Raw genomic sequence first — 55,620 nt, forward strand, 5'->3', positions numbered from 1 at the left:
GGGCTCCACGCCTGCACGGCCACCGCCGCGGACACGTCGTCGGTCATCACGACGCCGTCGAAGCCGACCTCGTCGCGCACGAGCCGCACGACGGTCGGCGAGAAGACCGCCGGCGTGGACGGATCGATGTTCTGATAGATCGCGGACGACACCATGACCGCCGACGGCCCCGACTGCGTGAGCGGCCGATAGAGCGACACGTCCGGACCGTCCGCCGTCACGGTCGTGTCGACGACGTCGGCGGTGTCGTCGGTGTTGGCGGTGACGTGCCCGAGCCCCGGGAAGTGCTTGAACGTCGGAAGCACCCCCGCCGCCCGCATCCCGTCGGCGAAGGCGCCGGCCTTGGCGGTCACGGTCGGTGCGTCGTATCCGTACTGCCTGCCGTAGCCGCCGATCGGCGGGTTGTCGAAGCGGGTGGCCGCGCTCGTGACGATGTCGGCGACCGGCGCGAGGTTCATCGTGACCCCGACGGCGGCCAGCTGCCGGCCCCACGTGGTCGCCGAGGCGCGCAGCTGGTCGTCGGACAGGTCGGCCTGGCGGATGGCATAGGGGATGTCGTCGAACCCCGGCCCCTGGAGGACCTGGACCTCGCCGCCCTCCTGATCGGTCGCGACCCACAGCGGAACACCCCCGGTGGGCCCGGACACGCCGCCCACGAGCGCCGTGAACTGCCCGACCACCGCGGCGACGCCGTCGGCGCCGCCCGAGGTGCGACCGTGCAGGAAGATGCTGCCGGCGTGCCGATCGGTGACGGCGGCGAGCGTGTCGGCGGTGGCGGATGACACGTCGGTGCCGACCATGAAGACCTGGCCCACACGCTGCCCGAGATCGAGCCCGGCGAGCGGGTCCGCGGTCGGCGTCGGCGTCGGGGTGGGCGTCGGGCTCGGGGTCGGGGTCGGGGGCACCGCGCTCGTCGACGGGGCCGGGACGGGACCGGACGCGGCGCATCCGGTCAGGGCGACGAGGATGCCGAGGAGAGCCGCCGCCGCGACGCGCGGAGTCCGGCGACCGGCACGGTCCGCACGGTCGGCGGCGCGGAGGTGCGCGGAAGCGGCGGCGGGGAGGTCGGACGGCACGGCATCCATCATCCGTCCCGACCCGGTCCGCGCGGAAGGCCCCGTCGCGCACGGCGACCCGGGGGGACGGCGAACCCGGGCGGCCCCGGGTCGGCGGCGGCACTCCTCCGGCGCGAGTCACTCCGGCTCGGGCGCGTGCAGGCGGGCGAGGTACCGGTCGGCGGTCGCCGGGGCGCCCCGACGGTCGCTGACGGAGACCAGGATCGTCACGACGGTCGCGAGCGGGATGGTCCACGCCGCGGGCTGGGCGAGATAGGGCGCCGCAGCGCCGATCCCGCCGACCGCCGCGTGGACGAGCAGCGAGAGCCCGCACGCGACGCCGCCGACGACCATGCCGGCGATGGCGCCGCGCGCCGTGAGGCCGCGCCACCACACGCCCAGCAGCACGACGGGCGAGAGGCAGGATGCCGCGAACACGAATACCAAGCCCACGCTCGATCCGATGCCCGCCGGTGCGGTGACGAGGGCGATGACGAGCGGCACGACGGCGCACAGCACCGCCGACACCCGGAAGGAGCGCACCGAGCCGCCGAAGACGTCCTGGCTGACGACACCCGCGAGCGAGACGATGAGGCCCGCCGACGTCGCGAGGAAGGCGGCGAACGCGCCCGCCACGACGAGCGCGGTGAGGAGGTCGCCGCCGATCCCCGGGAAGACGCGGGAGGGCAGCGCGAAGACGGCTGCGTCGGCGGCGCCGGGCGTCGCGAGGTCGGGCGCCACGACGCGCGCGACGAGCCCCATGGCGCTCGAGACGGCGTAGAACGCGCTGACCAGGACGATGACGAGCACCGTGGTGCGGCGGGCCGAGCCGCCGTCGGGGCTCGTGTAGAAGCGCACGAGGACGTGCGGCAGGCCCATCGTGCCGAGCAGCAGCGCGAGCAGCAGCGAGCCGGTGGCGTAGGCGTCGATGCCGGCGGGGCCCGCTTCGGCCGGGAACACGGCGCCCGGATCGATCTCGGTCGGGGCACCGCGCAGGGCGAAGACGATCGCGACGAGCGGCACGAGCAGCGCCGTGAGCTTCAGCCAGTACTGGAAACCCTGCACGTACGTGATCGCCCGCATGCCTCCCGCGGCGACGAGGGCCGCCACGAGCAGCGCCACCAGCACCGCGCCGACCCACACCGGCAGACCCGCCACGACGTCGAGCGTGAGCCCCGCGCCGTGCAGCTGCGGCACGATGTACAGCCATCCGATCACGAGCACCGCCGCGCTCGTCACCCGCCGTGCGACGGGTGACTCGAGGCGCGCCTCGAAGAAGTCGGGGATCGTGTAGGCGCCGCTGCGGCGGAGGGGCGCGGCGACGAAGACCAGCACGAGCAGGTAGCCGGCCGCGTAGCCGATGGGGAACCAGAACCCGCGCGCGCCGTCGAGCAGCACGAGGCCGGAGAGCCCGAGGAACGTGCCCGCGGAGATGTACTCGCCGCTGATGGCGGAGGCGTTCCACGCGGGGCGGACGGTGCGGGATGCCACGAAGAAGTCGCTCGTCGTCCGCGACAGCCGCAGCCCGTAAGCGCCGATGAGCACCGTCGCGAGGATGACCGCCGCGACGGCCGCAAGGTCGAGGACGCCGTTCACCCGGGCCTCACCCGCGCTCGCGGAGCGCGCGGTAACGCCGCTCGTTGCGCGCGGCGGCGCGCGTGTAGAGGAGGGCGAAGGCGACGATCACGGGGTAGAACGCGAAGGCGTGCAGCAGCCACGACAGCGGCACGCCGTACAGGACGACGGCGTCCAGTTCGGGGATCAGCGCGATCGCCACCGTCAGGGCGACGACCACGACGACGAAGCCCGCGACCGTGCCGAGCGCGAGCCGCAGCTGCGCGCGGCGGAGGGCGCGATCGTAGACGGCGTCGGCTCCGGACGCCGCCGCGGCCGGCGGGAGCGGGATGCCGTGCGTCGCGGGGCTCCGGCGCGCGGGCGACGGCACCCGACCGGGCGCATCCGCCGTGACCCGCACCCGGCGGGGCGCGTCCGTCATCGCGGCCTCCCCGGCGCGGACACGAGGGCGTCGCGCACCGTGGGGAGCATCCGCCGGCTCACCGGCAGCACGGCCGGCCGGGCGTCGGTCGCGGCGTCCGGCCCCGCGGCGCCGACGACCACGGCCGGCTCCGTCCCGGTGAGCCGCGCCTCGACGACCGCGCCGATCGCGACGAGGTACGAACGGTGCACGCGCACGAAGCCGCGCTCCGCCCAGCGCTCCTCCAGGTCCGAGATCGGCACCCGCACGAGGTGGCCGGGACCGTCGTCGACGTGCAGCCGCGAGTAGTCCCCCTGAGCGTGCACCCAGCGCACGTCGCGGCGCCGCACGAACCGCACCGCCGACCCGATCGTGACCGGAACCACCTCGTCGTCCGCGTCGGCGGCTCCCGCCGTCTCGATCCGGCCCTGCCCGTCGCGGGCGAGCTCGACCGCGCGATCGACCGCGCGCCGCAGCCGCTCGACGCGGACGGGCTTGAGCAGATAGTCGGCGGCTCGCACGTCGAAGGCCTCCACGGCGCGGGCGTCGTCCGCGGTCACGAAGACGACGACGGGCGGGGAGGCCAGTCGCTGCAGCGCCGCGGCGAGGGCGAGACCGTCCAGCCCCGGCATGTGGATGTCGAGGAACGCCACGGCGACCGCCCGCGCGCTCAGCAGCGCGACCGCGTCGCTCCCCGAGGCCGCGACGAGGATCTCACCGATGCGGGGGTCCCCGCGCAGCAGATGCGCGAGCTCGTTCCGGGCCGGGGCCTCGTCGTCGGCGACCAGCACGTCGATCATGCGTGCGCGCCCTCTCCGTACCGCGCCGCGTCGACGTCGCGATCCCGCATCGCGTCGTGCGCGGGCTGCGACTTCGGCACCCGCATGCGCACGAGGGTGCCGGCCCCGGTGTTGGTCTCGACGACGAGGCCCCCGGCCGCGCCGTAGAGCTGGCGCAGGCGCGTGTCGACGTTGCGCACGCCGATGTGGCCGCCGTCCGTGCCCGCCGTCAGGAGCGCCCGCAGCGCCTCCGGATCCATCCCGACGCCGTCGTCCTCGACGACGATCTCCGTGTGGGTCGCGTCGTCGCGCGCCTCGATGCGGATCGTCCCCCCGCCCTCGCCGGGCTCGAGCCCGTGGCGCACGGCGTTCTCCACGATCGGCTGCACGGAGAGGAAGGGGATGACCGTCGCGAGGGTCTCGGGGGCGATGCGCAGGGTCACCGTGAGGCGCTCCCCGAACCGGGCCCGTTCGAGCTCGAGGTACGAGTGGATGCTGCGCAGCTCTTCGGCCAGCGTCGTGAACTCGCCCTGCCTCCGGAAGGAGTACCGCGTGAAGTCCGCGAACTCCAGCACGAGCTCGCGTGCCCGCGCGGGGTCGGTCGTGATGAACGAGGCGATCGCCGTCAGCGCGTTGTAGATGAAGTGCGGGGAGATCTGGGCCCGCAGCGCCCGCAGCTCCGCTTCGGCGAGCGCGGTGCGCGAGGCCTCGAGATCGCCCAGCGCCACCTGTGCCGCGCACCAGTCGGCGACCTCGGTGACCGCCCGTACGAGCGCTGCCCGCACCGGTGCGTGGAACGCGACCAGGACGCCCGTGACCGCTCCGTCGACGAGGATCGGGGCGGCGACCGCTTCCGAGCCCGGGACGCCCTCGTCCTCGTCGACGCGCCGCACCTCGCGCCGGCCGGAGGCACGGACCTCCGCCGCGAGGGCGATCGCGGCATCCGCGTGGCCGGCGTGGTCCGCGGCGACGCCGTCGGCGGCGACCACGCGCCCGTCGTGCACGATCGCGACGCCGGCCGACCCGAGGAGCACCCGCAGCGGCCGGGCGGCGCGATCGACGTCGGGCGCGGCGAGTCCGCCGCGCAGATGCACGGCGGCGGAGCTCGCCTGGTGCAGCGCCTGGTGCGCGGCCCGCTCCGCATCGCTGCCGAGGTCGGTGGTGCCCCTCGCCAGGCGGCGCGCGAGCACGAGCAGCACGGTGAGCACGACGCCGCCGAGCACGCCCAGGGCGGCGGCGAGGACGACGTCGTGGCTCATCCCGTCAGCCTACGCACCGGCTCGACGCCCGCGCGGGCCGCCTCAGCAGCACCGGGCGCCGGGGTTGCGGTCCTGATCGTCCATCCGCTGCCGCCAGAACTGCCGCTCGCTCAGCGCGGGCTCGTCCGGATGGTGACGACGGTGATGGGCGACGTAGGTCGCATAGGCCGTGTCGCCCATCAGGGTCGTGACGTACCAGCGGATGCCGCGCCCCGCCCGCGCGAGGGCGGCCAGCGCGCGCCGGACCGCCCCCGCATCGGCGCCGGGCGCGCCCGCGACGGGCGCTGCGGCGGGATCCCGGAGCGACACGGAGGGGCTCGGCACGGCGGTCACGGCTCAGTGCCCCCGGTGGGCGAGCTCGGCGCGCTCTTCGGCCAGGATGGGCTCCCACTGCTTCTCGAGCTCGCGCTCGGGCTTCGTCCCGAGGAACCCGGCCGGCGCGTAACGCCGCGAGGCGACGGGCGCGTCCTCGGTGTTCTCTCCCCCGCCGTTGCGGATCGCCCGGATGGTCACCGCGACCGCGGACACCATGACGACGATCGCGAGGGTGACGAACACGATCGACAGGGTGCCCTGCACGGCGGTGTTCCGGATGACGGCGTCGACGACCTCGGGCTTCCCCAGCGACCCGTCGCCGGCGGCTTGCGCCGCCCGGTACTTGGCGTTGTTGGCCCAGTAGCCGATCGAGGGGACGGGCGAGAAGATCTTGTAGATCGACGCGGTGATGGTGACGACCGCCGTGAAGGCGAGCGGCACGGCGACGATCCACAGCCACCGCAGGTAGCTGCGACCGCGCTTGGCGACGATCGCGAGCACCACGGCGAGCGCGATCGCGGCGAGCAGCTGGTTCGCGATCCCGAACAGCGGGAAGAACGTGTTGATGCCGCCGAGCGGATCGGTGACGCCGAGGATCAGGATGTACCCCCAGCCGGCGACCATGATGGCCGTGCAGATCCAGACCCCCGGGCGCCACGTGACGTCGCGGAAGCGCGGGAACCAGTGCCCGAGCGAGTCCTGCAGCATGAAGCGCGCGACGCGCGTCCCGGCATCCACCGCGGTCAGGATGAACAGCGCCTCGAACATGATCGCGAAGTGGTACCAGAACGCCATCATGGCCTGACCGCCGAGGGCCTGATGCATGATGTGCGCGAGCCCGAGCGCGAGGGTCGGCGCGCCGCCCGTCCGCGAGACGATCGACTCCTCGCCGACGTTCGCGGCGGTCTCGGTGAGGATGTCGGGCGTCAGCGGCGCTCCGGTGAGACCGAGCGAGTTGACGAAGGCGACGGCACCCTCGACCGTCCCCCCGGTGAGGGCGGCGGGCGAGTTCATCGCGAAGTAGATGCCCTGGTCGATCGAGATGGCGGCGACGAGCGCCATGATCGCGACGAAGGACTCCATGAGCATGCCGCCGTAGCCGATGAAGCGGGTCTGCCGCTCCTTCTCGACGAGCTTCGGAGTCGTCCCGGAGGCGATCAGGGCGTGGAACCCCGACAGGGCGCCGCAGGCGATCGTGACGAACAGGAACGGGAACAGCGGGCCGGAGAACACGGGCCCCAGACCGTTCTCGCCGAAGACGGTGATGGCGGGCACCGAGATCTCGGGACGGACGACGATGATGGCGCCGGCGAGCATGACGATGACGCCGATCTTCATGAAGGTCGACAGATAGTCGCGCGGGGCGAGCAGCAGCCACACCGGGAGGATCGCGGCGATGAAGCCGTAGATGATGATGCCCCACGCGATCGTCGACTTGTCGAGGTGGAAGACCGCGTAGCCCCACTCGGTCGAGGCGACCCAGCCGCCGCCGATGATGGCGGCCATGAGCAGGACGAACCCGATGATCGACACCTCGGTCACCTTGCCGGGGCGGAGGTAGCGCAGGTACACGCCCATGAACAGGGCGATCGGGATCGTCATCGAGACGCTGAAGACGCCCCACGGGCTCTCCCCGAGGGCGTTGACCACGACGAGCGCGAGGATCGCGACGATGATGAGCATGATGAGCAGGGACGCCACGATCGCGGCCGTCCCGCCGATGCGGCCGAGCTCCTGCCGCGCCATCTGGCCGATCGTGCGCCCGCCGCGGCGCATCGAGAAGAAGAGCACCGTGTAGTCCTGCACGGCACCGGCGAGGACGACCCCGACGATGATCCAGATGGTTCCGGGGAGATATCCCATCTGCGCGGCGAGGACGGGGCCGACGAGGGGCCCGGCACCGGCGATGGCCGCGAAGTGGTGGCCGTAGAGGACGCGCCGGTCGGTGGGGACGTAGTCCTTGCCGTCCGATTTCACCTCGGCGGGGGTGGCCCGGCGATCGTCGGGGCGCAGCAGGTGCTTCTCGATGACCTTGGAGTAGAAGCGGTAGCCGATCAGGTACGTGCACACCGCGGCGAAGACGAACCAGATGGCGTTGACGGTCTCGCCGCGGACGATCGCGAGCATGACCCACGCGAGTCCGCCCAGGAGCGCGATGGCGACCCAGAGCACGACCTTGGGCCACGTCCAGCGGGAGGTGGCCGCCTCCTGCTCGGCGGTGACGGCCGTCGGCGGAAGGCTCGGGTCCGGAACGATCACGGGATCGTCGTCGACCACGGCTTCTCTGCGGCGGGATGACGGTGTGGACATGCTGACTCCTCACGGGACGCGGCGTTGCGCGCCCCCAGGCTAGGGAGCGTGCGGCGCACCGTCCCGCGCTCCCCGCGTCCGGAGCGACGAGCGGCACGGATCGCGCGACGAACGGCGACCCTCCCCCTCCCGTCGCCCCGCTGGCGCTGGCGGAACACGCGCGCCGCGGCTTACGTTGGGGAGGACATCCGATCCGACCGAGAGGAGACGCCATGTCCGAGAACGTGCAGGTCGTCCGCAACGACGAGGCCCAGCGCTACGAGATCACCGTGGACGGGACGGTCGCCGGGTTCACCGAGTTCGAGCCGGATGCCGAGGGGCGGCTCGTCTTCCCGCACACCTCGATCGACCCCGCCTTCGGCGGCCGCGGACTGGGGACGAGGCTCATCGCCGAGGCGATGGCCGACGTCGCCGCCCGCGGAGAGACCGTGGTGCCGGTCTGCTCGTTCGTCGTGAAGTATCTGAAGGGCACCGACGTCCCGGGACTCCGGGTGCACTGGCGCGACCGCGACGTCGAGGTCGCCGAGCACGCCCGCACGGAGGAGCCGGGCCCGGCCGACGAGGGCATCGGCCGCGGATGACGCGACTCGACGCCGGGCCGGAGGAGACCGAGGCGCCGCCGCGGTGCGACGGGCCGCGGGCGCTGCTCCTGGAGGCGCGCGAGGTGCCCCTCGGCGGCGTGCGGGCGATGTCGGTGCACCGCAGTCTGCCGCAGCGGGCCCTGCCAATGGTGGGAGCGTGGTGCTTCCTCGATCGGTTCGGGCCGCAGACCGCGAGGATGCGGGTGGAGCCGCATCCGCACATCGGCCTGCAGACGGTCACGTGGCCGTTCGTCGGAGAGGTACGCCACCGCGACGTGCTCGGCAGCGACGTCGTGGTGCGCCGCGGCGTCCTGAACCTCATGACGAGCGGCGCCGGGATCGCGCACTCCGAGTACTCGGTGGGCGAGGACGCGGTCGACCTCGACGCGCTGCAGCTGTGGGTCGCTCTGCCGGAGTCACGGCGGCACGGTGCGCCCGACTTCGAGCGGCACGAGGACCTGCCCGTGGTCGACCTCGGCGACGGGGCGCGGGCCACGGTGGTCGTCGGCACGTTCGCGGGCGTCGCCTCGCCGGCCACGATGCACACGCCGATCGCGGGAGTGGAGATCGCCGTGCCCGCCGGCGCGCGAGTCACGCTGTCGCTGGAGCCGGCGTGGGAGTACGCGCTCGTCGGAGCGTTCGGTGCGGTCTCGGTCGCGACCGGCACGGATGCCGATGCGGACGCGGGCGCCGTCGTCGCGGCATCCGTCGACCTCACCGCGCAGCACCTGCTGTACCTCGGCCTCGCGCGCACGGAGATCACCCTGCACGCGGAGGAGGCCGCGACGGTCTTCCTGCTCGGCGGCGAGCCGTTCGAGGCCGACATCGTGATGTGGTGGAACTTCGTGGGGCGCGCGCACGACGAGATCGCTGCGGCCCGGGATGCCTGGGAGGCCGAGGGACGCGGGGAGACGGACGGTGTGCCCCGCTTCGGGCACGTCGTCGACCACGGCGACGAACGGATCCCCGCGCCGCCGCTGCCCGCGGTGCGCCTCACACCGCGCCGACGCCGTCCGTGACCGGGTCGCGCACCGGAACGCGGGCTTCTGCGCGCCGGTAGGCTGGAGGGGTGCCTCGGAACCCGATCCTGACGACGCGGACGCTCCTCGTGTGCGCGGCGATCGGAGTCGCGACGGGGATCGTCGGAGGCATCGCCGGGATCGCGACCCCCGTCGTCCTGGCCACCGCACCGTTCGTGTACGGCCTCGTGCTCGGAGCGCATGTGCTGCCGGGCATCATCGCGCAGGAGGTGCTGCGCCTGCCGCTGGTCGCCATCCTCACGCATGTGCTGGCGGCCCTCGTCTCGAGCGCGTTCAACCCCGCCTGGACGATGCGCTTCCTCGGGACGGCACTACTGTTCGGCGCGATCCAGGAGGGGGTGGCGGCTCTCACCCGCTACCGCGCCTGGGGCGCCTGGCGCTTCTTCATCTCGGCGGTGCTCATCGGCGTCCTCGTGGCGGTGGTCGTGTTCTTCGCGGCGCACCTGGGAACCCTCGCGCCGTGGGCGCAGATCGCCTACCTCGCCCTCTCGGTCGCCGGCCCCGTCGCCTGGACCGCCCTGGGCCTCGGCGTGGGCGCCTCCCTGCGCCGCGCCGGCGTGGCGCGCCAGAGCATCCGCCGCTGACCCTGCGTCCCCCGCGCGCGGCGCGGGACAGACGTGGCGCGGCGGCGGGATGGGGGGCCCGGGGCGGCCGGCTCGGGAGAGGTTGGCGGGCAGATAAGGTGAGGCTAACCTAGAGAGGACTATCCGCTCCGACCGCTGGGATGCCCCGTGACCTCTGCCGTCTCCGACGCGGCGTCCGTGGATCCCGCCACCGCCCCGCCGACGCCGCTGCTGCGCGTGCGCGACGTGGGCGTGCAGTACGAGGGGTCGGATGCCCCGTCACCGGCGTCGGCTCGGTTCGACGTCGCGCGCGGGGAGGTCGTCCTGCTCCTCGGGCCGAGCGGGGCGGGAAAATCCACGCTGGCCCTCGCCCTCAACGGCCTGATCCCGCACGCGGTGCCGGCGACGGTCACCGGCACGGTCTCGGTCGACGGTCTCGACACCGTGCGGACTCCCGTGGCTCGGCTGAGCACCCACGTCGGGATGGTCTTCCAGGACCCGGACGCCCAGCTCGTCACCGGCAGCCTGCTCGACGAGGTCGCCTTCGGGCCCGAGAACCTGCGGCTCCCCGTCGGCGAGGTCCTGGCCCGCACCGAGGATGCCCTGCGGCGGGTCGGCCTGTGGGACCGCCGCCACGAGAACCCCGACCGCCTCAGCGGCGGGGGGCGTCAGCGCCTCGCGATCGCGTGCGCGCTGGCGATGGGCTCTCCCCTGCTGGTGCTGGACGAGCCGACCGCGAACCTCGATCCGCAGGGGATCGAAGAGGTCTACGCCGCGCTCGGCGAGGTCGTCGCGGCGGGCGACCGCGCCGTCCTGCTCGTCGAGCACAACCTCGACGCCGCCACCCGGATCACCGACCGCGTCGTCGTGCTCGACCACGACGGCCGCACGTTCGCCGACGGCCCCCTCGACGAGGTGCTGCGGGGCCGCGCCGAGGAGCTGCACGCCATGGGCGTGTGGCTCCCCGTCTCGACGATCGCCGCCCTGCGGCTGCGAGGCGCCGGATGGCGGCTCGACCCGCTGCCCCTCGATCCCACCGAGCTGCGCGCGGCCCTGGCATCCACCCCCGCGCCCGCCTCCCAGAACACCCCCGCGCCCTCACCCGGCGTGCGCTCGCGCGGAGATCTGCACTTCCGCGGACCGGATGCCACCGAGGCATCCGCATCGGCGCAGATCTCCGCACCACCGCGGCACGGAGGCACCGACGCGGATGCCACGTCGATCGTGCGCGTGCGCGGGCTGCGGACGCGGCGCGGACGCGCGGAGATCCTGCACGGGATCGACCTCGACGTCGCCCCCGGCGAGTTCGTCGCGATCGTGGGCGCCAACGGCGCGGGCAAGACCACGCTGCTGCAGTCGATCGCCGGGGTCGTGCGGGTGCCGCGCGGGCAGGTCCAGGTGGCCGGTGTCGACATCGGCCGCGCCGACGTGCGCACCCTGTCGCGGCGCATCGGCTTCGTGTTCCAGAACCCCGAGCACCAGTTCATCGCGCCGACCGTGTTCGACGAGCTCGCCCACGGGCTGCGCCTGCAGCGTCTGCCCGAGGACGCAGTGCGCGACCGCGTCGAGGACGTGCTGCGCCGGTTCGGCCTCCAGGACAAGGCGCAGACGCATCCGTTCCTGCTGTCGGGCGGGCAGAAGCGCCGGCTGTCGGTGGGCACGGCCCTGGTCGCGGGCGCTCCCGTGCTCGCCCTCGACGAACCCACCTTCGGCCAGGATCGCGCCCGCGCCGACGAGCTCATGCACCTGCTGCAGGAGCTGAGCGGATCGGGCACCACCATCCTCGTCGTCACCCACGACATGCAGCTCGTGACGGAGTACGCCGACCGGACGATCGTCGTCGGCGACGGACGCATCGTCGCGGATGCCCCGACGGCGACGGTCTTCGCCGACGACGGCCTGCTGCGCTCCGCGGGCCTGCGCCAGCCCCCGCTCCGCCTCGCTCTCGCGGGACTCGACGCCCACCCGTCGCTCGCCGGCGTCACGCGGCTCGCCGACCTGCCTCCCGCCGCGACCACGGCCGCGCATCCCCGCACGATGTCACCAACTCCGCACGAATCCGCCGAATGGATGCGGAGTACGCGCGATTCTGCGGACTTCGTGACCCCCACCCCGCCCGCGCCCACCCCGGATGACGCGTCGTGAGCGCCACGACGGCCGACCCCTGGGCGCGGACGGTCCCGGCGGAGGGCCGCTTCCTGTACGGGCTGAACCCGCTCGCGAAGCTGGCCGCGCCCCTGCCCGCGATGGCACTGCTCGTGTTCGCCCGCGACCTCGCCACACCGCTGGTCTTCATCGCCCTCGCCTACGCCGTCGTGATCGCGGGAGCGCGGATCACCGGCCGACTCGCCCTGCTGCTGTTCGTAGCGCTGCCCGTCGCGGCGGCGGTGATCGGCCTCGGCATGGCGGTCTGGACCGACGCGTCCCGCGTGGACACCTCTGTCGTCGTCTTGCGGCTCGGCGGGTGGTCGCTCTACGGCGGGGCGCTGCTCACCGGCCTCGCGACCGGGCTGAGGCTCGCGGCGATCATCGCGCTCGCCCTCATCGCGGGTCTCACGAGCACCGGGCCGGACCTCGTGCGTGCGAGCGTGCAGCAGCTGCGGGTGCCGTACCGGATCGGATACACCGCCCTCGCGGCGTTCCGGTTCGTGCCGCGTTTCGGCCACGAGCTCGACGTCATCCGGCAGGCCCACCGGGTGCGCGGCGCGCACGGCGGACGCGGGCCGTTCGCGGCGGTCGCGCGGTGGTGGGGCTACGTCGTGCCCTTGCTCGCCGGCGCGATCCGTCATGCCGAGCGCGTCGCCCTGGCGATGGACGCCCGGGCGTTCGGCGCCCACTCCGACCGCACGGAGCGCCACCTGGTGCCGTGGCGGCGACGCGACACCCTGTTCGTCGTCGCCTTCTGGGCGGCGAGCGCCGGCATCCTCATCGCGCTCTTCCCGTGGGCCCCCTGACCCGCCCCCACCCCACGAAACCGCCCGAATGTCACGCATGACGCCCCGGAACCGCACATACGGCCGGTCTCGCGGCGCCACTCGCCCCCTGAAAGGACTCGCATGGCCCGGTTCTCGTCCCTCGTGAAGCCCGCCTCGCAGGAGCTCATCCGGCTCGAGGTGCTGCGCAGCCAGCGGCTCAGCCCGCACTGGATGCGCGTGACCCTCGGCGGCGGCGAGATCGCCCGCTTCACCCCGATGGGCTACGACCAGTGGTTCCGCCTCTTCCTGCCGCACAGCGGCGAGGGCGCGGACGAGGGGCTCGACCGCCTCCCCGCGAAGGCGAACAAGCTCCTCGGGTATCTGAAGTACCTCCGGATCCCCGACGGGGTCCGCCCCGTCATGCGCAACTACACCGTGCGCGCCTACCGCGCCGAAGGCCCGAGCGGGGGCGCGGAGCTCGACGTCGACTTCGTGCTGCACGGCTCGGGCCCCTCCGCCGGCCCCGCGTCGCGCTGGGCGCAGACCGCCGCCCCGGGCGAGTCGGTCGTCATCATCGACGAGGGGCTCGGGTTCAACCCCGCACGAGGGGTCGACGACGTCCTCCTCGTCGCCGACGAGACCGGCGTGCCCGCGATCGCCGGGATCTGCGCCACCCTCCCCGCGGGCGCCCGCGGCACGGTCCTCCTCGAGACCCCCTCGGAGGAGGACGTCCTCGACCTCGCGCATCCGCGGGGCGTCGAGGTGCGCTGGCTCGTGCGCGATGCCGCGGCGAAGCCGGGATCCGTCGCGCTCGACGCTCTGCAGGCCATGGATGCCCCGGCATCCGGCACGCACGTCTTCGTCGTCGGCGAGCAGGGCCTGCCCACCGCGGCGCGGCGCAGCCTCGTCGCGCGCGGGGTCGACAAGGACCGGATCAGCTTCGTCGGCTACTGGCGGGTCGGAGCGGCCTCGCCCGCCCCGAAGTCCGAGCGCGCACAGCAGGGCGCCCACTGATGGGGAAGGTCACCACCGCGTACCTGCTCACGTGCGCCGCGATCGGCGTGGCCGGCGGCATCATGCTCTGGGGCGCCGGATGGCTGTCCACGGCGCTCACCCCCGTGGCGCCGATCGCGGCGATGGCGTTCGCGGGGCTGTGGCTGCTCCCCGCGACGATCGCGCTGCGGCTGCTGCAGCGCCCGTTCGCCGGGCTGCTCACCGGCGTCCTGTCGGGGCTCGTCGTGTTCCCCTTCCTCGGCGCGGCGGTGTGGTGGGCCTTCTTCGCCGAGATCGGATTCCTGATCGTCCTCTACCGGTGGTGGTCGGTGTGGCAGCACTACGCGGGCGCGGTCGTCGTCGGTGTCGTCTACCCCGTGCTCGCGGCGGCGGCGTTCGACCTCTGGGCGATGCCGACGTGGGCGCAGATCGCGTTCTGGGCCGTCACCCTGGCCTCCTGCCTCGGCGGCACGGCGCTCGGCATCGTCGTCGGCGACCGCCTGCGGAGGGCCGGAGTGGCCCGTCTCGCGCGACGCCGTGCGCCCGCGGCGAGCGGGGCCGCCGCGGGCCGGTAGCGGACGGCGCGGGCGGGCCGACCCGCGGCTCATCCGCCCCCGGGAAGGGTCAGCGCTTGCCGACGATCTGGCGCGACACGATGTCGCGCATGATCTCGTTCGTGCCGCCGTAGATCCGGTGCACGCGGGCGTCCAGGTAGGCGCGGGCGATCGGGTACTCCGTGATGTAGCCGTAGCCGCCGTGCAGCTGGACGCCGACGTCGAGCAGCTCCGCCTCGCGGTCGGTCGCCCAGAACTTGACCTTGGCGGCCTCCTCCGCGGTGAGCTTCTTGTCCTTGTAGAGGAGCATCGCGCGGTCGATGTACGCCCACATCACGTCGACCGTCGTCGCCATGTCGGCGAGGAGGAAGCGGGTGTTCTGGAAGTCCGCGATCCGCTCGCCGAAGGCCTCCCGGCTGAGGGTGTAGTCACGCGTCCAGGTGAACGCGGCCTCCCCCGCCGCGACGGCCGCCACGCCGATCGACAGGCGCTCGAGCGGCAGGTTCATCATGAGCTGGATGAAGCCGAGCCCCTCCTTGCCGCCGATGAGGTTCGCCTCGGGCACGAAGACGTCCGTGAACGAGAGCTCGGCGGTGTCCCACCCGTGGAAGCCCATCTTCTCGAGCTTCTTGCCGTGGTCGAACCCCTCCATCCCGTCTTCGAGGATCAGCAGGCTGAAGGCGTCCGGTCGGTTGCCCTCGCCGGTCTTGACGAACGTGACGACCATGTCCGCGGTCTTGCCCGAGGAGATGAAGGTCTTCGCCCCGTTGACGAGGTAGCCGCCGTCGACCTTCTTCGCCGTGGTCGAGATGCCCCGCAGGTCCGATCCGGCGCCCGGCTCGGTCATCGCGAGGGCGCCGAGGATCTCACCGGTCGCCATGCCCGGCAGCCACCGCTCCTTCTGCTCCTGGGTGCCCATGTGCACGATGTAGGGCACGGCGAGGTCGTCCTGGATGCCGAGGGCACCCGCCAGCGACCCCTGGCCGGCGCCGATCACCTCTTCGAGCACGATCGCGCGGAAGCGGTAGTCCTGCAGCATGCCCGCGCCGCCGAACTCCTCCGGGACGCTGAGCCCGATGATCCCCGCATCCCCGGCGGCGCGCATGGTCGCGCGGTCGATCTCGCCGGCCGCATCCCACTCCTTGCGCTTCTGGTCGGTGGCATAGCGCTTCAGGAACTCCTTGACGACGTCGCGGAACGCCTCGTGGTCCTCGTCGTAGATGTCGCGCTCCATGGTGCGCCCGTCCTCTCGTCGTCGAGTGTCGAAGGTGTGGGGGGGGCGGATGCCTGTGGCATCCCATCCCACGATCTATGGTACTGGGTTTCACCCTCCGCGCGAGAGCGTCGGCCGATCAGTACCCGGGGGCGGCCGGCAGGCCGAAGAACTCCTCGAGGGTGTGGTAGCCGCCCTCGTGGTAGAGACGCGCGAGGTCGGTGCCGATGTAGCGCAGATGCCACGGCTCGGCCTGATAGCCCGTGATGTCGGTGTAGCCGTTCTCGTACCGGACGATGAACCCGAATCGCCAGGCGTTCGCGGCGGTCCACGCCCCCTGCGCCGTGCCGCCGAACGCCTCGATCTCGCCGCATCCGCCGTCGCACGCCGCCACGTCCGTCGCGAGCCCGGTCTGGTGCTCGCTGTACCCGGGACGAGCGCTCTGCAGGTCGGCGGCGTCGCGCCCGAGCGACGAGACGTAGCCGTTGTAGGTCCGCGTCTGCGAGTCGAACGAGCGGTAGGCGCTGTTGAGGCCGATCGCCCCCACGCCCTCCGCCTCGGCGGTGGCGACCAGGGTCGTCAGAGCGTTCGCCGCATCCGGTACGAGCCGTCCGTCGACGGTGCGCTGCATGTCGGCGGGCGCGACCACCACCGACGGCTCGAAATCGATCGGATCGAGGGGGCGCTGCTTGTCGACGACGACCCAGAGGTGACGGGCGTCCGACAGGTTGACGCACGGTGCCGCGCCGCCCGCGACCGCGGCACGGAACGCGGCGGCACCGCCGAACGCCGCGATCACGTCCGCGTCCGTCCCGCCGCCGATCGCGGCGGCGACGGCCGGCGTGTCGCACGACGCGGTCGCCACCGAGGTCTGCGCGGGGGCCGGGATGCCGGTGGCCGCCTCACCCGCGCCCGATCCCGCGGGCAGCGTCACCGCATCCGTCGGCGCGACGATCGCGGCCACCGCCGTCGAGGGCGCCGACGCCCGGGGGCCGACCGCGCCGGCGACGGCCGCGACGACCGCGACGAGGACGACGGCCGCCACCCCGAGCGCACCCCACCGCGCCGGCATCGGCAGCGTCGACAGAGCGCGCGCGAGCCGCCCGCGCCGGCGTCTCCGGAGGGCCGGCGGTGCTCCGGCGCCCCCGCGACGAGGGCCGGGAGCGGTGCCGCGACGGGTCGCCGGCGCAGCCGACGGCGCCTCTGCGGCTCGGCGCGCGTCACGCCTCGTCATCGGCTGCTCGGGTTGCGGCACCGGACCATTGTGCCGCGTGTTCCCGTGCACTCCGTGTGGATTGCACGGCATTAGGATGTATGTTCTACTGTCGGCATGCGGTGGAGTGGACAAACGATCGATGGAGCGGACGATGCCGCCCTCCCCGGCATGGAGACGCTCGGCGGTCTGGTGCGCACGGTCACGACCCCGGAGTTCGCCGGCATGACCTTCCACGAGGTCGCCGCCCGATCTGCTCTCAATCGCGTGCCGTCGGGGTCGGCGATGCCGTTCGACTGGACCGTGAACCCCTACCGGGGATGCAGCCACGCGTGCACCTACTGCTTCGCGCGGAACACGCACACCTACCTCGACCTCGACGCGGGTCGCGACTTCGACGAGCAGATCGTCGTCAAGGTGAACGTCGCCGAGGTGCTGCGCCGCGAGCTGGCCGCACCGTCGTGGCGGCGCGAGGCGGTGGCGCTCGGGACGAACACCGACCCGTATCAGCGCGCGGAGGGCCGCTACCGGCTGATGCCGGAGATCATCGAGGCGCTCGCCGCGAGCGGCACCCCGTTCTCGGTGCTCACGAAGGGCACGCTGCTGCGCCGCGACCTCCCGTTGCTCGCGGCGGCGAAGGGGGCGGTGCCCGTGCACCTGGCGATGTCGATCGCGATGCCGGACGAGCGCCTGCGCCAGACGCTCGAGCCCGGGGCGCCCACGTTCCAGGCACGGCTGGAGACCGTGCGCGCCGCACGGCAGGCCGGGTTCGCCGTCACCGTCTTCCTCATGCCGATCGTGCCCCATCTGACGGATGCGGTCGGCGTCCTCGACGATGCTCTCGCGCGGATCGCGGCGGCCGGCGCCACCCGCGTGGTCTTCGGCGCGCTGCACCTGCGCCCCGGGGCGCGCGAATGGTTCTGGCAGTGGCTCGTGCGGGAGCATCCGGACCTCGTGCCCGCCTACCGCGGGCTCTACCCCGGCGCCTCCGTGTACGCCCCCGCGGGGTACCGCGCGATGCTGTCCGAGCGGGTGCGCCCCCTGCTGCGCCGGCATCGCCTCACGGGTGGTGCGGAAGAAGAGGTCGAGAACCGTCCCGCGCGCATCCCTCGCCCGGGGCCCGTCCGGACGACCCGGAAAGGCGGCGCGACGACGACGCCCGCCATGCTCTTCTGACGGGGCGCACGTGCGGCGCGGGCCGCTCGGTCAGACGGAGTCGAGGCCGTCGAGATCGAGATCCCACACGATCACGTGCAGCACGGCGCCACGGTAGGGGAAATCCGCCTCCCCGCGGCGGGTGAGCCCCGCGGCGGCGCAGAGGCGGACGGATGCCGCGTTCGCGGCATCCGGGAAGGCCACGAGCCTCCGGTGGGGCGAGCGCGCCGCGGCGTCCGCGATCGCGAGGCGCACCGCGGTGCGGGCGACTCCCCTGCCCTGCGCCTCGGGGAGGACGAACCAGCCCATCTCGGTGACGGGCGAGCCCTCCCACTCGGACGGCCACCAATTGACCCCTCCCACGGGCCGGTCGTCGAGCTCGATCGCGCGGATGCCGGCGTCGGACCGGTCGACGAACCGCAGGTACTTCTCGTGGCGCTGCCGCACTGCGGCGCGCGATTCCGGGCCGCCCAGGTGCGCCGTCATCGCCGCGGAGTTCGCGGCGACCAGCAAGGGCAGGTCGTCGTCGCGCCACGGGCGCAGTCGGATGTCGGTCATGACGCACAGTCTGACGGCGGCGCCGGACATCCGCACGACTCTCCGACCGACGGCCGAGGCGGCCGCGGCTCAGCGGTAGCGGCGGCCCTCGTCGCGCCGGGTGAGCCAGACGGCGGCCACCGCGAGCAGGACGGTCCAGGCGAGGATCCCCCCGATCGCCCACATCGGGATCTGCTCGCCGCTCGCCGCGGCGATGACGATCTCGCGGGCCTGCCGCACGGGCAGGACGCGCGAGGCGGCGTCGAGCCAGTCGGGGAACATGAGCGGCGGCAGGAACAGCCCGCCCCCGAAGGCGAGCAGGAACATCATCACCTGCGTGACCGCGATCGCGGCCTTCGGTCCGCAGGCAGTGCCGATGATGACGCCGATCAGCATCGACGGGATGGCGGTGAGCACGACGAGCACGATCGCCGACAGGAGCGGCAGGACGCCGGGGCGGGCGGCGGTGAACAGGCCCCCGATGACGAGGAGCGGGATCATCGCGACGAGGGCGATGACGATCGTGGCCGCGATCAGGCCGATCATGCGTGCGGCCGGAGAGCCCGGCAGCGTGCGCAGGTAGGGCGACCACGGCTTCGACCGCTGCTCGGCGAGGTCGAGGCCGATCGAGAAGAGACCGGATGCCATGAAGGCGAAGACGACCATCGAGCACACCGCCGCGGTCGCGTACCCCGGGTCGCCGGTGACCGTGCTCTGCGGCAGGACGAACATGCAGAACGCGAGCGTCGGGAAGACGACCGACCCGATGACGGCGATCGGGATGCGGGCCGTCTCGACGAGGTTGTACTTCGTGTGGACGGCGGCGAGGGCGAGCGTGGACATCAGCGGGATCCTTCCGGGATCGCGGTCAGGGAGAGGAAGGCCTCTTCGAGGGTCGCCCCGCGCACCGCGAGGTCGTGGAACGGACGCCCCGACGCGACGAGGTCGCGGACGAAGGCGTCGGAGTCGGCGACGAGCACGGTGACGGTGTCGCCGTCGCCGGTGACGACGGCATCCGGCGCGAGCGCCTGCACCGCCTCGGGGGCGATCCCCGCCAGCGCCACCTGACGCCGCGACACCCCGGCCACGATGGCCGCGAGGGTGTCGTCGGCGCGCACGCGCCCGCCGTCGATCACGACGACGCGATGGGCGAGCTGCTCGATCTCCTCCAGGTGGTGGCTCGTCACGACGACGGTGCATCCGGCCGCGTGCCGCGCGCGGACGGCGTCCCACAGGGCGCGGCGGCCGTCGACGTCGAGTCCGGTGGTCGGCTCGTCGAGGAGTACCAGCTGCGGGTTGCCGACGAAGGCGAGCGCGACGGCGACCCGCCGCTGCTGACCGCCCGAGAGCGCACCGCACTGCGTGCGCACGAACTGGCCGAGACCGAACTCCTCGACGATCGACCCGCGCGCCGCGGGGGCCGGGTAGTGCGCCGCGACGAGGTCGATCACCTCGCCGACCCGCAGAGCGTCGGGCAGGGCGGTCGCCTGCGGCGTGCTGCCGAGCATCGTGCGCGAGGCCGCGTCGCGCGGATCGCCGCCGAAGAGGCGCACCTCGCCGGAGGTCGGCATCCGCAGGCCCTCGACGAGGCTCAGGAGCGTCGTCTTGCCCGCTCCGTTCGGACCGAGCAGGCCGACGCACTCCCCGGCGCCGATCTCGAGCGAGACCCCGTCGAGCGCGGTGTGGTCGCCGTAGCGCTTGGTCAGGTCACGGGTCTGGACGAGCGCGGTCATCGGGTTCCTCCGAGGATGTCGAGCAGGGTGGTGCGGTACACGCGAAAGGCGCCGCGGCCCGCGGGGGTGAGGGAGATCAGGGTGACGGGCTTCTTGCCCGCGAACGTCTTCGCGATCGCGACGTAGTCGGCGTCCTCGAGCTTCGCGAGGTGGCTGGTGAGGTTGCCGGCGGTCATCCCGAGGAGCTTCTGCAGCGCCGGGAACGCGATCTCGTCGCCGTCCTCGAGGGCTTCGCTCAGCGCGGTCATGATCCGCAGGCGCGCGGGGGCGTGGATCACGGGATCGAGCTCGGTCATGCCGGCTCTCCGCTCCCCCGCGACTCGGCGGGGAGGATGCCGCGCCAGAGCAGCACGCCCGTCACGGTCATGGCCGCGGGGCCCACCGTCGAGTAGATGAGGTAGTGCCAGGGCGCACCGGCGAAGGTGGCGATCACGACGACGACGAGCATGATCACGCCCAGGACGAACTGCGCCGGCGACCGCCAGATCGCGCCTCCCGCGAGGTACATCATGCCGACGGCGAAGATGTAGAACGCGGGGTAGATCAGCTGCGTCAGCTCGGGCGTGAACCCCGCCAGGCGCAGCGCCTGCAGCAGGAAGGTGACGCCGAGCATCGCCGCCATCCACGAGAAGCCGTACAGCTTCCCGCGCAGCTGCGATCGGCCCCGGATGCCGTCCGCCGACATCCGGACGCTGATGATGCCCGTCGAGACCATCGCCGCGATCGTGAGCGATCCGAACACGATCCACGCGACGGGCGTCGGGATCACCGCGACGCCGCCGATCCCGACGCCGAACCACAGCGCGCCGAAGCCGATGAACCAGGCCGCCGCCCAGAGGAAGAGGAGCCATGAGGTGGTGCGGGCGAGCTTGCCGCGCGTCGCGCGTCGGGTCGACTGCATGACCTGCAGCATCGTCGCCGGGTCGACGTCACGGTCGTCGTCGCGTTCGTCATCGCTCATGCAGATAACTTTGCACTGCAAACTACTCTGTGTCAATCGCTGCTCATCGAGTGCGGCGGCGCCGAGCGGGCGCGGGCCGGCAGCCGCGGCCGCGCCGCCCTCAGCCGGGCCGCCCTCAGCCGCGCCGACGCAGCGCGAACCCCGCTCCGGCGACCGCGAGCGCGCACCACACCGCGACCAGCACCCAGGACCGCCCCGTCACGGTGAAGTCGGCGGGCGCGAGCCCGGCGCGCATGAGCTCCGCCATCGACTGCAGCGGCAGCCAGGCGTGCATCTCCTGCGCCCAGGCGGGCATCCGGTCGGCGGGGAAGCTGATCGGCGTGAAGAGCATGACGAGGAAGACGAACACCTGACTGAGCAGGAGCGCCACGGTCGGCGGGAACAGGCACGCGATCGCGTAGCCGATCGACGCGGCCGTCAGCGAGACCAGCAGCACGACGAGCACGAGCCACCATGCGGGGGCGAGGTCGACCCCGAACCGCACGGCTCCGGCGACGACGCCCACGACGATCCCCGGGAGGGAGACGAGCGACCACACCGCGAGGTCGGCGAAGAGATAGATCTCCCGCGAGATGGGCAGGGTGCGCATCCAGTCGAGGCTTCCCTCGGTGCGCGCCTGCCCCACCCACTGCGGCGTCATCACGAGTCCGACCATGATGAGGGCGACGGTCGGTGCGCCCGTGGCGAGGTACAGCCCCGACCGGCGGTCGGGCTCGCCGATCAGCAGTCCGTAGCCGACGACGGTCGCCGCGGCGAGGAGCATCTGCACGAGCACGAGCAGCGGGAGGGTCTGCACCGACCGCCGCGCCTGCCACTGCATGAGAAGGCCGAGCTGGGTCCACCACGGGATGCCCGGCGGCACCACCGCCGGCTCCGCCGCCCTCGTCGCCGTCACCGCGGTCATACCGCCACCTCCTCGGCACGCGTGACGATCTCGATGTACGCGTCCTCGAGGGAGGCAGGACTGAGCGCATAGCGCTCGACCCGCCCCGCGTCGATCCGCGCGCTCGCCCATCCGACGACCTCGGCGGCGCGCGCCGCGGGGACGGCCAAGGACGCGCGGGCAGGCCCGAGCAGGACGGGTTCGGCACCGTCCGGCCATCCCGGATCGGCGCCCGGCACGAGGTCGACCTCGAGGGTCAGATGCCCGGCACGCGACTGGACCAGCGCGGCGGGAGCGTCGGCGGCGACCACCACGCCGTGGTCGAGGATCGCGAGGTCGTCGACCACCCGCTCGGCCTCGCGGACGTTGTGGGTCACGAGCAGCACCCCTGCCCCGTCGTCCGCCAGGCGGCGGATCTGACCCCAGAGCAGGCGGCGGCGCACCGGGTCGACGTCGTTCGTCGGCTCGTCGAGCACCACGAGCCGACCCGGCACGGCGGCGGTCATCGCGAAGGCGGTGAGCCGGGCGATGCCGCCCGACACCTTCTGGGCCGGCGTGGACGCCCAGTCGCCGAGCTCGAGCGCGTCGAGGAGCTCCTCCGCGCGGGCCCGCGCGACGCGGGCGGCGGCGCCGCGCATCCGCCCGACCAGCTCGATCGCGGTGCGCGGGGTGAGTCCGGTGATCGGCACGTTCGCCTGCGCCTGCACGCTCACGAGCCGGCGCGCGAGCGCCGGGCGGGCGACCGCGTCGATGCCCGCGACGCGGATGTCGCCGCGATCCGGCTTCAGGAGGCCCACGACCTGGTGGACGAGCGTCGACTTGCCCGCGCCGTTGTGGCCGAGCAGGCCGACCACGCGGCCCGCCGGCACGGTGAGGTCGATCCCGGCGTTGGCGCGCACGACGGGCGATCGGCGCCCCGTCCCCCGCCTGAAGCTCTTGTGCAGATCCTCGATCCGCAGCACCTCGTCCATCGACATGCCTCCGTGTCCGCTCGATACCGGGGCATCCACGTCAGATACCCATCGGTATCTGAATTCTAGCGTTCGTACCGTTCGGTACTCAAGTCTGCGTACCAGGCGGCATGTAGCATGGCCAGATGCCGGATCGGGAGGAAGAGGTCGGTCCCGCCGCGCGGGCGCTCGCCGAGGCGGTGACCGCGTTGACCCGCGCCGTGGGCGCCGGTCTCACCGACGCCAGCAAAGAGGTCGGCGAGCAGCTCGCGACCTCGCTGCGCGATGCGTCGCGCGACCTCGCCCAGGCATCCACCCAGGTGCGCCGTTCCGTGGGAGACCGCCGTCAGGGGCGCGACGAGACGCGACGGAGAGCCGGAAACCGTCGGCAGGAGCAGGCCGAGCGCACCCGCGCGGATCTGCTGGCGGCGGCCCGGCGGGTCTTCTCCGAGCGCGGCTACGAGGGCGCGAGCGTGGGCGATGTCGCCGCCGCCGCGGGGTACACGAAGGGCGCGGTCTACGCGAACTTCGCCGGAAAGGAGGACCTGCTCCGCCAGATCGTCCTCGACCTCTCGGACGAGCAGGACGCCTGGTTCACCGCACAGGCCGGCCGGCCCCTCGCCGACGTCTTCGCCGAGGCGTGCGACCCCGAGGTCTCGCTGCCGTCGACCCTGCTCTCGCTCGAGCTCTTCACCTACGCGATCCGCCACCGCGAGGCGCGCGACGACCTCGCTCCCTACCTCTCGGCGAGCTGGTCGCACGCCGCGCGGCTCATCGCCGCGGCCCGGCGCGGGGCCGACGCCGAGCCGACCCCGGAGGAGCGCGACACGGCGCTCGCGGTGTTGTCGGTGCTCACCTTCTCGCAGGTGCTCGACCCCGTCGTCGAGGACGGATCCGCCCTCCGGGCCGCCGCTCGCATCATCGACCGGCTGCTCACGGCGAAGGAGTGATCGCGGCGCAAGGGGTTCCCCCGCCGGGGCTTCCGCACGCCCGGATCACTCCGCCCGGAGGGCCTGGAGTGCCGGGGTGAGGACGGCCGTCGCGACGCCCTGGTCGTACTCGTGGCCGCCCATCACGAGCCAGGCGTCGCCCTCGAACACGTAGACGACCACTCCGTCACCGATCCCCCACGGGGCATGCGTCAGGAAGGCCGGCGAGCCCTCGATCGTGAACGCCTCGTACTCGTCGGGCGCCGCCCTGAGTTCGCCGACGAGCGTGGACGCCGCGTCCGCGTCGATACGGAAGGCGTCGATGCCGATGCCGCTGTCGGAGTTCGGCGCACCCCAGATGCAGTCCTGTCGCGCCGAGGCATCCGCGGCGGTGCGGGAAGCCAGAGGGCCCGGCAGGTTGGGCGCCTCGCTCGCGTCGATCGCCTGCTGGAAGAACTCGAACCCCGACCACCCCGGCTGCGCCTGGACGACCTCGATGGGAACGAGCTCCTGGCATCCCGGGAACCCCTCGGCACTCGTGTCCGGGGAGCTGCTCGGCTCGGGCGACGCGGAACCGGTCGCCCCGGGTGGGACCGAGGCGGTGGGCGTCGACGGATCGGGCGAGTCCGTCGGGGCGACGGGGCCGCCCGCGCCGCATCCGGTCGCCGCGAGACCCGCGGCGAGGAGAACGGTGACGACGACGGGGGTGCGTGCGTGTCCAGTCATGTCCGGAAACGTACGGAACCCGTCCGGACCGCGCGAGGGGCTCGCGGGGTCCGGACGGGTTCTCTACGATGGGCGACCCGGCTCAGCGGTCGACGTCGGCGAGCTGGCGCCCGCTGATCTCCTCGAGCAGGTCGTCGCCGACGCGGACGTCGTCGAACGGGGCGTCGATCTCGGCCCGGTCGAGCATCTCGGTCATCCGGCGGCGCCGCTGGCGTGTGATGAGCGTCACGACCGTGCCGCTGCGGCCCGCGCGGCCCGTGCGGCCCGAGCGGTGCAGGTACGTCTTGTACTCGTCCGGGGCGTCGGCCTGGATCACCAGGTCGATGTCGTCGACGTGGATGCCACGGGCGGCGACATCCGTCGCGACGAGCACGTCGACGCGACCCGAGGTGAGGCGCTCGAGGTTGCGGCTGCGCTTGGCCTGGTTGAGGTCGCCGTGCAGGGCCACGGCCTTGATACCGGCGTCGTCGAACTGCTCGGCGAGCATCTCGGCGTAGGCACGGGTGCGGGCGAAGACGAGGGTCTTGCCGTCCCGGTCGACGAGGCTCGTGAGGATCTCCGCCTTGTCGCGGTGGTCGATCACGAGCACGCGGTGGTCGATCGTCCCGGAGTCCTGGTCCTCGCCGGCGACCTCGTACACGGCCGGCTCGACGAGGAACTCGTCGACGAGGGCCGCGACCTCGCGGTCGAGCGTGGCCGAGAACAGCAGCTTCTGGGCATCCTCGTGCACGAGGCGGAGGATCCGCTGCATCGGCTCGAGGAATCCGAGCTCGCTCATGTGGTCGGCCTCGTCGAGCACGACGATGCCGATCTCGGAGAGGTCGAGCTTGCCCTGCTCCTGCAGGTCCTCGATGCGGCCGGGCGTGCCGATGATGATGTCGACGCCCTTCTTGAGCGCCCCGACCTGGCGCGCCTGGGGCACCCCGCCGTAGATCTGGGTCGTGAAGAGGCCCACGCTGCGGGCGATCGGCTGGATCGTGCGGTCGATCTGCAGGGCGAGCTCGCGCGTCGGCGCGAGGATCAGGGCCCGCGGGCTGCGTCCGAACGCCCGGCGCTTGCCCGCCTGGCTGCGCAGCACCGACTCGACGAGCGGTGCGCCGAAAGCGATGGTCTTGCCCGAGCCGGTGCGGCCGCGCGCGAGGACGTCCTTGCCTGCGAGGATCGGCGCGATCGTGGCGGCCTGGATCGGGAACGGCGTCTCGGCGCCGAGATCGGCGAGGGTGCGGACGATGTTGTCGCCGAGCCCGAGGCTCGCGAACGTCGCATCGGCGACCTCCTCGGCCTGGACGGCCTGCGCCTGGAGCTTCTCGTGCACGACGTCGGCGTGGTCCTCGAAGGCCTTCCGCTTCGCGGCGTCCTTCGCGTCGGCGTGCCAGTCCGACCGGTTGCCGGAGAACCCCGGCCGGTCGTCCCGGGCCGGGCGGTCATAACTCCGGAGATTCCGACCGTCTCGGCCCATGTCGGGCGTGCCGCGCCGATCCCGGGCCGAATCTCCGGAGTTGCGCACGGTCCGGTCGTCGAACGAGCGAGCCGGGCGGTCGTCCCGACGCGGCCGGTCGTCGAACGAGCGGGCCGGGCGGTCGTCCCGACGCGGGCGGTCGTCGAACGAGCGGGCCGGGCGGTCATAACTCCGGGGATTCTGACCATCTCGGCGCGCATCCGGCGAACGACGCCCATCACGGGCCGAATCTCCGGAGTTGTGCCCAGAGCGGTCGTCGAACGAGCGGGCCGGGCGGTCGTCCCGGCGGGGACGGTCATCCCGGGCCGGGCGATCGTCCCGACGGGGCCGGTCGTCTCGGGCCGGGCGGTCATAACTCCGGGGATTCTGACCATCACGGCGCGCATCGGGTGTACGCCGCCCATCACGGGCCGAATCTCCGGAGTTGTGCCCAGAGCGGTCGTCGTACGAGCGGGCCGGGCGGTCATCCCGACGGGGCCGGTCGTCCCGAGCAGGGCGACCCCGGTCGTCGAACGAGCGGGAGGGGCGGTCGTCGCCGTGGGCGCGAGCGCGGATGCCGCGGGCCTCGTCCCGGCCGGCGCGCTCGGACGCTCCCCAGCGCTGCTTCTTGGCGGGGGCTTCCGCATCGGCGTCGGGGCGGTAGCCGCGGTGACTCGGGCTCTTGCTGCCGGGCTTTCCCGCCGAGGACTGGCCGGGGCGGCGCTTGGCGTCCTGGTACGAGGTCTTCTTCGCGCCGTAGCGCGGCTCGAAGCTCTGCGCGCGGCCGCCGGCCGGCTTCTTGTTCTTGGGCATGATGTCCTTCTGGGTTTTCTCGCGCGAGAACAGCCTCCCGAGGCACGAGCCGGCGCACGCCGACACGCGGCCGCATCCGCGACCGGGAGTCACCCGGACATCCGTCGACCGGGGCCATTCCTGATGGTTCATGCGCGCCGATCGGCGCTCACCATCGGCCCCTTGGACTCACAAACCCACCCGCGCACGTGCGCGGTGTCCAGAGCCGACGTCCCCACTGTACCGGTCGAGTCTGGGAGGGCGCCGGGCCGGCCCTACACTGACGCCATGACCGTGTTGGACGCCCCCGCCGCCGACCGCACGCCGACGCTGCGCGCCGAGGCGGAGTCGCTGATCGCCGCGGCCGTCGCCGGGGTGGCCGGCGGAGCGATCGGCCTCCTGCTGAGCGTCGTCGGCGTGGCCTCGCACCTCTGGGGAGACTGGAGCTTCGCGGCGTGGGCCGCGCTGTCCGCCGCCGCCTCCGCCGGAGCGAGCTCGGCCGTCGGCTACTGGCGCGCGCGGATCCTCGACGGCGGCGGCTGGCGGCGCGGCATCGCGGGCTGGCGCTATCTCGTCTCGACGGTCTCCGTCGTGATCGCGCACGGCTCGCTCGCCGCGATCGCGACGGTCGCGGCGGTCGCCGTCCTGGCGCGCTCGTTCATCGACGTCGAGCTCAACGCCTTCTGGTCCACGGTCCTGCTCGGCGTCGCGGCCGGCCTCGCCGGCTGGCTGAGCTACCTCTCCGCCTCGCGGATGACCACCCAGCGCCTGACGACACTGCTGGTCACCTTCATCGCCATCGGGACGATCGCCGCGATGCTCACGACCTCCGACCCGCACTGGTGGGAGTACCACTTCAGCCAGCTGGGCACCTTCGGCGACCTGTCGAGCTTCCTCTTCAACGGCACGCTGATAGCCGGGGGCCTCCTCGTGACGACGTTCACGCTCTACGTCGACAACGACCTGCGCGCACTCGGCGAGTCACCCCGCGGCATCCGGGTGGTGACCGTCGCGCTCGGCGTCATGGGCGTGATGCTGGCCCTCGTCGGGGTCTTCCCGGTCAACGTCAACATGCTGCTGCACAACCTGTCGGCGTCGGGGATGGCGCTGATGTTCCTGCTGCTGCTCGTGGGCGGCCCGTGGATCGTGCGACGGATGCCGCGGGCCTACTTCCTGGCATCGTGGGCGTTCCTCGCGGCGCTCGTCGTCTCGACCGTCCTGTTCGCGGTCGGATACTTCGGGCTGACGGCGTTCGAGATCGTCGTCTTCGCGCTCATCTTCGGATGGCTGTCGGTGTTCATCCGCTTCATGCGCGTCGCCGACCAGCCCGAGCCGCGGATCCCCGGACTCGGCTGATCGGCGTCCGCCCGCTCAGCTGGTGCGACGCGCGCGGCGCGGGTGCAGCGCCGCCACGTCGGCGTCCGCCGCATCGCCGTCGTGTCCCGCGCCCGCCGCGGCGCGACGCGCGGCCCGCCGCTCGCGCGCACCCTCGACGAGGTTGTAGAGCGTGGGCAGCACGAGCAGCGTCAGCACCGTCGAGGAGACGAGGCCGCCGATCACGACGACCGCCAGCGGCTGGGAGATGAAGCCGCCGTGGCCCGTGATCCCGAGGGCCATGGGCGTCAGCGCGAAGATCGTCGCGAGGGCCGTCATGAGGATGGGCCGGAGCCGACGCGAGCCGCCGGCGACGGTGGCGTCGTGCGCGCTCAGCCCCTTCTCGCGGTACTGGTTCACGAGGTCGACGAGGACGATCGCGTTCGTCACGACGATGCCGATCAGCATCAGGACGCCGATGAGGGATGCCACGCCCAGCGGCACGCCCGTCGCGATCTGCAGCAGGATGGCGCCGGTCGCGGCGAACGGCACCGAGACCAGCAGCAACAGCGGCTGACGCAGCGACTTGAAGGTCGCGACCATCACGATGTAGACGATCAGGATCGCCGCGAGCATCGCGAGGCCGAGCTGGCCGAAGGCATCCTGCTGCTGGGTCACGACTCCGCCGACCTTCGCGTCGGCGCCCGTGGGCAGCTCCACGCCCGACAGAACGGTGCGGACGCTCGCCGACGCCGTGTTCAGGTCGTCGGTGGACGGCGTGACGGTGACCGTCGCGGTGCGCTGCCCGCGCTGGGTGGTGATGGATGTCGGGCCCTGGCTCTGCTCGACCGTCGCGACCTGATCGAGGCGCACGAGTCCGCTCGCCGAGGCGATCTGCAGGGCCTTCAGCTCATCCACCGTCTGGGGCACCGACGAGGCCTGCAGGTAGACCGTCAGCGACGTGCCGTCGATCTCCACCGACCCGATCTGACGCGGCTGCATGGTGTTCGACACGAGCCCGCCGACCGCGACCTCCGACAGGCCGAGCTCCGCGGCCTTGGCGCGGTCCACCGTGACGGCCACGTACGGCAGCGACGCCGAGAGGTTCGACGTGATCTGGCCGATCCCGTCCTTGCCCTGCAGCCCGGCGACGACGGCGTCGGTGGCCGTCTGCAGGGCGTCCGCCGACGGCGCGGTCACATCGACCTCGACGTCGCTGGAGCCGAAGCCGCCCTGGCCGGATGCGATCGTCACCGTGCCGACGTCGGTGAGGTCGGCGAGCGCCTTCTCGACGTCGTCGCGGATCGTCACCTGGTTCGCCGAGGTGTCCGTCGTGATGGAGTAGGTGATGCCCGTGCTCCCGCCGCGGAAGGCGTCGCGCACGGCGGATCCGCTCGAGCCGATCGAGGTCTGGACCGTGCTCACGCCGGAGACGCCGAGGAGGGCGGCCTCGACCTTCTTGGCGGCGGCGTCCTCGGCGTCGAGGCTGGGGGCCTGCCCGACCTGCTGCGTGACGGTGAAGGTGTTCTGCCCGCTGTCGCCGAGGAAGTTGGTCTTCATGAACGGCGCGGCCGCGGCGGTGCCGCCCAGCACCAGCACCGCGAGCAGCAGGGTGACCCAGGAGTGCTTCAGCGTCCAGCCCAGGATGGGGAGGTAGGCGCGCTGCAGTCGCGACGGCGGCGCCGCGGGATCCTCCGGGTCGACGGGGTTCCCGTCGGCATCCGTCACCGGCTTGCCCGGACGCAGGAACCAGTACGCGAGAACGGGCACGATCGTCAGCGCCACGAGCAGCGAGGCGGCCATCGCGATGGTGACGGTCATCGCGAAGGGGCGGAAGAGCTCGCCGGTCACGTCGCCGACGAAGGCGATGGGGAGGAAGACCGCGACGGTCGTGATCGTGGACGCGGTGATCGCCGCGGCGACCTCGCGCACGGCCAGCAGGATCGAGGGGAGCTTCTCGGCACCCGCGACGTAGTGCCGCTTGATGTTCTCGATGACGACGATCGAGTCGTCGACGACGCGTCCGATGGCGATCGTGAGGGCGCCGAGGGTGAGGATGTTCAGCGAGTAGCCGAACGCCTGGATGCCGACGAAGGTGATCAGCACGCTCGTCGGGATCGAGATCGCGGTGACGAGCGTCGAGCGCACGGAGAGCAGGAAGACGAGGATGACGAGGACGGCGAAGACGAGTCCGAGCAGACCCTCCTGGGCGAGCGACTCGATCGACTGCTCGATGTAGGGCGCCTGGTCGAAGACGACCGTGAAGGTCGCGTCGCCTCCGATGTCGCTCTGCAGCGTCGGCAGCAGGGCGGTGACGGCGCGGCTGACGTCCACCGTGTTCGCCGCGGGGAGCTTCGTGATCGAGATCGTGAGGGCGGGCTCGCCGTTGACGCGCGAGATGGAGGTCGCCGGGTCCTGCGCCAGCGCCACGGTCGCGACGTCCCCGACGGTCGGCGCGCCGCGGGTGAGCGCGCCCTCGAACTGCGCAGCCGAGGTGGGCACGAGCGGGAGTGCGGCGATCTGATCGACCGAGGTCAGCTTGCTCCCTGTCTGGACGGTGAGCGTCTGGTCGCCTTCGGTGACCGTGCCACCGGGGAACAGCACGCCGTTCTGGGAGAGGACGTCGGTCAGCGCCGCCTGCGTGAATCCGGCCGCGGCGAGCTTCGCCTGGTCGGGCGTGATCGTCACCCGCTGGCCCTGGCCGCCGACGATGGATGCCGCGCTGACGCCCTTCACGTCCTCGAGGTCGGGGATGGTGCTCGCCTCGAGCTTCGACTGGATCGTCTTCTCGTCGCTGTATCCGGTCACGGCCAGCGAGATGACGGGCAGGTCGTCGATCGAGAAGGAGACGACGTTGGGCTCGACGCCGGTCGGCAGGTTCGACTTGATGCGGTTGATGGCCTGCAGGATCTTCTGCTCGGCGGTGGCGAGGTCGGTGCCGTACGTGAAGGATGCCTGGATGATCGACGCGTTCGTCGTGCTCGTCGCCGTCGTGGTCTCAAGTCCCGGGATGCCCTGGATCGCGGTCTCGATGGGCGTCGACACGTCGTTGTTGACGACGTCGGGCGAGGCCCCCGGGTAGGTGGAGAGGATCGACAGCTGCGGGAACTCGACCGAGGGGATGAGCTCCTGCTTGAGGCTGGTGAGGGCGAGGCCGCCGAAGATCGCCGCGACGATCGTCACGAGGGCGATCAGTGCCCGGTTCTTCAAGCTCAGGACGGCGAGATTCGACACGGGTGACCTCTCCCACGGCACGGCGATCGATACAGGCATGTATCGATTTCATTCTCACACGCCGCGACCCCTCCCCCTCCCCCTCCTCCTCCCCAGCTGAGTGTCCACGACGCGCGGCGGGCGGGGGGCTCCGCGCCGCGCGTCGTGGACACTCGGCGGGCTAGAGAAGGGTCAGCGGGGGAACAGGCCGCCGATCAGGAGGCCGAGCGAGGCGGCGACGATGCACACCAGGGCCGTGCCGAGGAGGTTCAGCCAGGCCCAGTCGCGGCGACCGCGGCGGGCGAGGAGCACCGTCTCGACCGACACCGTGCTGAACGTCGTGAAGCCGCCCAGCACCCCGACGCCGCCGATCGCGGCCCAGGCCGGGGCGATGGCCGGCCCCAGTCCGGTGAGCAGGCCCAGTAGGAAGGACCCCGACACGTTCACGAGCAGGATGCCCACCGGGAACGTGCCCGTGCGCCCCCGCATGACGCGCCCGTCGAGGAGGTAGCGGGCTCCCGCGCCGAGGCCTCCGCCCACGACGAGGGCGATCCACTCGACGGCGTTCACTCCGCGTCCTCCGGCGACAGGGGCCCCGCCTCGCCCGCGCCTCCCACGAACCGGACGCCGAGCCCGAGCCCGGCCGCGGCGGCCAGCACGCCGCCGAGCAGCGAGAGGGCGATCAGGGCGAGCCCGACGAACGGCGCGTCGGTGGACACCGTGACGGCGTGCACAGCGAAGGCGCTGTAGGTCGTGAAGCCGCCCATCACTCCCGTCCCGAGGAAGACGCGCATGCGCGGATGCCGCTCGTCCGCCCATCCGACGATCACGCCGAGCAGGAACGAGCCGAGCACGTTGATCCCGAGCGTCGCGGCGGGCACTACGATCGGATGCGAGGCGACCCCCGCCGGCACGACGATGACGGCCCGCGCGGCGACGCCGATCATGCCGCCCGTGACGGCGAGCACGAGCGCGAGCGGGGAGAACCACCGGGCGCGCACCATGCAGGAAGGTTATTGCCGGATCAGTTCAGGATCAGCGCACGGATCGCCGATTCCGGCGAAACCGAGGTGTCCAGGAGCACGCCTCGGCGATAGCGCGCGAACACGCGGGGATCGATGTACGAGCTCCGCGCGACACTCGGGGTGTTGCCGAGCGCCGCGGCGGCGGCCTTCACGGCGAGCACCTCGGCCTGCTTGCGGTCGCGCCCCGTCGCCGCCGGGCCGATCCGCGCGAGCGCGTCTGCGGCGAGGATCGTCCCGCGCAGCGTCCGGAAGTCCTTCGCGGTGAACGCGCCGCCGGTCATGGTGCGGACGTAGGCGTTGACGTCCTTCGGCGTGAGCGCCACCCGTCGTCGGCGCCGCTCGTACGCCAGCAGGGGCGAGGCGGGACGCCCCGCGACCAGCAGGGCGACGGCGACCGCGAGCTCCCCGTCGTCGACGTCGAGGCTCTGCCACTTCCCGCTCTTCCCCCGAAAGCGCAGACTCGTGACGGATGCCGCGACTGCGGCATCCCGCCGCCGGAGCGTCGTCAGCCCCCGGCTGCCGTGGGAGACCAGGTAGCGTTCGCTGCCGACGCGTGGCGCGGCGAGATCCAGCAGCCGGAACGCCGCGGCGAGCACGCGCTCCCGGCCGAGGTCGTCCCGCCGCAGCGACGTCGTCACACGGGCTCGGGCGCGCGGCAGTGCCTCGGCGAGCTGCAGGGCGCGGGCGTACTTGCCCTTGTCGCGGCCCGCCGACCAGTCCGGGTGGTAGAGGTACTGCATCCGTCCGGCGTCGTCGATCCCCGTGACCTGGATGTGCCCGCGCGGCTCGGCGCTGATCCAGACGTCGGTCCATGCGGGTGGGATGACCAGGGCCACGACCCGTTCTCGCTCCTCGGCGGGCAGGGCGGCGCCGTCCGCGTCGACGTAGCGGAAGCCTCCGCCCGAGCGGACGCGCCGGTACCCGAGGTCCGCGCCCGGGCGCACCCGGATCAGTCGCGGCACCTCAGGAGTTCCGCAGCGCGTCGATCAGCTGCGCCTTGCGCAGACCCGAGTAGCCGGAGAGTCCGAGCTCCTTCGCCCGGCGGCGCAGCTCGGGCACGGTCCAGTCCTCGTAGGACCCCGACTCACCGCCGCGATGGCCCACCGCCTTCGCGCCGTCGCGCGCGACGGCGTTGGAGATGCGGGCGGCCTTCTGCTTCGACGCGCCGTCGTCCCTGAGCTCCTCGTAGAGCTTCGGGTTCTTGAGCGATCGGGGGGTGCTGTTCTGCGGCATACCTCGGCCCTATCGCAGGACGAGGGGCGCTGACAAGGGGGTCACCGTGCGGTGCGGCCGGGGAGTACCGTCGGGGGGTCACGGCGCAGTGGTGTCATGGAGACCCCATGGCCTCGCCGAACGAAAAGGAGCACATCCATGAACATCGCCCTCCTCATCATCATCATCGTGGCGATCGTGTTGGCCATCGTCGGCGGCATGAACGCGGCCCTGAACTGGCTGCTCTGGGTCGCATTGATCGTCGGCGTGATCGCGCTGATCGCGTTCCTTCTGCGGGTCGTCCGCGGCGGCAGGGCGTAGCACCCCGAGAGCGCGCGCGGCTCTGCTCCGCCGCCGCACCCGGCCGATCGCCGTATCCACGACGCCCCCTCCCTATGCGGGAGGGGGCGTCGTGGCGTGTCCGGCCCGTCGGCGTCGGGAAGACGTGCGTGCACATCGAGATATATCGTGTTATTGTACGGATAACGCGATATATCTTGATTCGCGATTCCCGTCAGGAGACAACCCATGACTCTCGAGAAGTGGCTCATCAAGCCGGGTGAGACCCGGGTGATCGACCTCGAAGACATCCGCAGGCTCAAGGTCGGCCTGGTCGGCGGCCAGATCGACGTCGTCGCCCACGACGAGCCGGGCGTGCGCATCGAGGTGCACGCCGTGACCATCAAGGACCTGCGCATCGAGGCATCCGGCGACAGCGTCGAGATCGATCATCCGCAGCTGCGCTGGGACAACTTCCTCGAGGTGTTCCGCAACTTCGGATCCGGCGGCCCCAAGGCCGAGATCAGCGTCGCGGTGCCGCGGGGCGTCGCACTCAGCCTGGGCGTCGTGAACGCCAGCGCGCTCGTCTCCGGCCTCGCCTCCGGCGCGCGCCTGAGCACCGTCTCGGGCGACGTGATCGTCGACGGGCTCGTCGGCGACCTCTCGGTCAACGCCGTGTCCGGCGACGTGCAGATCCGCGGGCTCGACGGCACCCTCAACGCCAACTCGGTCTCGGGCGACGTCGCCGCCACCGGCGCGATCCGCAAGGCGACCATCGACACGGTCGGCGGGGCCATGCTCGTCGACTCGACGGGCCGCGTCGACACCGTCAGCCTCAACACCGTCTCGGGCGAGGCCACCATCCGCCTGGACGACGGCCACCCGGCCAACTTCGTGCTGCGCAGCGTCAGCGGCAGGATCGTCGTCGACGGCGTCAACCGCTCCGGCACGGGTCCGACCAGCTGGACCGACTCGATCGGCGAGCTCAGCGGCAGCTTCGTGGATGTGCGGGCCAACTCCGTGTCGGGGGCCATCACGGTCCTGCGCCGCGCGACCGCGGTCGACGACGCGGCATCCACCCCCATCCCCGCGCCCGCGGACGACCCCGAGGAGGCGTGAGGATGCCTCCCGTCTTCTCCCACGGCGATCTGCGGCTCTACCTGCTGAACCTCCTCGACGAGTCGCCGCGGCACGGATACGACCTGATGCAGGCGCTGTCCGATCGCACGGGCGGCACCTACACGCCGAGCGCCGGGACGATCTACCCCCGCCTGGCGAAGCTCGAGGAGGAGGGGCTGGTCACCAAGACCGTCGACGGGCGCAAGACCGTCTACGCGATCACGGACACCGGTCGCGCCGAGGTGCTGGCGCGCGCGGGCGAGCTCGAAGGGATCGAGGCGGGCCTCGCCGACAGCGTCCGCCTCATCGCGGACGAGGTCCGCGGAAGCGTGCGCGAGGCGATGAAGAGCCTGCGGGCCGACCTCGCCGCGGCGGCGCGGAGTGACCAGGCCACCGCCGAGAACCACGCCTCCCGCACGAGCGCGGCGGGCGACGCCGCGCGCACCGACTCCCGGGAGCAGCTGCACCGCGCCGAGGCCGTCGTCGGCGAGTTCCGGGCGAACGTGCGCGCGGACCTGCGCACCCACCTGGCACGCGGCGGGATGCTGGCCTCCTCGGTGGTCGACGACCTGTCGCGCGCGCTCGACGACGCGCTCCACGAGCTCACGCGCTCGATCCGGTGACTCGGGTCCGGGTCGCGGCGTCCGCCGCGGCCCGGACTCAGGTGTCCGGCCAGAGGACCTCGTCGTCGCCCGCGGGCTCCTCCAGCGGCACCACCAGGATGGGGCGCGACTGGCGGTGCGCGAGACGCGCGGCCACCGACCCGGTGAAGAACTCCCGGACCGACTCCCCGAAGCCCCTCCGGCGGGTGCCGACGACGATCAGACGCGCCTGCGCACTCTCGGCCAGGTGCTTGAGGGCGAGAGCCGGGTCGCCCACCAGCTGACGCACCGTCCACTCGAGGCCGTCGGCGGCGGGACCGTCGAGCACCGCGGCCGCCGCGTCCCGGACGATCGCCAGCTGGGCCTCGCCGACCGAGATGTCGAGGTCGATCGGGGCGGAGTGCACGTAGCCGTCGGGGTCCTCGTACGTGACGAACCGCGTGACGTCGACGTGTGCGACGATGAGGGGCGCTCGGAAGAGTGCGGCGTACCGGGCCGCCTCGCGGATGACGCGCGGCGGCTGGTCGGGGATCACCCCCACGATCACGGCGTGCTGCGGGACTGGCTCCGTCTGCTCCTCGACCACGACACCCTCCGGTTCGTCGGCGCGGCCTCGGCCGTGACGGATCGGGTCGGAAACGCCCGGGTCGGTCCCTTTCCGCGAGGGTCGTGAGGCCACCGTGTTATCCTGAATGCTACTCTTCCCGGCCCAGGGCCGGCTCGAAACGCATCGTGAATGCATCGGGTGGGTGCGAGCAGCCGCACCGCCCGTGACTCAGAAATGAGGGGGTCTCGCATGGGGCGTGGCCGTCAGAAGGCGAAGCACACCAAGATCGCTCGTGAGCTCAAGTACGACACGTACACCGTGAACTACTCGGCGCTCGAGAAGGAGCTCGGTCACCACGACGAGGATCCGTACGTCGACAAGTGGGCGGACCAGTACGAGGACGAGGACGAGGAAAAGCTCGAGACGGCCTGACCGTCCCTCTGTCCGACGTGAAGCGGATGCCGCGGCATCCGCTTCACACGTGTCTCACCAGGTGCCGTGGCGCCTCTCCCACTCGTCTTCGACGGTGCGTGTCCGGGTGACCACGATTCCCGCGGGAACGGCGAACAGGACGAGGACTCCGAGGACGATCAGCGGCGCCTGCCACCCGCCCGTCGCCTCATGGAGCACCGCGAACGCCACCGGCATGGTGGCCGAGATCGCGTATCCCACGCTCTGACTGAAGCTTGACAGCGCGACGGCTCCCTCGTGCGTGCGCGAGCGCAGCTGGATGAGCACGAGGACCGCCGGGAACAGTCCCTGCGGCACGCCGAGCAGGACGACCCACAGCACGATCGCCGAGGTCGGGGCGAGGATCATCCCCGCGATGCCCAGCAGCCCCGCCACGACCGCGACGACGTACAGGACGCCGATCCGGCGCCAGCGCGTGACGGCCAGCGGCACGAGGATCGACCACGGCAGGCCCATGGCCCCGAACAGCGAGAGCAGGGCGCCCGCCGCCGCGTGGTCCACGCCCGCGATGTCGACGAGGACGACCGGAAGCCAGGCGAAGCAGGCGTACACGCTCGCCGAGGACACCGCGAAGGTCACGGCGAGCGCCCACGCGAGCGGGATCCGCGGAAGGCGCCCCAGCACCCGCGGGGCGGGCTCGTCGACCTCGTCGTCCTGCGGCGCGGCATCCGCACGGCGCATCGCGACGAACTGCACCAGCCACGGCACGATGGCGGCGAACGAGATCGCCGCCCAGACGCCGAGGGAGAACCGCCACCCGGCGACGTCGGCGACGGGCACGGCGACGAGCGGCGGCAGGAATGCGGCGCACGCCAGCAGTCCCGAGTAGAGCGCGGTCATCGCCCCGCTCCGATCGGGGAAGTACGCCTTGATGAGGGGCGGGAGCACGACGTTGCCGACCCCGATCGCCGCGAACAGGACGGTCGTCCCGAGCAGCAGCGCGATCGCGTCGCCGGCGAGGGCTCGGGCGATCATGGCGGCGGTCGCCACGACCATGGCCGTCACGGCGAGCCGTTCGAGGCCGAAGCGGCGCTCGAGCGCCGGCGTCACGATGCCGAACAGCGCGAAGCAGACCGGCGGCGCGGCTCCGATGAGCCCGAGGACCCACGTCGGGACGGCGATGTCCGCCTGGACCTCGGCCAGGATCGGCGACAGCGACGCCACCGACGAGCGGAGCGAGAACGCGACGAGGACGATGCCGAGCAGAGCGAGAGTGCGCCCCCGCCACAGCGGCCGGGTCGGAGGGAGCGTCACCCGATCCAGCCTAGGCCCGCCCCGGGCGGACGGGGATCGGTCAGCTCTCCTGCGAGCCCTCGACCCAGGCGAGGTACTCCTCGCTGACCGTGCCGGTGATGTAGCGCCCGTCGAAGCAGCTCATGTCGAGGTCCTCGACGTCGGGCGCTCCCTCGAGGATCGCGGCCTTCAGGTCGTCGATCTCCTGGTAGACCATGTAGTCCGCCCCGAGCTCGGCGGCGATCTCGGGAATCGTCCGGCCGTGGGCGACGAGCTCGTGCCGCGAGGGCATGTTGATGCCGTACACGTGCGGATAGCGCACGGGCGGCGCGGCGGAGGCGAAGGTGACGCTCTTCGCGCCCGCGTCGCGGGCCATCTGGATGATCTCCTTGGAGGTCGTGCCGCGGACGATCGAGTCGTCGATGAGCAGGACGTTCTTGCCCTTGAACTCGCTGGACATCGCGTTCAGCTTCTGGCGCACGCTCTTCTTGCGCACGGCCTGGCCGGGCATGATGAACGTCCGGCCGACGTAGCGGTTCTTGTAGAAGCCCTCGCGGTACTCGATGCCGAGCTTGCGGGCCACCTGCATCGCCGCGGGGCGCGAGGAGTCCGGGATCGGCATGACCACGTCGATCGCCCCGGCGGGCGTGTACTTGGCGATCGTGTCGGCGAGGCGTTCGCCCATGCGCAGCCGGGCCTCGTAGACCGAGATGCCGTTCATGACCGAGTCGGGCCGTGCGAGGTAGACGTACTCGAACGAGCACGGGACCAGCTTCGGATCCGCGGCGCACTGCCGCGTGTGCAGGTTCCCGTCGAGGTCGATGAACACGGCCTCGCCGGGCTCGACGTCGCGGACGACCTCGAAGCCGCCGTTCTCGAGGACGAGCGACTCCGAGGCGACCGTCCACTCGTAGTGGCCGTCGTCGTGGCGGCGCGTGCCCAGGATCAGCGGGCGGATGCCGAACGGGTCGCGGAAGGCGAGCAGGCCGTAGCCTGCGATGAGCGCGATCGCGGCGTAGGAGCCCTCCACGCGCTCGTGCACGCGGGAGACCGCCTGGAAGACCTGCGCGGGGTCGAGCTCGAGGCCGGAGATGGATGCCTGCAGCTCGTTCGCCAGGACGTTGACCAGCAGCTCGGTGTCCGAGCTCGTGTTCAGGTGGCGCCGGTCGGTGCGGAAGAGCTCCTGGGTGAGCTCGCGCGTGTTGGTGAGGTTGCCGTTGTGCACGAGGACGATGCCGTACGGCGCGTTGACGTAGAAGGGCTGGGCCTCTTCTTCGCTCGAGGCGGTGCCCTTGGTGGCGTAGCGCACGTGGCCGAGCCCGATGTTGCCCAGGAGGGCGCGCATGTCGCGCGTGCGGAACGCCTCGCGCACCTGCCCCTTGGCCTTGAACAGGTGGAAGACGCCGCTGCGCTCCGCGGTGGCGATGCCCGTGGAGTCCTGTCCTCGGTGCTGCAGCAGCAGGAGCGAGTCGTAGATCTCCTGATTGACCGGGCCGCGCCCGACGACGCCGACGATTCCGCACATGTGGGGTAGCTCAGTCCGTTTCTGCGTACGAGCCGACGAGACGCACGGCGCCCCCGTCGACGCCCTTCGCGCCCTGCTCGAAGTGTCCGTGGCCGTCCTCGGGCGGCGTGCCCGTGCGGACGACGCCGACCTGCCAGGTCGCGATGCCCTCGGCGCGCAGCACGTCCGCGGCCGCATCCGCCCGATCCGCCGCGACGACCGCGAGGAATCCGATCCCGAGGTTCCATGTGCCCTCGGTGTCCTCCAGGCGCAGGGCGCCGAGGTCGGCCAGCACGCGGAACACCGGCGCGGGCGACCAGGTGGACCGGTCGACCTCGGTCCAGGTGCCCTGCGGCAGGACGCGCGCGAGGTTCGCGGCGATGCCGCCGCCGGTGACGTGGCTGAGGGAGTGGACGGCGCCGGGCACCCGATCGAGCAGGCGCAGCAACGGCAGGGTGTACAGCCGCGTGGGCTCGAGGAGCTCCTCGCCCCACGTGCGGCCGAAGTCCGGCGCATCCGCACCATACGCGACGCCGTTCCGGCTCACGATGTGGCGGATGAGCGAGTAGCCGTTGGAGTGCGGGCCGCTGGAGGCCAGGGCGAGCACGACGTCGCCGTCCTGCACGCGCTCGGCACCGAGGACCTCGTCCGCCTCGACGACACCCGTCGCGGCGCCCGCCACGTCGTAGTCGTCCGGGCCCAGCAGTCCGGGGTGCTCGGCCGTCTCGCCGCCGACGAGGGCCGTCCCGGTCAGCTCGCAGCCGAGGGCGATGCCGCGTACGATGCCCGCGATCCGGTCGGGCACGACCTTGCCGCACGCGATGTAGTCGGTCATGAAGAGGGGGCGCGCACCGACGACGACGATGTCGTCGACCACCATGCCGACCAGGTCCTGACCGATGGTGTCGTGGATGTCGAGGGCCTGCGCGATGGCGACCTTCGTGCCCACGCCGTCGGTGCTCGTGGCGAGCAGCGGTTTCGCGTACGTGCGCAGCGCCGAGGCGTCGAACAGTCCGGCGAACCCGCCCACACCGCCGAGGACCTCGGGGCCGTGGGTGCGGCGAACGGCCGACTTCATCAACTCGACGGCGAGATCGCCCGCCGCGGTGTCGACGCCGGCTTCGGAATAGGGGTTCTGTGGGGGCTGGGCCACACCCCCACACTACCGGCCCGCCACCCCTGCGCAGGTCCCGCCGGCCGCGGGACGCCCGGCGGATCCGATCTCGCGCCGGCGCCGGGTCCCTAGGATGGCGGCATGGCAGCGGCGGGAGCACCGGAGTGGGTCGTGCGTGAGGACGCCGGCGTGCCCGTCCTGGTCGCGCTCTACGTGCGCCAGGCCCTCGGCGTGCGCTTCCCGGAGGAGCTGCCGGAGCTCCGGGGCGCGCCGGTGGACCGTCCGGACGAGTTCACCGACACGACGAGTCTCGACCGCCAGTGGCGCTCGTACTGGGAGATGACGGTGGAACCCCAGGCGCATCCGTCACCGGTCCCCCTCGAGCTCGTCGAGGAGTTCGACACACTCGTGGCGCTCCCGACGGAGGGCTTCGCCGAGCTGGCGGAGGCCATCGCCCCCCTCGGCGCCGAGGCCGTCGACTACGCCCGCGCGGCGCACGCGCGCTATCGCGCCGGGATCGGCACCGGAGCCTCCTACCGCGCGTACGCGAGTGCCATCGCCCAGCACGAGCGGCAGGCCGGGCGGCGCGCGCACTCGTTCGAGCTCAACGTCCAGGTGCTCCCGCTCACCCAGCGCGGGGTGTGGTGGATCGGCGCCCTCACCATCGCCGTCACCGACTCGCTGCGCAGCGACGTCGTGGCCTTCGACGCGGCGATCGGCCCCGTCATCGCCGACATCGCCTGAGCGCGACGGCCGGGCGCTACGCGGGGATCACGCGGGGAGGGTCGTGTCGGGCTCGTCGTCGGGCCGGTGGACCTGAACCCGTTCGTGGTCGATCCGCACCTCTCGCGCGCGGCGGGACATCCGCCGGTCGATGACCAGCGCGACGGCACCGAGCAGCGCCATGCCGACGGGGATGCAGACGAGGCACAGGAACCCGAAGACCTGGGACACGGAGTACTGCGCCTGCGTCGTGGGGCTCGCCTGCTCCGACCCGTGGAAGCCGAACGTCAGGGCGAGGGCCGTGAGCGCCCCCAGGATCGCGCCGACGAGGAAGAACATCGTGTAGCGCGGACTGCGGCGCACGTGCGCGGTCTCGATGCGGTGCTGCGCCGACTCGGTCATCCCCCCATTGTCCCACCTCGCGCGCGAGGGCGTCGGCGGGCGGGGGAATGCCGGCGCCGGGGCGCCGGTTGGCACGCAGCATGAAGGCACTCGTCTACTCGGAGTTCGGCGGCAACGACCGCTTCCACCTGACGGAGCAGGAGCGGCCGCACAACGGCCCCGACACGCTCGTCGTCCGCGTCGTCGCGGCGGGGATCAATCCCGTCGACTACAAGATCCGCGAGGGCTACCTGCGCGGGCTCCTCGACACCCGGCTTCCCGCCGTGCCCGGGTGGGACGTTGCCGGCATCGTCGAGCAGACCGGGCTCGACACCCCGGAGTTCGCCGTCGGCGACGCCGTCCTCGCGTACGCCCGCGCCGACGTCGTCGAACACGGCTCGCTCGCCGAGTTCATGCCGGTGCCCGTGCGCACCGCGACGCACAAGCCCGACGGCCTCTCCTTCGAGCAGGCCGCGGCGCTCCCCCTCACGGGCCTCACCGCACTGCAGGCCCTCGACCGCGCGGGCGTGCGGGACGGACAGACCGTGCTCATCCACGGAGCCGCCGGCGGCGTCGGATCCATCGGCGTGCAGCTCGCCGCGCGCCGAGGCGCCCGCGTGGTCGGCACGGCATCGGAGCGCAACCACGACTACCTCCGCGACCTCGGCGCCGAACCCGTCTCGTACGGCGACGGGCTCGAGGCGGCCGCGCGCGCCCTCGCCCCGGAGGGGTACGACGTCATCGTCGACTTCGCGGGCGGCGCGTCGCTCGACAGCGTCCCGGCGCTGCTCGCCGACGGCGGCACCGTCGTCTCGATCGCCGACGCCCGCGCCCGCACCGAGTTCGGCGGGCACTACGTCTGGGTGCGACCCGACGCCGCGCAGCTGGGCGAGCTCGCCCGGCTCGTCGCCGACGGCGAGCTGCGGGTCGAGATCGCCGCGACCTATCCGCTCGACGAGGGAGCGGCCGCGTACGCCGCGCTCGAGGAGGGCCACACCCGCGGCAAGATCGTCGTCACCGTCTGAGGCGGGATCAGGGGCGCAGCGGCAGCAGCCCGGCGAGATCGGCGCGGGTGCCCGACGCCAGGATGCGACCGGCAGCGAGGGCGTCCGACCACTCCTCGACCCCTCGCGCGAGGTCGATCCACGTGTCGGCATCCGTCTCGACGACGTTCGGCGGCGTGCCGCGGGTGTGCCGGGGCCCCTCGATCACCTGGACGGCGCCGAACGGCGGAACCCGCACCTCGACCGTGTTGCCCGGCGCCTTCTCGGCGAGCAGCTGCAACAGGTAGCGCACCGCCGCCGCGAGATCGGGGCGGGCCGGTGCCGCGCCGTCAGCGCGGGCGGCGTCGACGGCGGCCAGGGCGGCACGGCCGTCGTCGGTCGAGATCCTGCGGGCCATGTCTCCACGGTAGCCCGTTCACAACTCCGGAAGAACGGGCCCCCGGCCCCCGCCGCACCGCGGCAGCACGCGGCACGGACCGCCGCGGGGTCACGGCATTCCGGAGATGTGAACCGCGAGGCCGCGCCACACCCTCGGTAGGCTGACCGGGTGCGCATACTCGTCCTCGGTTCCGGTGCCCGCGAGCACGCCATCCTCCTCGCCCTGAAGGCGGAGGGCGACGGTCACGAGCTCTTCGCCGCCCCCGGCAACGCGGGCATCGCCGCCGACGCGACGATCGTCGAGGGGCTCGTCGCCGAGGATCCGGCCCAGGTCACGGATTACGCCAACGACGCGCAGATCGACCTCGTGATCGTCGGCCCCGAGGCCCCCCTCGTGGCCGGCGTCGCCGACGCGCTCCGCGAGCGCGGCATCCCCGTGTTCGGCCCCGGTCGCGCCGCCGCCCAGCTGGAGGGTTCGAAGGCCTTCGCGAAGCGGATCATGGACGCCGCGGGCGTGCCGACCGGCCGCGCGGTCCGGGCGGCGACCCTGGCCGAGGCGACCGCCGTCCTGGACGACTTCGGCGCGCCCTACGTCGTGAAGGCGGACGGCCTCGCGGCAGGCAAGGGCGTCGTCGTCACCGACGACCGCGCCGCCGCCCTCGCCCACGCGGAGGCGTATCTGCCGACGGGTCCCGTCCTCGTGGAGGAGTTCCTCTCCGGGCCGGAGGTCTCGCTCTTCTTCGTCAGCGACGGCGACACCGTGCGCGCCCTGAGCCCCGCCCAGGACTTCAAGCGCGCCTACGACGGCGACGCCGGCCCCAACACCGGCGGCATGGGCGCCTACTCGCCGCTGCCCTGGCTCGCCGAGCGCTTCGGCAGCGAGCAAGCCTTCGTCGAGGAGGTCACCCGCACGGTCGCCGAGCCCGTCATCCGGACCCTGGATGCCGAAGGGACACCTTTCATCGGGTTGCTGTACGCCGGGCTCATCCTCACCGACGACGGCGTGAAGGTGATCGAGTTCAACGCGCGCTTCGGCGACCCCGAGACCCAGGTCGTGCTCGCGCGGATGACGAGTCCGCTGTCGCGCCTGCTGATGTCGGCCGCCGGCGGCCACCTCGAGGACGAGCCTGCCCCGACCTTCGCCGACACGGCCGCCATCACCGTCGTCCTCGCGAGCGCGGGATACCCGGAGAGCCCGATCACGGGCCGCGTCATCGAGGGCGCGGACGCCGCGGCATCCCACCCCGGCGTGCACATCGCACACGCCGCGACCGCCGAACGCGACGGCCGGCTCGTGGCGACCGGCGGACGCGTGCTCAACGTCGTCGCGACCGGGGACACCTTCGCGACGGCGCGTGCACGCGCCTACGCCGCCCTCGCCGAGATCTCGCTGGAGGGCGCGCACTTCCGGTCGGACATCGCCGCGCTCGTCGCGGACTGACGGGGATCAGAACGGCGGGTCGACGTTCATGACCCGCACCCAGGCCGCGGTGACGGAGTCGGTGCGGACGAACGAGACCTGCACCGGTCCACGGTAACCGGGGCTCGCGATGAAGGACGAGGCGGGATCGGCGCAGTCGATCGTGCCGGTGAGCAGAGTGCGTCCGGAGTCGGAGGGATCCGCCGTGAGGACGCGGTAGGCGAAGGAATCCCCCTCGCAGGCGGCCTCGATCGTGAAGGCCTCGCCGAGGAGGGCGGGGCCCGTGGTGGACGCCATGCTGCTGCCGGGTTCGCCCGTGAAGACCGCGATCCCCGCCTGATCCGGTTCCGCCTCGGGAGTCGGGAGCGTGCGCGTGGGGGTCGGAGTCGGTTCCGCGACCGCGCCGGCGGAATCCGGGGCGTCGGTGGGGTCGCCGGTCTCCGTTGCGGAGCATCCGGCCAGCGCGAGTGCGCAGGCGAGCAGAGCGATCGGGGCTGCGTTTCTCATCCCCCGACGCTAACCGCCCCCGTCCCGGTCGGTCGACCCCCCTTGACACCCCGCCCGGGGCACGCGCCCGGGGCACGCGAGACCGCCCGAATGTCACGTTCCGGGGGCGAAACCCGTCCATTCGGGCGGTCTCGCGGGGTAGCTGTCACCACCACGGTCAGGAGACGTCCCGCCGGTCATCCGAGCTGGGCGACGAGGGCGACGGTGAACAGGATGAAACCGGCGGCGGCTGCGCTCGAGCGCAGGACGTCGATGCGCTCCCACCGGGTGACGACGTGACGCCAGTTCGCGGGAGGGGCGGCGGGATCCCAGTCGTTGACGCCCATGTTGATCGGCACGGTGCCGAGGAACGACGACAGTGCGAAGACGACCATCGCCGCCATGCCGGCGATGCGCCAGGCGAAGCCGTCAGCGCCGCCGGCGGCGATGACGAGCGCCACGGAGGCCAGCAGAGTGGGCACCATCAGGATGGGCACCACCACCTTGAGCCTTCTCACCAGAGCGATGCGCGTTCGCACGTGGGCGTCGTCGGGGAGGGAGGAGATCGCCGGCTGGATGCCCCAGCGAACGATGAGCTCTTCGCCGGCGAGCAGGCCCGCGAGGACGAGTTGAACGGTCAGCAGAACAGTCATGAGGAGCACGATCCCTTTCCGGGACTACCTGATTCCGTGGCAACGCGAGACCGCCCGAATGTCACGTTCCGGGGACGAAACCCGTGTATTCGGGCGGTCTCGCGGCCTAAGGCCTGAGACCTGAGGCCTGCGGCCTGACGCCTGCCGTCAGCGCTTGACGAGGTGGGCGGGACGCTGCATGAACAGCACGGCCACGACACCGATCAGCATCACCGCCGCGGGCAGGAGCATCGTCTGCGCCATCGCGGTCGAGAACCCCGGGATGACCACGTCGGGCAGCTTCCCCGAGCCGAACTCACCGCCCGCGCCGCCCGCCGCGGGCAGGTTCGCCGTCAGCCGGTTCTGCATGAACGCGGCGATCGCCGCCGACCCCAGCACCGAGCCGATCGTGCGGGTCGTGTTGTAGATGCCCGATCCCGCCCCGGCCTGACGCGGCGCGAGGTTGCGGGTCGCGGTGGTTGCGAGCGGCCCCCACATCCCCGCCTGCGCGATGCCCATGAGGCCCGACGGCAGCAGGAACATCCAGGTCTCGCTGTCGGGGTTCATCAGCGACGCGTACCAGAGCAGCGAGATCGTCGTCAGCAGCAGCCCGGGCACGAGCAGCACCCGCGGGTCGACGCGGTCGAGGATGCGCCCCGCGATCGGCGAGAGGACGCCCGCGAGGATCGCCATCGGGATGAGCAGCAGCGCCGCCTCGGTCGGGGTGAGCCCGCGCGCGAGCTGGTAGAAGAACATCATCGGCAGCGACATGGCCGTGACCGTGAAGCCGACGGTCGCGATCCCGATGTTGGCGACCGAGAAGTTCCGGTCACGGAAGAGCTCCAGCGGCACGAGCGCCTCGCTCTTCGTCTTGGACTGCTGCCAGATGAACAGCGCCATGACGACGATGCCCGCACCGATCATGGTCCAGATCCAGCCGGCCCAGTCGTAGTGCTCGCCCTCCTGCAGGCCGAACACGATGAGGAACAGCCCGATCGCGCTGAGGAACACGCCGACCATGTCGAACCGGTGCTCGTGGGTCTCGAGGTTCGGCACGAGCATCCACGCCAGCACGAAGCCGATCACACCGACCGGGAGGTTCACGAAGAAGATCCACTCCCACCCGAAGCCGTCTACCAGCAGACCGCCGGCCAGCGGACCGACGAGCATCGCGACGCCCGAGGTGGCACCCCACAGGCCCATCGCCGCGCCGCGCTTGCTCGGCGGGAACGTGCGGGTGATGACGGCCATCGTCTGCGGCGTCATGAGGGATGCCCCGACGCCCTGGATCGCGCGGAAGACGATCAGCATCTCGAGGCTCGACGACAAGCCGCAGCCGAGCGAGGCGAGGGTGAAGATCGCGAGGCCGATCAGGTAGATCCGCTTCGGCCCGAAGCGATCGCCGAGGCGTCCCGTGATCAGCAGCGGGACGGCGTAGGCCAGGAGGTACGCGGAGGTGACCCACACGACGTTGTCGAGGTTGTTGGTGCTCGGGTCGAGAGCCGCCTTGATCGCGGGGTTCGCGACAGAGACGATCGTCGTGTCGACGAGGATCATGAAGAACCCGATGACGAGCGCCCACAGGGCGGGCCACGGGCTGTGGGCGGCGGGCACGCTCCCGGTGGGGGGCTTCGCCTGCCGGGACGAGGTGGTGGATTCGGTCATTGCCGTGCGGCCTCTCTCTGAGCCAGATAACGGTCGGTCTTCTCGTGTGTTCCCCACACGAAGTCGGGTCGGGCCAGCCGCTCGATGAAGGCGGCGAGCCAGTCGTGGTCGGCCTGGAGCAGCACACTGCGCCGGTCGGCCTCGATGAGGTACTGCTCCAGCGAGGCATTGCCCCGTGCGCCGGCGAGCGCATCACGGTACTCGCCGCATTCCACGGCGAGGGCCGCCAGCCGCGTCCGCAGCAGGGTCAGCACCTCGTCACGGCCGAGGTTGTGCGCCTCGGCGAGCGCGACACGGAACTCGGCGGAGCGTCCGAGGCTCGGCAGCTCACGACGCACCCAGTCCGTGATGGCGGCGTTGCCGGCATCCGTCAGAGCGTACGTCGTGCGCTCGGGACGATTGCCGTCGCGATCGACCCCGACCTCCGCGATGAGCCCGCACTTCTCCAGCCGCGTGACGGTGTGGTACACCGTGCCGTTGGTGAACGGGACCATCCGGTGATCCTGCCGGTGGCGCATCAGACGCATCATCTCGTAGGGGTGCATCGGGTCCTCCCGGAGGAGGGCGAGCAGCACCACCCCGAGCGGGGTCAGCCGGGCCAGCGGGTCTTTCATGGAGTACTCCGTATCGATTAGTCCAGATGGACTATACAACGATCGCGGCCGTCCGGCTACTGTCGGTCCATGACCGAGGATCCGCGCGCCGTGTTCGACGACATCGCCGCCGAGTACATGGTGCTCCCGGGCGTCGACATCGGTCCGATGTTCGGCAGCGAGGGCCTGCGCATCCGCGGCAAGGTCTTCGCCTTCCTCGCCTCCGGGCAGAGCCTCATCGCGAAGCTGCCCGAGGCGCGCGTGAGCGAGTTCGACGCCTCCGGCAGAGCCGAGCGGATGACGATGCGCGATCGCGCGATGCGCGAGTGGGTCCTCGTCGGCCCCGACGCCCTCGACCTCTGGCCGACGGTGATCGCCGAAGCCTTCTCCTTCGTCGACGACATCACCCCCCGCTGAGCGGGAGGGGGCGGTCAGGGCGCCGCGCGGCGCACGGCGGCCACGGGCCCGCTACGGGCGCACCGTGAGCCGCACCTCCAAGAACCGGGGCCGGTAGATCGACACGTCGTCGTACACGTCGCCGACGTTGTCGAACGAGTTGACGTTGTAGGTGACCAGGAGCCGGTCGCCGCGTCGGAGGTCCGGGTGCTCGTGCGCGTTGTAGGTGTAGACGTCGGCGTCGGCGTAGCTGCCGGCGGCACCGGTCTCCGGTGTCCGATAGAGCTCCACCGGATCCGTGAACGGCCCGGTGGGCGAGCAGGCCGTACGCGCGACGATGCGAGAGCCGAAGAGCTCGGAGGTGTCGTGGGTGACAAGCAGATACCCGTCGCGGAAGGGTGCGACGCTGAACTCGTTCGCCACGTACGGCACGACCGGTGTCGCGTCGCCCTCCGCCGCCGACCAGTCCGAGCCGTTCCAGTACGCCCACGTCCCGGCGAGGCCCTGCCGACTCTCCACGCGGGCGACGTAGGCCGATCGGACCCCGCCCGGGTCGGCGATGCCGTACACGTAGGTGAAGCGCCCGTCCTCCAGCGTCCACGAGCCCCAGTTGATCCCGGTGGCCGAGGGAAGGTCGACGAGGGATGCCACGCGCAGCGTGTCCCGGTCGAGCGTGGCGAGCCGGTTCGCCGTCCAGGCGAAGTCCCACTGCCCCGATCCGGTCTTCGTGAACTCCAGGAGGGGAACCTGGACGGTCCCCCGCGGGCCGGCGGCCGGATCGCCGATCCAGTACCAGCTCCCCTCGCGCGGCGGCGGGACGACCGCCGTCGGATCGGCGGGGGTCCCGCCGGTGACGGTCGAGAACCGCCCCCGGCGATCCTCGACGACCACGGAGTTGTTGACGAACGGGGAATCGGCGGGCCGGGAGCCGTCCGCCTCGACCTGGCCGAGGAAGGTGTCGGAGAAGAACCATCCCGTGGCCCCCCGTCCGAGCGGGAGTGAGAAGGTGCTGTCGCCGCCCGTCCATCCCTGTCCGGAATCGCCGTAGGCGGCGAACGCCTCCGTCCGGCCGGTGTCGATACGCACGCTCGCCTCGAGCGTCCGGTCGACGAGCGTGCAGTGGCGCGGGCCCGGATGCGCGGGGAGGCGATCGTCCGCGATGCCCGGTGACGCGCCGGAGCCGAGGCCGGCGGTGAGGGCGATCGTCGCGAGCGCGGCGGCGATGGGGACGGTTCTCATATCCACTCCTTCGTGATCATGACGTCGGCGACTCGACCGCGCCGCTCACCCGGTGGGGGCGACGACCTCCACGCGGCCGTCCGCGTGGACGTCGTACCGGGTGTCCCCGACCCGCAGGCCGTGCAGCACGGCCCGCGGGTCCAGGGCGCGTACGCACCCCCCGGCGCGCACCCTCCCGCCGGCGTCGACGGTGACGCCGAACAGGCCTTCGATGACGAGCTCGACCCATGCGCCCGAGGACGAGCAGGCCCAGTCGATGATGTACGGGAGCTGCGGGGGCGCCTTGCGCGCACCCCCGTTGATCGACGGCACCGCCTCGTCTACGAAGTGCGCCTGCCCCATGGGGCCCTGGTTGGCCGAGCGCGACAAGCCCTCCACCCAGTCGACGAGCACCTCGCCCGCGCCGAGAGCCGCGAGCGCCCTCCCCGCATCCGCGGGCCACGCCGGGTACGCACCGTTCCACTGGTGGTCCGGGCGCACGCTGTAGCTCGCATCGGGGTCCCAGGGCGACAGGGCGCGCATCCAGTTCTCCGTCTGCAGCTCGCGGCGGAAGAACGCCACCATCCCCGCACGGACGTCGGGGGAGAGATCGTCCGCGATGGTCGTCCCGACCACGCTGAAGTCATAGCAGTGGCGCACCGTGAGGAGGGTGCCGTCGGGCTGTCCGGCCTGGAACACGCCCTCGTCCGGGACGTAGCGCTCGACGACGGCTCCCACGAGGGCATCCGCGTCGGCGCGCAGCTCCGGCGCGAGCTCTCCCTCCCCCGCGAGCTCCGCCAGCTCGGCCGCCGCCCGCATGCTCCAGACGTTGGCGGCGTTGAGGCTCGCCACCTCGTGGGTGTACGAGCTCACGCACTCGAGGAGGTTGTCGATCTCGCCGTAGTCGGCGAGGGGGCCCGCCCCCCGCCGTTCCCGCCACGCGGTCGCCCACGCGCGCACCCACTGAGAGACAGTGACGCCCGCGATCGTCTCGCCCAGGAAGGCGACGTCGCCGGTGAACCGGACGTAGTCGTGCACGAGCCGGGTCATGGCGTAGTCGTTGACGGAGTACCAGCGCCCCACCGGTCCTCCGGTGAGCGAGGACGTCCCGAAGTGCGAGTGGATGTCGAGGGTGATCCACTGCCGGAGCTGCGCGCGCATCTCGCCCGGATCGAGGAGGGCATGGCTCAGGGAGCTGAGGCTGTAGTCCCAGATGAAGGTGGTCGTCCCCCAGTAGTTCGGCATCAGGGTGTCGTACGAGCGCCCGAGCACGTTGCCGGGGAAGTCGCGGCGGAACCAGATCACACCGAGCACGGCCCACCAGTAGATCCGGCGGAGCGGCGCGGACGTGGTCTCCAGCACGGGGAGCGCCCCGCTGAACTCATCGTTCTGGGGAGAGAAGGCCGCGGCGAGCTGGTGGTTCCAGAACGCCTCGGCGGCCGCCGCGGCCCCGCGCACGTCCGCCGCGACGGCGGCGTAGGTCGACTCCGCCTCGCTCTCCTCGACACCGAGGGCGTGGACGTAGCCGGCGTGCGCGACACCGCCGGCGGGCACCGCGAGGTCGATCGTCAGGTCGCCGCCGCGCCCGTTCCCGCCGATGCCGGTGTCGAACGGATGGGACGGCTCGGCCACCCCGCTGAGGGCCGCCCGACCGCCGACGATCCCCTGCACGCTCCACGCCGCGCCGTCGGGTGACGAGAACACGATCCGCTCGCCCCTCAGCTCCGCGCGATCGAGACCGGACGGCGACTCCGCGTCGAGCCAGGCGGTCGCGGCTCGGGTGACGCGCGCGGCCGCGGACAGGCCGATCCGCACACGCCGCTCGGACTCCCCGAGCGCGCGCACCGCGATGTCGATCACGACGGCGGCTCGCCCGGGCACGCAGACCGTGGTCGTCACGATCTCGAGGTCGTCCAGGCGGGCTCGGCGGACGACGCGGTCGGGCCGCCACTCGTGCGTGACGGGGACGCCGTACGAGGCGAACAGCCGGCCGTCGACGAACAGCGCCGCGGTCTGGGTCAGCCCCTGCGACACCGGCGGGAACTGCACCGCCGTGATCGCGGTCGGATCGTGGTCGACCCGCACCGTCCCGAGCATGTTCGTCAGCCCCGAGGGCGCGATCATGTCGTCGTCGTGGTGGGTCACCGGGTCTGCGGCCAGGTCGTGCACGGTCGGGATCGCGGAGGTCATCGGTCTCTTTCGGTTCAGTACTGCCCGAGCGCGAGGCCCTTGGCGAAGAATCTCTGGGTACAGAGGAAGAGGATGACCGTCGGCAGCGACACCAGCAGCGCGGCGGCGAGCACGACCGACATCTGCGCACCGCCGTACGTGCTCTGCATCCCGGAGAGGGTCGTGATGATCGGACGGATGTCGTCGGACTGGCTCAGGGTGAGTCCGAGCAGCAGATCGTTCCACACGAACGTCGCCTGCAGGATGAAGATCGCGACGAGGGCGCTGGATGCCATCGGCAGATACATCCGGGTGAAGATCCGCCAGGTCGTGGCTCCGTCGAGGACCGCGGCCTCGAAGACGTTGTAGGCGACTCCGGTGAAGAAGTTGCGCATGACGAAGGCCGCGAACGGGATCGAGATCGCGGTGTAGATGAGGATCATCCCGACCCGCGTGTCGAACAGCGACGTGCGCGAGTACGCGTCGAACAGCGGGAGCAGCACCATCTGCAGGGGGAAGACCGTGCCCCCGAAGATGACGACGAACCACGCGAAGCCGTGCCGCAGCCGCAGCGCGACGATCGCGAACCCGGCGGCCGCGCCGACGGCGACGGCGACGGCCGGCGCCACCACCGCGTACAGAGTGGTGCTGAGGATGCTGTCGCCGAGGCCCGAGAGAGCGATCGCCGAGGCGAAGTTCTCGACGAGATGGAGATCGGTGGGGACCCATGCCTCTCGGGTCGAGAAGGTCGTCGGGTCCTTCATGGCGTTGACGACCAGGAGGTACGCGGGGAGGAGCCACACGAGGCCGAGGACCACGAGGACGCCGATGCGGAGGATCTTCGTCATGTCAGATCTCGTTCTTCGGGGACAGCTGCTGACGCAGGTAGAGGATCGAGGCGACGAGCGTGATGACCGTGAGGAAGACGGCGATGGCCGATCCCAGTCCGTAGTCGCTGTTGACGAAGGTGTCCTTGTACATCGTGAGCGCGAGGGTCTCGGAGGCCGTGCCCGGGCCGCCCTTGGTCATGCCCCAGACGATGTCGAACGTCTTCAGGCTGGCCACGATCGACAGCCCCACGACGACCGCGGTGAGCGGGCGCAGCATGGGCCAGAGGATGCCGGTGAACAGCCGCACCCCGCCCGCGCCGTCGATCCGCGCGGCTTCGAGGGGCTCTTTCGGGATCGCCTGCAGGCCGATCGTGAACAGCAGCGCGTTCACCCCCACGCCCTGCCAGGCCGACGCGATGATCATGACCACGGTGTTGAGGGGGGCATCCAGCAGCCAGCGCGGCGGATCGGTCACGCCGACGAGCGCGAGCGCCTGATCCAGCGCTCCCCCGGACGAGAGGATGAACGACCAGATGACGCCGACGCCGATACCCGACAGCGCGTACGGGATCAGGAAGGGCAGGCGCAGCCAGATCCCGCCCGAGAGGTTCCAGGTCAGGAGGGCGATCGTGAGCCCGATGCCGACGGGGATGACGAGCGTGCCGATCACCCAGAGCACGGTGTTCAGCGCGGATCCGACGAAGTCGGGGTCGGTGAACATCTCGACGTAGTTGTCGAGGCCGATCCACTCGGGGCTGCCGAGCCCGTTGTACCGCGTGAAGCTGAGGAACACCGTCCACAGCAGCGGGAGGTACAGGAGCACGGCCACGAGGATCACGCCCGGGGCGATGAAGCCCCGGGCGGACCACTGGTACGGGGTCCTCTGGTGCGCCATGCGCCGCGTTACCCCTGCCCTGCCCAGTACTTGTCGGCCGTGGCCTGGATCTTCTCGAGGAACGGGAGCGGGTCGCCCGGGTTAGCGGCGAAGGCGCCGAACTGCTCGATCGCGGTCGTGACGATCTCCGTCGGCATGGCCTCGAAGAATCGGTCGTACAGGGAGTAGCCGCTTCCGGAGACCTCCGTGCCGATCTCGGCGAGGGCGGGGTCGGCCACGGTCGCCTTCGGGTTGAAGGCGACATCGCCGTGCGCGGCGTTCCACGCGGTCTGGGCGTCCGGAGACATCCACCACTGCGCGTAGGCGAGTCCGAGATCGCGCTGCGACGAGTTCTCCGCCGTGCACATGGGGCCGGACTCCACGGCGACGGGGGTCGTGCCGAGGTCGCCGTTGACGGCGGGGATGACGAACATGCCGTAGTCGTCGGACGTCATGCCCGCACTCTTCAGGTTGCCCGCGAAGAACGTGCCGAAGTCGATCATCGCGAAGTCGCCCTGCTTCAGCGCCACCGCGGGATCGGTCGAGCTGCCCGCATCGCTGAACCAGCCCTTCTTCTCCTCGTCGAGCCAGGTGTTCATGATGGCGACGATCTTCGGATCGGTGTACTTCACGCTGCCGTCGGCCAGCCCGCTGTACAGGGCGGGGTCCGTCGACGCGACGAGGTGCTGGAACCAGGGGAAGGTGAACAGGGTGCTCGTCTGGTAGTACGGGGTCACCCCGGCCGCCTTGAGAGTGGTCGCGGCCGCGTTCAGCTCGCCCCACGTCGTGGGCACCTGGACGCCGTTGTCGGCGAAGATCTTCTTGTTGTAGAACATGATCCAGTAGGCGATGTTCATCGGGACGCAGTACTGCTTCCCGTCGAAGGTGTAGCTCTTCGCGAGGTCTTCGCTCACCCATCCCTCGTCGATGGCCTTCTTCCAGATGTCGGTCGTCTCGGCCACGAGCCCCTCGTCGACGAGCTGCTTCAGGGACTCACCGGTGTGCCCCGTGAACAGGCCCGGGGACTTGTCCGTGCGGAAGGACTGCTTGATGAAGGCGTCGTACTGGTTCGCGTCGGAGTAGCCCGTCGTCTTGAGCGTGATGTCGGCGGCGCTCCCGCTGGTCGCGTTGAGCGACTCGAAGTCCGGCTTCCAGGCGGCTTTGTCGGTGTAGAAGCCGAGGGTGCCGGTGGTCTCCCCCGTCGTGGCGGGGCCGGGGCCCCCGGAGCATCCGGCGAGCGCGACGGCGCCGATCAGAAGACCGGCCGCCGCCGAGGCGAACGTGCGTCGAGTGGTCATGTGAACTCCCTCGTTCATTTGGTATCGTTACCAGATGCGGTTTTCACCGTATCAAGATGGATGATGCTGTGCAAGAGATCGGGCTCATCCGACGCCGATCTCAGTCATCCGATCGGCGGGTGCCGCGGACGTACGCCTTCACCGTGGCGAAGCGGATACTGCGGGAGCGCTCCGTGCGCTCGATGCGGTACGCGCCCACCGCGGCCGGCACGATGAACGTCTCCGCGTAGTGCACGACGAACGGCGCGAACGCACCCGTCGGGCTCACCACGCGCACCTCGTCCCCCTCCACGAGGTTGAGGACGTTGAGCGTACCGTCCGTGTCGTGGTCGGCACCCTCCTCGAACCAGTGCCGGCGCACTTCGATGAACTCCAGCGCGTGCAGCCCGGTGCGCTCCTCGAGCACCCCGCCGTCGTCGTGGATCGTATCCACGCGGCCGACGAGGTTCTCCTCCACCCACGCCGTGTCGCGGTCCCACTGGATGTTGCGGGCACCGTGGTCGAGGTGCACGGGCCGCGGCACCCCGTCGAGCCCGACGCGGCCCCAGTCCCACAGCTTGAACGTGAAGATGAACGGCGTCGCGGAGATCTCCAGGACCATCGAGTCCGCCCCGGAGCAGTGCACCGTCCCGGCCGGGATGGCGAAGTGGTCGTGCTTGCGCGCGGGGAAGGAGTTGACGTACTGCTCGGCGGGGAAGGGCCGGATGCCGCGCTGCGCCTCCTCGAGGTCGTGCAGCATGGCATCCCGATCGATGCCGGTCTTGGTCCCGAGGTAGACGACCGCATCGTCGCCGGCATCCAGCACGTAGTAGCTCTCGTCCTGCGTGTAGTGCATGCCGAAGGTGTTCTGGATGTAGTCCGTGAGCGGATGCACCTGCAGGCTCAGGTTGCCGCCGTCCATCGTGTCCAGGAAGTCGAAGCGGATCGGGAACTCGGCACCGAACCGGGCGAACGTGCGTGCGCCGAGCAGGCCCACCGGCTGCGCGAAGACGAGGTCGAGCGCGGGGACTTCGACGACGCCGCCCTCCCCCTCCAGCAGGAGGGAGTTCTC

Annotated in this window: 57 protein-coding genes (2 of these 57 running past the window's edge); 18 read left to right on the forward strand and 39 right to left on the reverse strand. The window is 71.9% G+C overall.

The features are described from left to right. The 7 genes from WFI00_RS11015 to WFI00_RS11045 all read right to left on the reverse strand — a co-directional run. A protein-coding gene (locus WFI00_RS11015) for a glycoside hydrolase family 3 N-terminal domain-containing protein (protein ID WP_336632375.1) crosses the window boundary here: on the reverse strand, nt 1–1,076 show its 5' portion. The gene continues 181 nt to the left of window position 1, outside the view; the window shows 1,076 of its 1,257 coding nt (coding positions 1–1,076); its start codon is at nt 1,074–1,076; the stop codon falls past the left edge of the window. Nucleotides 1,077–1,193: 117 nt separating this feature from the next. Then, the gene (locus WFI00_RS11020; protein WP_336632374.1) at nt 1,194–2,651 is read right to left on the reverse strand and encodes a sodium/solute symporter; all 1,458 of its coding nucleotides are present in this window, start codon (nt 2,649–2,651) and stop codon (nt 1,194–1,196) included. A gap of 7 nt (nt 2,652–2,658) precedes the next feature. Continuing rightward, a complete protein-coding gene (locus WFI00_RS11025) occupies nt 2,659–3,051 on the reverse strand; it encodes a heavy metal transporter (RefSeq protein ID WP_336632373.1) in 393 nt (130 codons plus the stop codon). Continuing rightward, nucleotides 3,048–3,830, reverse strand: coding sequence for a LytR/AlgR family response regulator transcription factor (locus WFI00_RS11030; protein WP_336632372.1), 783 nt, complete (start codon nt 3,828–3,830; stop codon nt 3,048–3,050). Before WFI00_RS11030 ends, WFI00_RS11025 begins: the two co-directional genes overlap by 4 nt. Continuing rightward, nucleotides 3,827–5,068, reverse strand: coding sequence for a sensor histidine kinase (locus tag WFI00_RS11035; RefSeq protein WP_336632371.1), 1,242 nt, complete (start codon nt 5,066–5,068; stop codon nt 3,827–3,829). Before WFI00_RS11035 ends, WFI00_RS11030 begins: the two co-directional genes overlap by 4 nt. Before the next feature lie 42 nt (nt 5,069–5,110). Beyond that, nucleotides 5,111–5,302: a YbdD/YjiX family protein gene (locus tag WFI00_RS11040; RefSeq protein ID WP_336632415.1), complete on the reverse strand. Its 192-nt coding sequence runs from the start codon at nt 5,300–5,302 to the stop codon at nt 5,111–5,113. Between the two features lie 102 nt (nt 5,303–5,404). Next, nucleotides 5,405–7,693, reverse strand: coding sequence for a carbon starvation CstA family protein (locus WFI00_RS11045; protein ID WP_336632370.1), 2,289 nt, complete (start codon nt 7,691–7,693; stop codon nt 5,405–5,407). A 212-nt stretch (nt 7,694–7,905) separates the two neighbouring features. Between WFI00_RS11045 and WFI00_RS11050 the strand changes: the two genes are divergently transcribed. From WFI00_RS11050 to WFI00_RS11080, 7 genes are all read left to right on the forward strand, one after another. Then, entirely contained in the window at nt 7,906–8,274 is a 369-nt protein-coding gene (locus tag WFI00_RS11050; protein WP_336632369.1) for a GNAT family N-acetyltransferase, read from the forward strand. Next, entirely contained in the window at nt 8,271–9,293 is a 1,023-nt protein-coding gene (locus WFI00_RS11055; RefSeq protein ID WP_336632368.1) for a pirin family protein, read from the forward strand. Before WFI00_RS11050 ends, WFI00_RS11055 begins: the two co-directional genes overlap by 4 nt. Nucleotides 9,294–9,343: 50 nt before the next feature. Further along, complete coding sequence (locus tag WFI00_RS11060; RefSeq protein WP_336632367.1) at nt 9,344–9,898, forward strand: ECF transporter S component; 555 nt, start codon at nt 9,344–9,346, stop codon at nt 9,896–9,898. A 147-nt stretch (nt 9,899–10,045) separates the two neighbouring features. Continuing rightward, nucleotides 10,046–12,022: an ABC transporter ATP-binding protein gene (locus WFI00_RS11065; protein ID WP_336632366.1), complete on the forward strand. Its 1,977-nt coding sequence runs from the start codon at nt 10,046–10,048 to the stop codon at nt 12,020–12,022. Next, nucleotides 12,019–12,831 (forward strand): energy-coupling factor transporter transmembrane component T family protein, encoded by an 813-nt coding sequence (locus WFI00_RS11070; RefSeq protein ID WP_336632365.1) that lies wholly within the window; start codon nt 12,019–12,021, stop codon nt 12,829–12,831. Before WFI00_RS11065 ends, WFI00_RS11070 begins: the two co-directional genes overlap by 4 nt. Before the next feature lie 102 nt (nt 12,832–12,933). After that, nucleotides 12,934–13,806, forward strand: a complete 873-nt coding sequence (locus WFI00_RS11075; protein ID WP_336632364.1) for a siderophore-interacting protein — start codon at nt 12,934–12,936, stop codon at nt 13,804–13,806. Next, on the forward strand, nt 13,806–14,360 hold the full coding sequence (locus WFI00_RS11080) for an ECF transporter S component (RefSeq protein ID WP_336632363.1): 555 nt from the start codon (nt 13,806–13,808) through the stop codon (nt 14,358–14,360). Before WFI00_RS11075 ends, WFI00_RS11080 begins: the two co-directional genes overlap by 1 nt. 49 nt (nt 14,361–14,409) lie before the next feature. Here WFI00_RS11080 and WFI00_RS11085 read toward each other — a convergent pair whose 3' ends face one another. Next, nucleotides 14,410–15,573: an acyl-CoA dehydrogenase family protein gene (locus WFI00_RS11085; RefSeq protein WP_336632362.1), complete on the reverse strand. Its 1,164-nt coding sequence runs from the start codon at nt 15,571–15,573 to the stop codon at nt 14,410–14,412. Between the two features lie 118 nt (nt 15,574–15,691). Beyond that, nucleotides 15,692–16,624 (reverse strand): M15 family metallopeptidase, encoded by a 933-nt coding sequence (locus WFI00_RS11090; RefSeq protein WP_336632361.1) that lies wholly within the window; start codon nt 16,622–16,624, stop codon nt 15,692–15,694. A gap of 258 nt (nt 16,625–16,882) precedes the next feature. On the opposite strand from WFI00_RS11090, the gene WFI00_RS11095 reads away from it, so the two are divergent. Then, the gene (locus WFI00_RS11095) at nt 16,883–17,941 is read left to right on the forward strand and encodes an Rv2578c family radical SAM protein (protein ID WP_336632360.1); all 1,059 of its coding nucleotides are present in this window, start codon (nt 16,883–16,885) and stop codon (nt 17,939–17,941) included. Nucleotides 17,942–17,971: 30 nt separating this feature from the next. Here WFI00_RS11095 and WFI00_RS11100 read toward each other — a convergent pair whose 3' ends face one another. From WFI00_RS11100 to WFI00_RS11130, 7 genes are all read right to left on the reverse strand, one after another. Next, complete coding sequence (locus tag WFI00_RS11100) at nt 17,972–18,478, reverse strand: GNAT family N-acetyltransferase (RefSeq protein ID WP_336632359.1); 507 nt, start codon at nt 18,476–18,478, stop codon at nt 17,972–17,974. Nucleotides 18,479–18,547: 69 nt separating this feature from the next. Next, the gene (locus WFI00_RS11105) at nt 18,548–19,300 is read right to left on the reverse strand and encodes an ABC transporter permease (RefSeq protein ID WP_336632358.1); all 753 of its coding nucleotides are present in this window, start codon (nt 19,298–19,300) and stop codon (nt 18,548–18,550) included. Next, nucleotides 19,300–20,190 (reverse strand): ABC transporter ATP-binding protein, encoded by an 891-nt coding sequence (locus WFI00_RS11110; protein WP_336632357.1) that lies wholly within the window; start codon nt 20,188–20,190, stop codon nt 19,300–19,302. Before WFI00_RS11110 ends, WFI00_RS11105 begins: the two co-directional genes overlap by 1 nt. Beyond that, complete coding sequence (locus tag WFI00_RS11115; RefSeq protein ID WP_336632356.1) at nt 20,187–20,486, reverse strand: transcriptional regulator; 300 nt, start codon at nt 20,484–20,486, stop codon at nt 20,187–20,189. The genes WFI00_RS11110 and WFI00_RS11115 overlap by 4 nt, the downstream gene beginning before the upstream one ends. Continuing rightward, the gene (locus WFI00_RS11120; protein WP_336632355.1) at nt 20,483–21,151 is read right to left on the reverse strand and encodes a hypothetical protein; all 669 of its coding nucleotides are present in this window, start codon (nt 21,149–21,151) and stop codon (nt 20,483–20,485) included. Before WFI00_RS11120 ends, WFI00_RS11115 begins: the two co-directional genes overlap by 4 nt. A gap of 115 nt (nt 21,152–21,266) precedes the next feature. Beyond that, the gene (locus WFI00_RS11125) at nt 21,267–22,055 is read right to left on the reverse strand and encodes an ABC transporter permease (protein WP_336632354.1); all 789 of its coding nucleotides are present in this window, start codon (nt 22,053–22,055) and stop codon (nt 21,267–21,269) included. Then, entirely contained in the window at nt 22,052–23,011 is a 960-nt protein-coding gene (locus tag WFI00_RS11130; RefSeq protein WP_336632353.1) for an ABC transporter ATP-binding protein, read from the reverse strand. Before WFI00_RS11130 ends, WFI00_RS11125 begins: the two co-directional genes overlap by 4 nt. A 119-nt stretch (nt 23,012–23,130) precedes the next feature. On the opposite strand from WFI00_RS11130, the gene WFI00_RS11135 reads away from it, so the two are divergent. Beyond that, nucleotides 23,131–23,934 carry a helix-turn-helix domain-containing protein gene (locus tag WFI00_RS11135; protein ID WP_336632352.1) on the forward strand — a complete coding sequence of 268 codons (804 nt, stop codon included), beginning with the start codon at nt 23,131–23,133 and terminating at the stop codon, nt 23,932–23,934. 45 nt (nt 23,935–23,979) lie between these two features. Here WFI00_RS11135 and WFI00_RS11140 read toward each other — a convergent pair whose 3' ends face one another. Further along, nucleotides 23,980–24,639, reverse strand: coding sequence for a hypothetical protein (locus tag WFI00_RS11140; protein WP_336632351.1), 660 nt, complete (start codon nt 24,637–24,639; stop codon nt 23,980–23,982). An 82-nt stretch (nt 24,640–24,721) separates the two neighbouring features. Then, nucleotides 24,722–26,890, reverse strand: coding sequence for a DEAD/DEAH box helicase (locus tag WFI00_RS11145; RefSeq protein WP_336632350.1), 2,169 nt, complete (start codon nt 26,888–26,890; stop codon nt 24,722–24,724). 267 nt (nt 26,891–27,157) lie between these two features. Here WFI00_RS11145 and WFI00_RS11150 point away from each other — a divergent pair, with 267 nt between their 5' ends. After that, a complete protein-coding gene (locus tag WFI00_RS11150) occupies nt 27,158–28,225 on the forward strand; it encodes a DUF998 domain-containing protein (RefSeq protein WP_336632349.1) in 1,068 nt (355 codons plus the stop codon). Nucleotides 28,226–28,240: 15 nt separating this feature from the next. Here the strand turns inward: WFI00_RS11150 and WFI00_RS11155 are convergent, their stop codons facing one another. From WFI00_RS11155 to WFI00_RS11175, 5 genes are all read right to left on the reverse strand, one after another. After that, on the reverse strand, nt 28,241–31,417 hold the full coding sequence (locus WFI00_RS11155; protein ID WP_336632414.1) for an efflux RND transporter permease subunit: 3,177 nt from the start codon (nt 31,415–31,417) through the stop codon (nt 28,241–28,243). A 171-nt stretch (nt 31,418–31,588) separates the two neighbouring features. Beyond that, a complete protein-coding gene (gene crcB / locus WFI00_RS11160; protein WP_336632348.1) occupies nt 31,589–31,966 on the reverse strand; it encodes a fluoride efflux transporter CrcB in 378 nt (125 codons plus the stop codon). Continuing rightward, nucleotides 31,963–32,400, reverse strand: coding sequence for a fluoride efflux transporter FluC (locus tag WFI00_RS11165; protein ID WP_336632347.1), 438 nt, complete (start codon nt 32,398–32,400; stop codon nt 31,963–31,965). The genes crcB and WFI00_RS11165 overlap by 4 nt, the downstream gene beginning before the upstream one ends. A gap of 20 nt (nt 32,401–32,420) precedes the next feature. Then, complete coding sequence (locus WFI00_RS11170) at nt 32,421–33,383, reverse strand: DNA topoisomerase IB (RefSeq protein ID WP_336632346.1); 963 nt, start codon at nt 33,381–33,383, stop codon at nt 32,421–32,423. Between the two features lies 1 nt (nt 33,384). Further along, nucleotides 33,385–33,654, reverse strand: a complete 270-nt coding sequence (locus WFI00_RS11175; RefSeq protein WP_336632345.1) for a DUF7218 family protein — start codon at nt 33,652–33,654, stop codon at nt 33,385–33,387. 138 nt (nt 33,655–33,792) lie between these two features. Here WFI00_RS11175 and WFI00_RS11180 point away from each other — a divergent pair, with 138 nt between their 5' ends. From WFI00_RS11180 to WFI00_RS11190, 3 genes are all read left to right on the forward strand, one after another. Next, nucleotides 33,793–33,954, forward strand: coding sequence for a hypothetical protein (locus WFI00_RS11180; RefSeq protein WP_292860039.1), 162 nt, complete (start codon nt 33,793–33,795; stop codon nt 33,952–33,954). Between the two features lie 207 nt (nt 33,955–34,161). Continuing rightward, nucleotides 34,162–35,031: a DUF4097 family beta strand repeat-containing protein gene (locus WFI00_RS11185; protein ID WP_336632344.1), complete on the forward strand. Its 870-nt coding sequence runs from the start codon at nt 34,162–34,164 to the stop codon at nt 35,029–35,031. A gap of 2 nt (nt 35,032–35,033) precedes the next feature. Beyond that, nucleotides 35,034–35,654: a PadR family transcriptional regulator gene (locus WFI00_RS11190; protein WP_336632343.1), complete on the forward strand. Its 621-nt coding sequence runs from the start codon at nt 35,034–35,036 to the stop codon at nt 35,652–35,654. Nucleotides 35,655–35,691: 37 nt separating this feature from the next. On the opposite strand, the gene WFI00_RS11195 is transcribed toward WFI00_RS11190, so the two are convergent. Further along, a complete protein-coding gene (locus WFI00_RS11195; RefSeq protein WP_336632342.1) occupies nt 35,692–36,219 on the reverse strand; it encodes a universal stress protein in 528 nt (175 codons plus the stop codon). A 210-nt stretch (nt 36,220–36,429) separates the two neighbouring features. Between WFI00_RS11195 and WFI00_RS11200 the strand changes: the two genes are divergently transcribed. Next, entirely contained in the window at nt 36,430–36,612 is a 183-nt protein-coding gene (locus WFI00_RS11200; protein WP_336632341.1) for a DUF3073 family protein, read from the forward strand. 54 nt (nt 36,613–36,666) lie between these two features. Here the strand turns inward: WFI00_RS11200 and WFI00_RS11205 are convergent, their stop codons facing one another. The 3 genes from WFI00_RS11205 to purM are packed head-to-tail and all read right to left on the reverse strand — an operon-like array spanning nt 36,667 to nt 40,541. After that, entirely contained in the window at nt 36,667–37,905 is a 1,239-nt protein-coding gene (locus WFI00_RS11205) for an MFS transporter (protein ID WP_336632340.1), read from the reverse strand. Nucleotides 37,906–37,945: 40 nt separating this feature from the next. Further along, entirely contained in the window at nt 37,946–39,409 is a 1,464-nt protein-coding gene (purF, locus tag WFI00_RS11210; protein WP_336632339.1) for an amidophosphoribosyltransferase, read from the reverse strand. Nucleotides 39,410–39,419: 10 nt separating this feature from the next. Next, nucleotides 39,420–40,541, reverse strand: coding sequence for a phosphoribosylformylglycinamidine cyclo-ligase (purM, locus tag WFI00_RS11215; protein ID WP_336632338.1), 1,122 nt, complete (start codon nt 40,539–40,541; stop codon nt 39,420–39,422). Nucleotides 40,542–40,643: 102 nt separating this feature from the next. Here purM and WFI00_RS11220 point away from each other — a divergent pair, with 102 nt between their 5' ends. Further along, a complete protein-coding gene (locus WFI00_RS11220; protein WP_336632337.1) occupies nt 40,644–41,246 on the forward strand; it encodes a zinc-binding alcohol dehydrogenase in 603 nt (200 codons plus the stop codon). 27 nt (nt 41,247–41,273) lie between these two features. Here the strand turns inward: WFI00_RS11220 and WFI00_RS11225 are convergent, their stop codons facing one another. Beyond that, the gene (locus tag WFI00_RS11225) at nt 41,274–41,627 is read right to left on the reverse strand and encodes a potassium transporter Trk (protein WP_336632336.1); all 354 of its coding nucleotides are present in this window, start codon (nt 41,625–41,627) and stop codon (nt 41,274–41,276) included. A gap of 80 nt (nt 41,628–41,707) precedes the next feature. On the opposite strand from WFI00_RS11225, the gene WFI00_RS11230 reads away from it, so the two are divergent. Continuing rightward, a complete protein-coding gene (locus WFI00_RS11230; RefSeq protein ID WP_336632335.1) occupies nt 41,708–42,631 on the forward strand; it encodes an NADP-dependent oxidoreductase in 924 nt (307 codons plus the stop codon). Nucleotides 42,632–42,638: 7 nt separating this feature from the next. Here WFI00_RS11230 and WFI00_RS11235 read toward each other — a convergent pair whose 3' ends face one another. After that, entirely contained in the window at nt 42,639–43,007 is a 369-nt protein-coding gene (locus WFI00_RS11235) for a sterol carrier family protein (RefSeq protein ID WP_336632334.1), read from the reverse strand. A 150-nt stretch (nt 43,008–43,157) separates the two neighbouring features. Between WFI00_RS11235 and purD the strand changes: the two genes are divergently transcribed. Continuing rightward, nucleotides 43,158–44,429, forward strand: a complete 1,272-nt coding sequence (gene purD, locus WFI00_RS11240; RefSeq protein WP_336632333.1) for a phosphoribosylamine--glycine ligase — start codon at nt 43,158–43,160, stop codon at nt 44,427–44,429. Between the two features lie 6 nt (nt 44,430–44,435). Here purD and WFI00_RS11245 read toward each other — a convergent pair whose 3' ends face one another. From WFI00_RS11245 to WFI00_RS11260, 4 genes are all read right to left on the reverse strand, one after another. Beyond that, the gene (locus tag WFI00_RS11245) at nt 44,436–44,915 is read right to left on the reverse strand and encodes a hypothetical protein (protein ID WP_336632332.1); all 480 of its coding nucleotides are present in this window, start codon (nt 44,913–44,915) and stop codon (nt 44,436–44,438) included. 176 nt (nt 44,916–45,091) lie between these two features. Beyond that, nucleotides 45,092–45,547, reverse strand: a complete 456-nt coding sequence (locus WFI00_RS11250) for an anthrone oxygenase family protein (protein WP_336632331.1) — start codon at nt 45,545–45,547, stop codon at nt 45,092–45,094. 147 nt (nt 45,548–45,694) lie between these two features. After that, entirely contained in the window at nt 45,695–47,191 is a 1,497-nt protein-coding gene (locus WFI00_RS11255; protein ID WP_336632330.1) for a DHA2 family efflux MFS transporter permease subunit, read from the reverse strand. After that, nucleotides 47,188–47,805: a PadR family transcriptional regulator gene (locus WFI00_RS11260; protein WP_336632329.1), complete on the reverse strand. Its 618-nt coding sequence runs from the start codon at nt 47,803–47,805 to the stop codon at nt 47,188–47,190. Before WFI00_RS11260 ends, WFI00_RS11255 begins: the two co-directional genes overlap by 4 nt. Nucleotides 47,806–47,874: 69 nt before the next feature. Here WFI00_RS11260 and WFI00_RS11265 point away from each other — a divergent pair, with 69 nt between their 5' ends. Further along, a complete protein-coding gene (locus tag WFI00_RS11265; RefSeq protein WP_336632328.1) occupies nt 47,875–48,201 on the forward strand; it encodes a TfoX/Sxy family protein in 327 nt (108 codons plus the stop codon). Between the two features lie 51 nt (nt 48,202–48,252). On the opposite strand, the gene WFI00_RS11270 is transcribed toward WFI00_RS11265, so the two are convergent. From WFI00_RS11270 to WFI00_RS11295, 6 genes are all read right to left on the reverse strand, one after another. Beyond that, complete coding sequence (locus WFI00_RS11270) at nt 48,253–49,419, reverse strand: DUF4185 domain-containing protein (RefSeq protein WP_336632327.1); 1,167 nt, start codon at nt 49,417–49,419, stop codon at nt 48,253–48,255. Between the two features lie 45 nt (nt 49,420–49,464). Further along, nucleotides 49,465–51,588, reverse strand: coding sequence for a hypothetical protein (locus WFI00_RS11275; RefSeq protein ID WP_336632326.1), 2,124 nt, complete (start codon nt 51,586–51,588; stop codon nt 49,465–49,467). Nucleotides 51,589–51,602: 14 nt separating this feature from the next. Next, nucleotides 51,603–52,415 (reverse strand): carbohydrate ABC transporter permease, encoded by an 813-nt coding sequence (locus WFI00_RS11280; protein WP_336632325.1) that lies wholly within the window; start codon nt 52,413–52,415, stop codon nt 51,603–51,605. Nucleotide 52,416: 1 nt separating this feature from the next. Continuing rightward, on the reverse strand, nt 52,417–53,292 hold the full coding sequence (locus tag WFI00_RS11285; RefSeq protein WP_336632324.1) for a carbohydrate ABC transporter permease: 876 nt from the start codon (nt 53,290–53,292) through the stop codon (nt 52,417–52,419). A gap of 8 nt (nt 53,293–53,300) precedes the next feature. Continuing rightward, nucleotides 53,301–54,569, reverse strand: coding sequence for an ABC transporter substrate-binding protein (locus tag WFI00_RS11290; RefSeq protein WP_336632323.1), 1,269 nt, complete (start codon nt 54,567–54,569; stop codon nt 53,301–53,303). A gap of 100 nt (nt 54,570–54,669) precedes the next feature. Further along, a protein-coding gene (locus WFI00_RS11295; protein WP_336632322.1) for a class I mannose-6-phosphate isomerase crosses the window boundary here: on the reverse strand, nt 54,670–55,620 show its 3' portion. Its footprint extends 873 nt past the window's final position; only the last 951 of its 1,824 coding nucleotides appear in the window; its start codon lies beyond the right edge, outside the window; its stop codon occupies nt 54,670–54,672.

It is taken from the genome of Microbacterium sp. MMO-56 (assembly GCF_037146215.1).
GTDB lineage: Bacteria > Actinomycetota > Actinomycetes > Actinomycetales > Microbacteriaceae > Microbacterium.

Coding starts and splice junctions, on each gene's coding strand:
- WFI00_RS11025 (WP_336632373.1), bottom strand. CDS start 3,051: ATGACGGACGCGCCCCGCCGGGTGCGGGTCACGGCGGATGCGCCCGGT.
- WFI00_RS11030 (WP_336632372.1), bottom strand. CDS start 3,830: ATGATCGACGTGCTGGTCGCCGACGACGAGGCCCCGGCCCGGAACGAG.
- WFI00_RS11035 (WP_336632371.1), bottom strand. CDS start 5,068: ATGAGCCACGACGTCGTCCTCGCCGCCGCCCTGGGCGTGCTCGGCGGC.
- WFI00_RS11045 (WP_336632370.1), bottom strand. CDS start 7,693: ATGTCCACACCGTCATCCCGCCGCAGAGAAGCCGTGGTCGACGACGAT.
- WFI00_RS11050 (WP_336632369.1), top strand. CDS start 7,906: ATGTCCGAGAACGTGCAGGTCGTCCGCAACGACGAGGCCCAGCGCTAC.
- WFI00_RS11055 (WP_336632368.1), top strand. CDS start 8,271: ATGACGCGACTCGACGCCGGGCCGGAGGAGACCGAGGCGCCGCCGCGG.
- WFI00_RS11075 (WP_336632364.1), top strand. CDS start 12,934: ATGGCCCGGTTCTCGTCCCTCGTGAAGCCCGCCTCGCAGGAGCTCATC.
- WFI00_RS11080 (WP_336632363.1), top strand. CDS start 13,806: ATGGGGAAGGTCACCACCGCGTACCTGCTCACGTGCGCCGCGATCGGC.
- WFI00_RS11085 (WP_336632362.1), bottom strand. CDS start 15,573: ATGGAGCGCGACATCTACGACGAGGACCACGAGGCGTTCCGCGACGTC.
- WFI00_RS11090 (WP_336632361.1), bottom strand. CDS start 16,624: ATGCCGGCGCGGTGGGGTGCGCTCGGGGTGGCGGCCGTCGTCCTCGTC.
- WFI00_RS11095 (WP_336632360.1), top strand. CDS start 16,883: ATGCGGTGGAGTGGACAAACGATCGATGGAGCGGACGATGCCGCCCTC.
- WFI00_RS11100 (WP_336632359.1), bottom strand. CDS start 18,478: ATGACCGACATCCGACTGCGCCCGTGGCGCGACGACGACCTGCCCTTG.
- WFI00_RS11105 (WP_336632358.1), bottom strand. CDS start 19,300: ATGTCCACGCTCGCCCTCGCCGCCGTCCACACGAAGTACAACCTCGTC.
- WFI00_RS11110 (WP_336632357.1), bottom strand. CDS start 20,190: ATGACCGCGCTCGTCCAGACCCGTGACCTGACCAAGCGCTACGGCGAC.
- WFI00_RS11115 (WP_336632356.1), bottom strand. CDS start 20,486: ATGACCGAGCTCGATCCCGTGATCCACGCCCCCGCGCGCCTGCGGATC.
- WFI00_RS11120 (WP_336632355.1), bottom strand. CDS start 21,151: ATGAGCGATGACGAACGCGACGACGACCGTGACGTCGACCCGGCGACG.
- WFI00_RS11125 (WP_336632354.1), bottom strand. CDS start 22,055: ATGACCGCGGTGACGGCGACGAGGGCGGCGGAGCCGGCGGTGGTGCCG.
- WFI00_RS11130 (WP_336632353.1), bottom strand. CDS start 23,011: ATGTCGATGGACGAGGTGCTGCGGATCGAGGATCTGCACAAGAGCTTC.
- WFI00_RS11135 (WP_336632352.1), top strand. CDS start 23,131: ATGCCGGATCGGGAGGAAGAGGTCGGTCCCGCCGCGCGGGCGCTCGCC.
- WFI00_RS11140 (WP_336632351.1), bottom strand. CDS start 24,639: ATGACTGGACACGCACGCACCCCCGTCGTCGTCACCGTTCTCCTCGCC.
- WFI00_RS11145 (WP_336632350.1), bottom strand. CDS start 26,890: ATGCCCAAGAACAAGAAGCCGGCCGGCGGCCGCGCGCAGAGCTTCGAG.
- WFI00_RS11150 (WP_336632349.1), top strand. CDS start 27,158: ATGACCGTGTTGGACGCCCCCGCCGCCGACCGCACGCCGACGCTGCGC.
- WFI00_RS11165 (WP_336632347.1), bottom strand. CDS start 32,400: ATGGTGCGCGCCCGGTGGTTCTCCCCGCTCGCGCTCGTGCTCGCCGTC.
- WFI00_RS11175 (WP_336632345.1), bottom strand. CDS start 33,654: ATGCCGCAGAACAGCACCCCCCGATCGCTCAAGAACCCGAAGCTCTAC.
- WFI00_RS11180 (WP_292860039.1), top strand. CDS start 33,793: ATGAACATCGCCCTCCTCATCATCATCATCGTGGCGATCGTGTTGGCC.
- WFI00_RS11185 (WP_336632344.1), top strand. CDS start 34,162: ATGACTCTCGAGAAGTGGCTCATCAAGCCGGGTGAGACCCGGGTGATC.
- WFI00_RS11190 (WP_336632343.1), top strand. CDS start 35,034: ATGCCTCCCGTCTTCTCCCACGGCGATCTGCGGCTCTACCTGCTGAAC.
- WFI00_RS11200 (WP_336632341.1), top strand. CDS start 36,430: ATGGGGCGTGGCCGTCAGAAGGCGAAGCACACCAAGATCGCTCGTGAG.
- purF (WP_336632339.1), bottom strand. CDS start 39,409: ATGTGCGGAATCGTCGGCGTCGTCGGGCGCGGCCCGGTCAATCAGGAG.
- WFI00_RS11220 (WP_336632337.1), top strand. CDS start 40,644: ATGGCAGCGGCGGGAGCACCGGAGTGGGTCGTGCGTGAGGACGCCGGC.
- WFI00_RS11225 (WP_336632336.1), bottom strand. CDS start 41,627: ATGACCGAGTCGGCGCAGCACCGCATCGAGACCGCGCACGTGCGCCGC.
- WFI00_RS11230 (WP_336632335.1), top strand. CDS start 41,708: ATGAAGGCACTCGTCTACTCGGAGTTCGGCGGCAACGACCGCTTCCAC.
- WFI00_RS11235 (WP_336632334.1), bottom strand. CDS start 43,007: ATGGCCCGCAGGATCTCGACCGACGACGGCCGTGCCGCCCTGGCCGCC.
- WFI00_RS11245 (WP_336632332.1), bottom strand. CDS start 44,915: ATGAGAAACGCAGCCCCGATCGCTCTGCTCGCCTGCGCACTCGCGCTG.
- WFI00_RS11250 (WP_336632331.1), bottom strand. CDS start 45,547: ATGACTGTTCTGCTGACCGTTCAACTCGTCCTCGCGGGCCTGCTCGCC.
- WFI00_RS11255 (WP_336632330.1), bottom strand. CDS start 47,191: ATGACCGAATCCACCACCTCGTCCCGGCAGGCGAAGCCCCCCACCGGG.
- WFI00_RS11260 (WP_336632329.1), bottom strand. CDS start 47,805: ATGAAAGACCCGCTGGCCCGGCTGACCCCGCTCGGGGTGGTGCTGCTC.
- WFI00_RS11265 (WP_336632328.1), top strand. CDS start 47,875: ATGACCGAGGATCCGCGCGCCGTGTTCGACGACATCGCCGCCGAGTAC.
- WFI00_RS11270 (WP_336632327.1), bottom strand. CDS start 49,419: ATGAGAACCGTCCCCATCGCCGCCGCGCTCGCGACGATCGCCCTCACC.
- WFI00_RS11275 (WP_336632326.1), bottom strand. CDS start 51,588: ATGACCTCCGCGATCCCGACCGTGCACGACCTGGCCGCAGACCCGGTG.
- WFI00_RS11280 (WP_336632325.1), bottom strand. CDS start 52,415: ATGACGAAGATCCTCCGCATCGGCGTCCTCGTGGTCCTCGGCCTCGTG.
- WFI00_RS11285 (WP_336632324.1), bottom strand. CDS start 53,292: ATGGCGCACCAGAGGACCCCGTACCAGTGGTCCGCCCGGGGCTTCATC.
- WFI00_RS11290 (WP_336632323.1), bottom strand. CDS start 54,569: ATGACCACTCGACGCACGTTCGCCTCGGCGGCGGCCGGTCTTCTGATC.